56 protein-coding genes, 1 tRNA gene, 1 pseudogene and 2 riboswitches (1 of these 60 running past the window's edge) are annotated in these 55,582 nt (G+C 59.0%); of the genes and pseudogenes, 29 read left to right on the plus strand and 29 right to left on the minus strand.

The genetic code is table 11. The features are described from left to right. The first annotated feature begins 36 nt into the window (after positions 1-36). Positions 37-675 (plus strand): Yip1 family protein, encoded by a 639-nt coding sequence (locus INT39_RS10350; RefSeq protein ID WP_193073848.1) that lies wholly within the window; start codon positions 37-39, stop codon positions 673-675. Here INT39_RS10350 and INT39_RS10355 read toward each other — a convergent pair. Continuing rightward, positions 667-1,704, minus strand: coding sequence for a DNA topoisomerase IB (locus INT39_RS10355; RefSeq protein WP_193074117.1), 1,038 nt, complete (start codon positions 1,702-1,704; stop codon positions 667-669). The two genes, INT39_RS10350 and INT39_RS10355, sit on opposite strands and share 9 nt — an antisense overlap. 15 nt (positions 1,705-1,719) lie before the next feature. After that, positions 1,720-2,181 (minus strand): ferritin-like domain-containing protein, encoded by a 462-nt coding sequence (locus INT39_RS10360; RefSeq protein WP_193073849.1) that lies wholly within the window; start codon positions 2,179-2,181, stop codon positions 1,720-1,722. Positions 2,182-2,280: 99 nt separating this feature from the next. Between INT39_RS10360 and INT39_RS10365 the strand changes: the two genes are divergently transcribed. Further along, complete coding sequence (locus INT39_RS10365) at positions 2,281-2,445, plus strand: hypothetical protein (RefSeq protein ID WP_193073850.1); 165 nt, start codon at positions 2,281-2,283, stop codon at positions 2,443-2,445. A gap of 27 nt (positions 2,446-2,472) precedes the next feature. Here INT39_RS10365 and INT39_RS10370 read toward each other — a convergent pair. The 13 genes from INT39_RS10370 to aspS form a co-directional block, all read right to left on the minus strand. Beyond that, positions 2,473-2,548: transfer RNA gene (locus INT39_RS10370), tRNA-Lys, on the minus strand. 117 nt (positions 2,549-2,665) lie between these two features. Beyond that, positions 2,666-3,472 carry a tol-pal system protein YbgF gene (gene ybgF / locus INT39_RS10375; RefSeq protein WP_193073851.1) on the minus strand — a complete coding sequence of 269 codons (807 nt, stop codon included), beginning with the start codon at positions 3,470-3,472 and terminating at the stop codon, positions 2,666-2,668. Between the two features lie 8 nt (positions 3,473-3,480). Further along, the gene (gene pal / locus INT39_RS10380) at positions 3,481-3,987 is read right to left on the minus strand and encodes a peptidoglycan-associated lipoprotein Pal (RefSeq protein ID WP_193073852.1); all 507 of its coding nucleotides are present in this window, start codon (positions 3,985-3,987) and stop codon (positions 3,481-3,483) included. A gap of 44 nt (positions 3,988-4,031) precedes the next feature. Further along, positions 4,032-5,321, minus strand: a complete 1,290-nt coding sequence (gene tolB, locus INT39_RS10385) for a Tol-Pal system beta propeller repeat protein TolB (RefSeq protein WP_413468919.1) — start codon at positions 5,319-5,321, stop codon at positions 4,032-4,034. An 8-nt stretch (positions 5,322-5,329) separates the two neighbouring features. Continuing rightward, on the minus strand, positions 5,330-6,373 hold the full coding sequence (tolA, locus tag INT39_RS10390; protein ID WP_193073854.1) for a cell envelope integrity protein TolA: 1,044 nt from the start codon (positions 6,371-6,373) through the stop codon (positions 5,330-5,332). Beyond that, positions 6,370-6,816, minus strand: coding sequence for a protein TolR (gene tolR, locus INT39_RS10395; RefSeq protein ID WP_193073855.1), 447 nt, complete (start codon positions 6,814-6,816; stop codon positions 6,370-6,372). The genes tolA and tolR overlap by 4 nt, the downstream gene beginning before the upstream one ends. A gap of 2 nt (positions 6,817-6,818) precedes the next feature. Next, complete coding sequence (gene tolQ, locus INT39_RS10400) at positions 6,819-7,493, minus strand: protein TolQ (protein ID WP_193074118.1); 675 nt, start codon at positions 7,491-7,493, stop codon at positions 6,819-6,821. Positions 7,494-7,497: 4 nt separating this feature from the next. Further along, a complete protein-coding gene (gene ybgC, locus INT39_RS10405; RefSeq protein ID WP_193073856.1) occupies positions 7,498-7,965 on the minus strand; it encodes a tol-pal system-associated acyl-CoA thioesterase in 468 nt (155 codons plus the stop codon). Between the two features lie 89 nt (positions 7,966-8,054). Further along, on the minus strand, positions 8,055-9,095 hold the full coding sequence (gene ruvB / locus INT39_RS10410) for a Holliday junction branch migration DNA helicase RuvB (RefSeq protein WP_193073857.1): 1,041 nt from the start codon (positions 9,093-9,095) through the stop codon (positions 8,055-8,057). Positions 9,096-9,142: 47 nt separating this feature from the next. Continuing rightward, the gene (gene ruvA, locus INT39_RS10415; protein WP_193073858.1) at positions 9,143-9,748 is read right to left on the minus strand and encodes a Holliday junction branch migration protein RuvA; all 606 of its coding nucleotides are present in this window, start codon (positions 9,746-9,748) and stop codon (positions 9,143-9,145) included. Between the two features lie 15 nt (positions 9,749-9,763). Continuing rightward, positions 9,764-10,291 carry a crossover junction endodeoxyribonuclease RuvC gene (ruvC, locus tag INT39_RS10420; RefSeq protein WP_193073859.1) on the minus strand — a complete coding sequence of 176 codons (528 nt, stop codon included), beginning with the start codon at positions 10,289-10,291 and terminating at the stop codon, positions 9,764-9,766. Between the two features lie 81 nt (positions 10,292-10,372). Beyond that, entirely contained in the window at positions 10,373-11,119 is a 747-nt protein-coding gene (locus tag INT39_RS10425) for a YebC/PmpR family DNA-binding transcriptional regulator (protein ID WP_193073860.1), read from the minus strand. A gap of 61 nt (positions 11,120-11,180) precedes the next feature. Further along, positions 11,181-12,956 carry an aspartate--tRNA ligase gene (gene aspS / locus INT39_RS10430; protein WP_193074119.1) on the minus strand — a complete coding sequence of 592 codons (1,776 nt, stop codon included), beginning with the start codon at positions 12,954-12,956 and terminating at the stop codon, positions 11,181-11,183. Positions 12,957-13,197: 241 nt separating this feature from the next. On the opposite strand from aspS, the gene INT39_RS10435 reads away from it, so the two are divergent. Continuing rightward, the gene (locus INT39_RS10435; RefSeq protein WP_090271982.1) at positions 13,198-13,668 is read left to right on the plus strand and encodes a Dps family protein; all 471 of its coding nucleotides are present in this window, start codon (positions 13,198-13,200) and stop codon (positions 13,666-13,668) included. A gap of 148 nt (positions 13,669-13,816) precedes the next feature. After that, positions 13,817-14,410, plus strand: coding sequence for a cold-shock protein (locus tag INT39_RS22815; RefSeq protein WP_319021343.1), 594 nt, complete (start codon positions 13,817-13,819; stop codon positions 14,408-14,410). Positions 14,411-14,417: 7 nt separating this feature from the next. On the opposite strand, the gene INT39_RS10445 is transcribed toward INT39_RS22815, so the two are convergent. Next, complete coding sequence (locus tag INT39_RS10445; RefSeq protein WP_226944726.1) at positions 14,418-14,609, minus strand: SlyX family protein; 192 nt, start codon at positions 14,607-14,609, stop codon at positions 14,418-14,420. Between the two features lie 20 nt (positions 14,610-14,629). Beyond that, positions 14,630-15,061: an HIT domain-containing protein gene (locus INT39_RS10450; RefSeq protein ID WP_193073862.1), complete on the minus strand. Its 432-nt coding sequence runs from the start codon at positions 15,059-15,061 to the stop codon at positions 14,630-14,632. Positions 15,062-15,341: 280 nt separating this feature from the next. On the opposite strand from INT39_RS10450, the gene INT39_RS10455 reads away from it, so the two are divergent. From INT39_RS10455 to INT39_RS10470, 4 genes are all read left to right on the plus strand, one after another. Next, the gene (locus tag INT39_RS10455) at positions 15,342-16,616 is read left to right on the plus strand and encodes an OprD family outer membrane porin (protein WP_193073863.1); all 1,275 of its coding nucleotides are present in this window, start codon (positions 15,342-15,344) and stop codon (positions 16,614-16,616) included. 182 nt (positions 16,617-16,798) lie between these two features. Beyond that, on the plus strand, positions 16,799-18,532 hold the full coding sequence (locus tag INT39_RS10460; protein WP_193073864.1) for a proline--tRNA ligase: 1,734 nt from the start codon (positions 16,799-16,801) through the stop codon (positions 18,530-18,532). 11 nt (positions 18,533-18,543) lie between these two features. Continuing rightward, a complete protein-coding gene (locus INT39_RS10465; RefSeq protein WP_193073865.1) occupies positions 18,544-19,230 on the plus strand; it encodes a hypothetical protein in 687 nt (228 codons plus the stop codon). A 2-nt stretch (positions 19,231-19,232) separates the two neighbouring features. Then, positions 19,233-19,814, plus strand: a complete 582-nt coding sequence (locus INT39_RS10470; RefSeq protein ID WP_193073866.1) for a lytic transglycosylase domain-containing protein — start codon at positions 19,233-19,235, stop codon at positions 19,812-19,814. On the opposite strand, the gene INT39_RS10475 is transcribed toward INT39_RS10470, so the two are convergent. Beyond that, entirely contained in the window at positions 19,811-20,251 is a 441-nt protein-coding gene (locus tag INT39_RS10475; protein ID WP_193073867.1) for a TlpA family protein disulfide reductase, read from the minus strand. The genes INT39_RS10470 and INT39_RS10475 overlap by 4 nt on opposite strands. Beyond that, positions 20,248-21,504: a YihY family inner membrane protein gene (locus tag INT39_RS10480; protein WP_193073868.1), complete on the minus strand. Its 1,257-nt coding sequence runs from the start codon at positions 21,502-21,504 to the stop codon at positions 20,248-20,250. Before INT39_RS10480 ends, INT39_RS10475 begins: the two co-directional genes overlap by 4 nt. A gap of 97 nt (positions 21,505-21,601) precedes the next feature. Here INT39_RS10480 and arsC point away from each other — a divergent pair, with 97 nt between their 5' ends. Genes arsC through INT39_RS10495 form a run of 3 tightly spaced genes read left to right on the plus strand, consistent with a single transcriptional unit; the run spans position 21,602 to position 22,975 of the window. After that, positions 21,602-21,955, plus strand: a complete 354-nt coding sequence (gene arsC / locus INT39_RS10485; protein ID WP_193073869.1) for an arsenate reductase (glutaredoxin) — start codon at positions 21,602-21,604, stop codon at positions 21,953-21,955. Then, positions 21,952-22,569, plus strand: a complete 618-nt coding sequence (gene wrbA, locus INT39_RS10490; protein ID WP_193073870.1) for an NAD(P)H:quinone oxidoreductase — start codon at positions 21,952-21,954, stop codon at positions 22,567-22,569. Before arsC ends, wrbA begins: the two co-directional genes overlap by 4 nt. Continuing rightward, complete coding sequence (locus tag INT39_RS10495; protein WP_193073871.1) at positions 22,556-22,975, plus strand: DUF2069 domain-containing protein; 420 nt, start codon at positions 22,556-22,558, stop codon at positions 22,973-22,975. The genes wrbA and INT39_RS10495 overlap by 14 nt, the downstream gene beginning before the upstream one ends. Positions 22,976-23,099: 124 nt before the next feature. On the opposite strand, the gene hda is transcribed toward INT39_RS10495, so the two are convergent. Both hda and INT39_RS10505 read right to left on the minus strand, forming a co-directional pair. Next, a complete protein-coding gene (gene hda, locus INT39_RS10500) occupies positions 23,100-23,813 on the minus strand; it encodes a DnaA regulatory inactivator Hda (protein ID WP_193073872.1) in 714 nt (237 codons plus the stop codon). 52 nt (positions 23,814-23,865) lie between these two features. After that, positions 23,866-25,068, minus strand: coding sequence for a DUF2066 domain-containing protein (locus tag INT39_RS10505; RefSeq protein ID WP_193073873.1), 1,203 nt, complete (start codon positions 25,066-25,068; stop codon positions 23,866-23,868). Between the two features lie 225 nt (positions 25,069-25,293). Here INT39_RS10505 and purM point away from each other — a divergent pair, with 225 nt between their 5' ends. Genes purM through INT39_RS10520 form a run of 3 tightly spaced genes read left to right on the plus strand, consistent with a single transcriptional unit; the run spans position 25,294 to position 27,784 of the window. Beyond that, positions 25,294-26,358: a phosphoribosylformylglycinamidine cyclo-ligase gene (gene purM / locus INT39_RS10510; RefSeq protein WP_193073874.1), complete on the plus strand. Its 1,065-nt coding sequence runs from the start codon at positions 25,294-25,296 to the stop codon at positions 26,356-26,358. 3 nt (positions 26,359-26,361) lie between these two features. Then, positions 26,362-27,033 carry a phosphoribosylglycinamide formyltransferase gene (gene purN, locus INT39_RS10515; protein WP_193073875.1) on the plus strand — a complete coding sequence of 224 codons (672 nt, stop codon included), beginning with the start codon at positions 26,362-26,364 and terminating at the stop codon, positions 27,031-27,033. Next, positions 27,026-27,784, plus strand: coding sequence for a DUF3108 domain-containing protein (locus tag INT39_RS10520; protein WP_193073876.1), 759 nt, complete (start codon positions 27,026-27,028; stop codon positions 27,782-27,784). The genes purN and INT39_RS10520 overlap by 8 nt, the downstream gene beginning before the upstream one ends. Positions 27,785-27,859: 75 nt before the next feature. On the opposite strand, the gene INT39_RS10525 is transcribed toward INT39_RS10520, so the two are convergent. Then, complete coding sequence (locus INT39_RS10525; protein ID WP_193073877.1) at positions 27,860-29,080, minus strand: 3-hydroxyacyl-CoA dehydrogenase; 1,221 nt, start codon at positions 29,078-29,080, stop codon at positions 27,860-27,862. A 261-nt stretch (positions 29,081-29,341) separates the two neighbouring features. Between INT39_RS10525 and INT39_RS10530 the strand changes: the two genes are divergently transcribed. After that, positions 29,342-30,307, plus strand: coding sequence for an endonuclease (locus INT39_RS10530; protein WP_193073878.1), 966 nt, complete (start codon positions 29,342-29,344; stop codon positions 30,305-30,307). Positions 30,308-30,364: 57 nt separating this feature from the next. On the opposite strand, the gene INT39_RS10535 is transcribed toward INT39_RS10530, so the two are convergent. Then, positions 30,365-31,237 (minus strand): YihY/virulence factor BrkB family protein, encoded by an 873-nt coding sequence (locus INT39_RS10535; protein WP_193073879.1) that lies wholly within the window; start codon positions 31,235-31,237, stop codon positions 30,365-30,367. Between the two features lie 170 nt (positions 31,238-31,407). Here INT39_RS10535 and INT39_RS10540 point away from each other — a divergent pair, with 170 nt between their 5' ends. From INT39_RS10540 to INT39_RS10550, 3 genes are read left to right on the plus strand one after another with little or no spacing between them, the layout of a single operon-like run. Further along, entirely contained in the window at positions 31,408-33,573 is a 2,166-nt protein-coding gene (locus tag INT39_RS10540; protein ID WP_193073880.1) for a TonB-dependent receptor, read from the plus strand. A gap of 19 nt (positions 33,574-33,592) precedes the next feature. Next, complete coding sequence (locus INT39_RS10545; protein WP_193073881.1) at positions 33,593-34,747, plus strand: PepSY-associated TM helix domain-containing protein; 1,155 nt, start codon at positions 33,593-33,595, stop codon at positions 34,745-34,747. A 17-nt stretch (positions 34,748-34,764) separates the two neighbouring features. Beyond that, positions 34,765-34,929, plus strand: a complete 165-nt coding sequence (locus INT39_RS10550; protein ID WP_226944695.1) for a hypothetical protein — start codon at positions 34,765-34,767, stop codon at positions 34,927-34,929. 44 nt (positions 34,930-34,973) lie between these two features. Here the strand turns inward: INT39_RS10550 and INT39_RS10555 are convergent, their stop codons facing one another. Then, complete coding sequence (locus INT39_RS10555; protein ID WP_193073883.1) at positions 34,974-35,939, minus strand: 2-hydroxyacid dehydrogenase; 966 nt, start codon at positions 35,937-35,939, stop codon at positions 34,974-34,976. Between the two features lie 116 nt (positions 35,940-36,055). Here INT39_RS10555 and INT39_RS10560 point away from each other — a divergent pair, with 116 nt between their 5' ends. After that, complete coding sequence (locus INT39_RS10560) at positions 36,056-37,111, plus strand: NAD(P)-dependent alcohol dehydrogenase (protein ID WP_193073884.1); 1,056 nt, start codon at positions 36,056-36,058, stop codon at positions 37,109-37,111. 44 nt (positions 37,112-37,155) lie between these two features. Here the strand turns inward: INT39_RS10560 and INT39_RS10565 are convergent, their stop codons facing one another. Together INT39_RS10565 and INT39_RS10570 are read right to left on the minus strand one after the other, a co-directional pair. Beyond that, positions 37,156-37,593 carry a CBS domain-containing protein gene (locus INT39_RS10565; protein WP_193073885.1) on the minus strand — a complete coding sequence of 146 codons (438 nt, stop codon included), beginning with the start codon at positions 37,591-37,593 and terminating at the stop codon, positions 37,156-37,158. A 102-nt stretch (positions 37,594-37,695) separates the two neighbouring features. Next, a complete protein-coding gene (locus INT39_RS10570) occupies positions 37,696-39,594 on the minus strand; it encodes a sigma-54-dependent Fis family transcriptional regulator (RefSeq protein ID WP_193074121.1) in 1,899 nt (632 codons plus the stop codon). 299 nt (positions 39,595-39,893) lie between these two features. Between INT39_RS10570 and INT39_RS10575 the strand changes: the two genes are divergently transcribed. From INT39_RS10575 to eutC, 4 genes are all read left to right on the plus strand, one after another. Next, positions 39,894-41,414, plus strand: a complete 1,521-nt coding sequence (locus INT39_RS10575; RefSeq protein ID WP_193073886.1) for an aldehyde dehydrogenase family protein — start codon at positions 39,894-39,896, stop codon at positions 41,412-41,414. A 123-nt stretch (positions 41,415-41,537) separates the two neighbouring features. Next, entirely contained in the window at positions 41,538-42,815 is a 1,278-nt protein-coding gene (gene eutH / locus INT39_RS10580) for an ethanolamine utilization protein EutH (protein WP_193073887.1), read from the plus strand. Positions 42,816-42,941: 126 nt separating this feature from the next. Beyond that, entirely contained in the window at positions 42,942-44,336 is a 1,395-nt protein-coding gene (locus tag INT39_RS10585; protein WP_193073888.1) for an ethanolamine ammonia-lyase subunit EutB, read from the plus strand. A gap of 13 nt (positions 44,337-44,349) precedes the next feature. Next, positions 44,350-45,192 (plus strand): ethanolamine ammonia-lyase subunit EutC, encoded by an 843-nt coding sequence (gene eutC / locus INT39_RS10590; RefSeq protein ID WP_193073889.1) that lies wholly within the window; start codon positions 44,350-44,352, stop codon positions 45,190-45,192. A gap of 34 nt (positions 45,193-45,226) precedes the next feature. Here eutC and INT39_RS10595 read toward each other — a convergent pair whose 3' ends face one another. Together INT39_RS10595 and INT39_RS10600 are read right to left on the minus strand one after the other, a co-directional pair. After that, the gene (locus INT39_RS10595) at positions 45,227-45,895 is read right to left on the minus strand and encodes a 2'-5' RNA ligase family protein (protein WP_193073890.1); all 669 of its coding nucleotides are present in this window, start codon (positions 45,893-45,895) and stop codon (positions 45,227-45,229) included. After that, positions 45,859-45,999 carry a hypothetical protein gene (locus tag INT39_RS10600; protein WP_193073891.1) on the minus strand — a complete coding sequence of 47 codons (141 nt, stop codon included), beginning with the start codon at positions 45,997-45,999 and terminating at the stop codon, positions 45,859-45,861. The genes INT39_RS10595 and INT39_RS10600 overlap by 37 nt, the downstream gene beginning before the upstream one ends. Then, positions 45,985-46,204, plus strand: a riboswitch (cobalamin riboswitch). It overlaps the preceding gene by 15 nt. A gap of 111 nt (positions 46,205-46,315) precedes the next feature. Here INT39_RS10600 and INT39_RS10605 point away from each other — a divergent pair. From INT39_RS10605 to INT39_RS10625, 5 genes are all read left to right on the plus strand, one after another. Then, positions 46,316-48,223: a TonB-dependent receptor domain-containing protein gene (locus INT39_RS10605; RefSeq protein ID WP_193073892.1), complete on the plus strand. Its 1,908-nt coding sequence runs from the start codon at positions 46,316-46,318 to the stop codon at positions 48,221-48,223. A 98-nt stretch (positions 48,224-48,321) separates the two neighbouring features. After that, complete coding sequence (locus INT39_RS10610; RefSeq protein ID WP_226944696.1) at positions 48,322-49,080, plus strand: ABC transporter substrate-binding protein; 759 nt, start codon at positions 48,322-48,324, stop codon at positions 49,078-49,080. Then, positions 49,068-50,054 carry a FecCD family ABC transporter permease gene (locus tag INT39_RS10615; protein ID WP_193073893.1) on the plus strand — a complete coding sequence of 329 codons (987 nt, stop codon included), beginning with the start codon at positions 49,068-49,070 and terminating at the stop codon, positions 50,052-50,054. Before INT39_RS10610 ends, INT39_RS10615 begins: the two co-directional genes overlap by 13 nt. Continuing rightward, positions 50,045-50,773 (plus strand): ABC transporter ATP-binding protein, encoded by a 729-nt coding sequence (locus INT39_RS10620; protein ID WP_193073894.1) that lies wholly within the window; start codon positions 50,045-50,047, stop codon positions 50,771-50,773. The genes INT39_RS10615 and INT39_RS10620 overlap by 10 nt, the downstream gene beginning before the upstream one ends. 6 nt (positions 50,774-50,779) lie before the next feature. Next, positions 50,780-51,319, plus strand: a complete 540-nt coding sequence (locus INT39_RS10625; RefSeq protein ID WP_193073895.1) for an ATP:cob(I)alamin adenosyltransferase — start codon at positions 50,780-50,782, stop codon at positions 51,317-51,319. Positions 51,320-51,373: 54 nt separating this feature from the next. On the opposite strand, the gene metE is transcribed toward INT39_RS10625, so the two are convergent. Beyond that, positions 51,374-53,659: a 5-methyltetrahydropteroyltriglutamate--homocysteine S-methyltransferase gene (gene metE / locus INT39_RS10630; protein WP_193073896.1), complete on the minus strand. Its 2,286-nt coding sequence runs from the start codon at positions 53,657-53,659 to the stop codon at positions 51,374-51,376. 237 nt (positions 53,660-53,896) lie between these two features. After that, a riboswitch (cobalamin riboswitch) is annotated at positions 53,897-54,033 on the plus strand. 118 nt (positions 54,034-54,151) lie between these two features. On the opposite strand from metE, the pseudogene INT39_RS10635 reads away from it, so the two are divergent. Further along, positions 54,152-55,582 (plus strand): annotated as a pseudogene (locus INT39_RS10635) (ribonucleoside triphosphate reductase) (its annotated part continues 279 nt past the right edge of the window); the annotation flags it as partial.

Raw genomic sequence — 55,582 nt, forward strand, 5'->3', positions numbered from 1 at the left:
CAAGGGGACAGGCACACACAACAAGGCAGGATTCCCATGTTCAGACACGTACCCGGTCTTTTCTACTCGCCCAACGCCACCTGGAATCGCATTCACGATGACATCGAGCGCAGCCCATGCAGCTTCATTCCGCTGTTGTTGCTCGGCTCACTGGTTCCTGCACTGTGCATCTACTATGGTGCGTCGGTGGCCGGCTGGTCACTCTTCGGCTCCGAACAGCAGAAGTTTCTCAGCCAACGTAGTGCTGCGCTACTGGCGGTGGCGGTGTGGCTAGCCTACATCACCAACGTCGTCATCATGGGCTGGATGGTTCGCTGGGTGCTGTTTCGTACACCAGTACGCCCTTCCGCTCTACGCGGCATGGCCTTCGCCACCTTCCTGTCGATGCCATTTATGCTGGGGGCGCTGGCAGCCCTGCTCCCGGAGCGCTGGCTCATTCTGTTGGTCATTCCGATAGTCGCAGGATATTCAGCATTGCATTTATATCTGGGGCTGCCGATTTTCATGCGGCTGAGCAAGCCCCAGGCCTACTTTCATGCAACCTGCATTCTGGCGGTGGGCCTGCTGACCATGCTGGTCGTTGGTCTGTTCTATCTGGAAAGCTGGCGGGCGATTGCCCCACCCGGGGATTATCAGGGTATCGAAGAACAGCGCATCGAGCAGACCTTACCCTGACGTACAGGTCTGCAGAAATACGATCAGATCCACCTCTTCCGGTTTGAGCCAGCGCCGCCTGGCTCGACCAGAACTCCAGCTCACCTTGCCCAGCTCACCTCTGAGATAAACATCCAAGATCGCAGGATGGATGTAACATTTACGGCACACTGTCGGGGTATTACCCAACTCGGCGGCAACCAGCTTCACCACCTCGGCCACGGCCTGTTTGCTCGATGAGCGCCCCTGCGCCGTGAGTTCAAGCAGGCTGGCCAGCGCCAGAGTGCTGCCAGCCCAGGTGCGATAATCCTTGGCAGTGAACTCGGCGCCAGCGATCTCGTGCAGACAGTCGTTGATATCCGATGAGCTGACCGAACAAGATTGACCGTCATCATCCAGATACTGGAACAAATGCTGCCCGGGCAATTCTCGGCAGCGACGCAGGATCCGCGCCAACCGCGGATGACGCAGGCTTACCTGATGCTCCACCCCACTTTTTCCGCGGAAGCGAAAACGGATATTGTCGCCGCGCAGACTCAAGTGACGGTTGCGCAGTGTCGTCAGACCATAGGATTTGTTCTGGCGGGCATACTCCTGATTACCGACACGTACGCATGTTTCATCTAGCAGCATGATGACGGCGGCGACTACCTTCTCCCGGTTCAGCTGACGTACCCTGAGGCGCTTGTCCAACTCTCGACGCAAGCCGGACAAGGCATTACCGAAGGCTAACAAGCGCTCGTACTTGGCCGCATCGCGCACTTCGCGCCACAATGGATGGTAACGATACTGTTTGCGACCGCGGGCATCTCGACCGGTGGCCTGGAGATGGCCAAGGGGGTCACGGCAGATCCACACGTCCCGATAGGCAGGCGGAATCGCCAGTGTGTTGATACGTTGGGCAATGGCCTTATCGCGGATGCGCAGGCCGTATTCATCAAAATAGACAGCAGCGCCGTTCAAAATCTTTCGGCTGAAACCCGGCGCGCTGTCGGTGACATAATGCAGTGCCGGCGGGCACCAAGCTGGGGATTCCGCAGCCGCCGGCATCATGGTCTACATCGTTCAGCTACGGGCGCGTTCAGCATCGCGTAGCATCTTCACCTGATCGTGGTTGCGCAGCACGCCATCGTACTGACGTTGTACAACCTGGCGAATGTCCTCCGGCAAGGCCTTTTCCAGAGCCTTGTGGTAACTCTTCTTGGCAACGTCTTCACCCCGCTCGCATTCGTTGAGGATCGCCTCGTCATCCTTGCCGGTCACAGCCGACTTCAGATCGACCCACCGACGGTGCAGATCACCGCTCACGCTGGTGCTGTCTTCCGGGTCACCGCCCAGACGAATGACGATCGACTGCAGCTCCTGGGCGGCCTGGGCGCACTGCGCGGCGCGTTCGGTAAACAGATTCTTCAGCTCCGGGCGTTTGATATCCTCGGCACAGGTACGAAAGCCTGCCTCGCCGTCCTTGCTGGTTTCAATCAGGTCGTTCAGCGTGGAAATCACTTCTTTCGAATCAATGGTATTCATAAAACAACTCCTGCTCTTACGCTGAGTGGTATTACAAATGACCCTGCGGATGCGGAGCGGGTTCAACCTGATTTCAGAATTGCCCAGCGTGCAAATAACATGAACGCTGCTGAAGAAAGTCGAGATGGAGTTGGCTATTCACATCACCACCGAAGAAGAAAAGAAATATTCGTCAACGCAGCCAAACTGATGAGCGAAGAGCAATTGCTGACATTGGGAAAGCAGATGGAAGAAAGGAAGAATAGTCTGAAGAAAGCGGCCTGAGGCCTGATACAGCAGGAGGATACAAAATGGTGGGTCGTGTAGGATTCGAACCTACGACCAATTGGTTAAAAGCCAACTGCTCTACCAACTGAGCTAACGACCCGTTTGATGCGCGATATCTTACTGATTTATCAGTGAAACTCAAGATTTTTTTTAAGTATTTTCCGGTGTATCCAACCCGTACACCGGATCTATTCTTGATCCGCTCGCCAGGCGGATATCACTGCAGGTTGTTCAGCTCACGGCGCGCCAGCTGGGCTGCGGAGGCGTCAGGATGTTTGCTGAGCACTTCCTGGTATAGCTGTGCCGCCTTGGTCGAGTTACCCAGGCGCCGCTCAACTTCGGCCAGCTTGTACAGGGCGTCGGCCTCCTTACGGTGGCCGCCGTACTGGCTGATCACCTTAGCGAAGGCCTGACCGGCAGATTCCAGATCGGATTGCACCAAATAGACTTCGCCCAGCCAATATTGCGCGTTACCAGCATAATCACTTTGGGGGTAACGACGCAGGAAGGCGCTGAAGGCCATTTCAGCCTTTTCAAAATCACGCGCCTTGACCTGATCGAAGGCCGCTTCATAAAGCAGCTTCTCGCGCGCCGGGTCAGCTTCAGCCGGTGCTTGAGAGGTCGCGTCCGGTTTGGCCGGCGTTACTGGCGGCAAACTGTTGCGATTGGCAGACTCGTTCGGGCCTGACGGCGCGGGCGAACCTGTGGAAATAGATGAGAGTCGGCGATCAATATCCTGATAACGATCAAGCTGATCCTTTTCCAACGTCTTCAGTCGATGCTCCTGCTCTTCAAGCAGGCCACGCAGCATGGAAACTTCCCTCTGCATTTGATCCATCTGCTGCATAAGCTGGCCCTCTATCGAGAGGCCAGCCGAGGACGATCGGGCATCAGGCAGTGACTGGGCCTGCGGCTGGTAGCTCGGCGCATTACTGCCCGAGCTACCCTCCATTACCGGAACCTGAGCCATTGCCGTCACCGGCAATAGCAGACAACCCAGTACTAATCCTTGATACCCTTTCATGCGACCTCTTATTTACGCAGTTCTACACGACGGTTCTGGGACCATGCTTCTTCGCCAGTACCAGTGACAGCTGCTTTCTCTTCGCCATAGGAGATCAGCTCCAGCTGTGCTGGGGAAACACCCTGCAGAACCAGATAACGCTGAACAGCTGCGGCACGACGCTCACCCAGAGCCATGTTGTACTCACGAGTACCACGCTCGTCGGTGTGGCCTTCCAGCGCTACGCGGTTGCCTTGTGCCTTGAGGTCCTTGGAGTGTACGTCCAGGGCACGCATGGCTTCAGGCTTCAGATCAGAGCTGTCGAACTCGAAGTAGAAAGTGGTGATGGCGCGCAGAGCCGCTTCTTCGCTGCTGACGTTGCTGCTGCCAGCCGAAGAAGTGGAGCTGCTGTCATAACCAGCGTTCGGATCAACTGCACCGGTGCCGGCAGCATCACCGCCCTTGGAGGAACAGCCAACCACAACGCCGAAAGCGACAACCAGAGCTGCAAACTTGCCGAACTTGATAACTTCCATCATAGACTCCTGATAAACCCCGTTTGGTTTAGTGTTGGTATACCCTATGGCAGGTATGGGGACCATGATGGCACGCGCAGGTCTGTGAACTTCGTCGGAATTTCCGAGCGCGCACGACCATTGGTCGAAACCAGCATAAGTACACCCCGTCCCTGTTGACGGGTAGCGTAAATTAACATAGTGCCGTTCGGTGCGACAGTAGGCGACTCATCCAACGACGTTTCTGTTAATACTTTCAGATTGCCGCGTTCCAGATCCTGGGTGGCAATATGAAAATTCCTGTTGCCTTCCTGCCGGTGAACCATAACCATGGTTCGCCCATCAAACGACAGCTTGGCATTGGCATTATAGTTGCCCACGAAAGTCAGGCGCTCTGCATTGCCACTATTCAAATTCTGTTTGTAAATCTGCGGCCGCCCTCCCCGATCGGAGGTGAATACCAGCGTATTGTTATCCAGCCAGGTCGGCTCGGTATCAATCGCATAGTGATTGGTTACCCGGCGCATTTGTTTACTTGCCAGATCCATGACGTAAATTTCCGGGTTGCCGTCACGTGATAATACAAATGCCAGTCGTTTTCCGTCCGGCGACCAGGCCGGCGCACCGTTGAGCCCCTCAAAACTGGTAACACGTTCACGCCGTCCGGTCTGGATGTAATGCACGAAGATTTCCGGCCGCCGTGACTCGAACGAGACGTAAGCGATGCGTTGTCCGTCCGGCGCATAGGACGGCGTCAGAATCGGTTCCCGTGATTGCAGCAGAGTCACCGTACGAGCACCGTCATAGTCCGAGCGCTGCAGGGTATAGCGAATGTTATCAGCCGAAAAACGCTCGGCCGCCACATACAGCAGCTTGGTGTTGAACGCCCCCTTGATGCCGGTGATCTCCTCGAACACCTCATCACTCACCCGGTGAGCCATATCCCGCAGCTGATTCTGGCTGCCACTGACCGTTCTGGACATGAGCAGCTGTTCCCGAGCTACGCTGTACAGATGGTATTGCAGCTGGTAACCCGTCGTCGTACCGGTTATTTGTCCGGCCAGCACATATTCAACACCCAGCATTTTCCAGTCGCGCGGGAATATCTCCTCGGCGCGGGTCGGCTGGCTGAGCATGTTTTCCCGAGCGAACGGCGTGAACATACCGGAGTTGCGCAAATCATTTGCCGTAACTTCAGCCAGGTCCTCAGTCAACGGCGTACCGCCCTGCCAGCCGAAAGGAACAACCGCGATGGGCGTCGCCCGATCGCTGCCTCGAGTGATTTCGATGGCGTCCTGAGCCAGCGCAACCTGCGCCAGGAGCAGCATGGCAACACAGGTCAGCCAGTACTTCATGGTTTTCATCAAAATGCCAAATCCTCTGGTTTGAAGCGTAACGTACGCTGTCTGTACAAACGATCGAAAGCAGCCGGGCTTTCCCTGGACAGCTGTTGCATTTCCGGAATGCGGCCTACATTCCGTACAGCCTGCACTGCGGATTGATCGAATCCGGCATCACCGCTGGAACGTTGCACCACCACATCGGTGATATCACCCGATGGCAACATACTGATCCGCACCTCAACAACCATGCCATTTCGTGCCGTGGGCGGACGCCGCCATTGCTCACTGACATAACGGCGAATGACATCATCGTAGCTGGCAGCCACCTCATCGCCAATCTGGTCAGCCTGCGCCTGCTGGTATTGCGTCTCGGATGCCAACAACTCGGCTAATGCCGAAGCCTTGGCCTCTTCCTGCTCGCGCTTGAGCTTGGCTACGCGATCAGCTTCGGCCTTGGCAGCAGCCTCGGCTTTACGCTTGGCATCCTCTGCCGCCTTGCGCTTGGCTTCATCCGCTTTGCGTTTGACCTCTTCAGCCTCTTTACGTTTCGCCGCTTCTTCGGCTGCCTTTTTCTTTGCAGCCTCGTCATCAGCAAGCTTCTTCGCTGCATCAGCTTTGCGCTTGGCCTCCTCGGCCTTCTGTTTTTCGACCTGTTCAGCCTGCTGACGTTCCTTGGCTTCCTTTTCTTCGGCTGCCGTGGCGGCTGCAGCCGCCGCCTGACGTTGTTCCGTTGCTGCGGCAGCCGATGCTGCGCGCTGCGCTGCTTCCTGCTCCTGTTGCTGTTTCTGCTGCTGGCGCTTCAGCTCCTCAGCTTCATGGCGCTGGGCCGCAGTGCGCGCAGCCTCACCCGCGATCTTCTGATCGGTCTGGGTAGTCGCCGGGCTCTTGGAGTTCAGCTGCACCAGAGTGGCCTGCACGATCGGCTTGGCAGGCTCGAACTCGGGTGCCGAACTGAAGGACACAAAGAGGAAGATCAACACCAACAGATGCAGCCCCACCGCCTTGATGATCGACGGTGCAAAACGCTCCTGGCTGGGTTCCGAAATACGGTCGCGGTTACTCACGGCGCCTCGGTAATCAAGCCGACATTAGGCACACCTGCCTCCTGCAGGGATGCCATGGCAGTAACGACTACACCGTAATTCACCTCGCGATCCCCCCGAATGTAGACCAGCGTATCCGGACGCGCGCGCATGATCTTGGTTACCCCGTCGGTCATTTCTTCCAGCGAGACCGCAGCATCAGTCTGGCTCTCGGTGTCCACCGTCTCGCCCAGGTTCCAGTAGTAGGTGCCATCCGCGAGCACAGACAAGGTCAATACCTGCTGGTTGGTATCGGACGGCAGAATCTCGCTGGACACCTGGGGCAAGTCAACCTTCACGCCTTGATTGAGCATGGGCGCGGTCACCATGAAGATCACCAGCAGCACGAGCATCACGTCGATGTAGGGCACGACGTTCATTTCGGCTACCGGCTTGCGTTTCTGGCGTCTGCCTCTGTGTTGCATGCTCACTCCCCTTCGCTGGCATGCACGCGGCGATGCAGGATGCTGGAGAACTCATCGGCAAAGGTGTAATAGTGGCTGATCAAGGTTTCCGAGCGCGCTGCAAAGCGGTTATAGGCGATGACTGCAGGAATCGCCGCGAACAGGCCGATCGCGGTGGCGATCAGCGCCTCGGCAATCCCCGGCGCTACGGTAGCCAGCGTTGCTTGCTGCACAGTGGCCAGACCACGGAATGAGTTCATAATGCCCCACACGGTGCCGAACAGGCCAATATAGGGGCTGGTGGACCCTACGGTGGCCAGAAATGGCAGGTGTTGGTCGAGTTTTTCTTCCTCACGGGAAATCGCGACCCGCATGGACCGCTGCACGGCATCCATCACCGCCTCTGGATCCACGCCCGGCTGCTGACGCATACGCGAGAACTCTTTGAACCCCGCGCGAAATATCTGCTCCAGACCGGAGTCCGGATCTGGATTACCGGTGACCTGGCGATAGAGCTTGGACAGATCGATGCCAGACCAGAAGCGATCCTCGAAATCATCCAACGCCTTCTTCGCCGAGCGCAGCACGGAACTGCGTTGAAAAATCAACACCCAGGACGCGATGGACGCTGCCAACAGCGTCAGCATGACCAGTTGCACCAGCACGCTGGCACCGCTTATGAGGTGCCACATCGACATTTGATCAGCTTGCACTCTTTGCCTCTCCTTGCTCTTGCTTCTCTTGGTCACCCTGCTTCGCCGCAAAGGCGTTGCTCAGGGCAACTGGAATGATTCTGGGTTTGTACTGATCGGCGCTGACGCAGGCAACCAATACTTCTCCTTCACACAACAATTTCCCATCCGTTCGCCGAACCTGCTGAGCGAAGCGGACACTCGCGCGCTTGAGTTCCAAGACAGCGGCGCTGACCACAAGTTCATCGTCCAGACACGCAGGTGCGTGGTAACGGGCGCTTACCGAGTGGACCACAAAGATGATATTTTCGCGTTGCAGCGCGCTTTGATCAAACCCCAGGGAACGGACCAACTCAGTGCGGGCGCGCTCCATGAACTTCAGATAATTGACGTAATAGACAATGCCGCCGGCATCGGTATCCTCAAAATAGACACGGGCCCTGAGCGCGAATGGCTGCCCTGAAATGTCAGACGGCATAATGTAGGGCCAAGTGGATTGTTTGCATAGCGCGTTTGTCTCCAAATCGAAAATATATTTGACTCAAGGGTCTGAATCGCGCCCCAGGATCACTGACTGAACAGGTCGCCGGCTTGCTGTTCCATGGTCGCAGGCAGATTCATGCCGAAATGCAGGTAGGCATGCCGGGTGACCACACGACCGCGTGGCGTGCGCATGATGAAGCCCTGCTGGATCAGAAAAGGCTCAAGCACATCTTCGATGGTATGCCGCTCCTCACTGATGGCTGCAGCCAGACTATCGATACCGACGGGGCCACCATCAAACTTGTCGATCATCGCCAGCAACAGACGACGATCCATATGATCAAAACCCTGTGCGTCCACATCGAGTAGATCCAGCGCCTTGTCGGCAATCTCACGGGTGATGCTGCCCTGCCCGCGCACCTCGGCGAAATCGCGTACCCGACGCAAGAGTCGATTGGCAATACGCGGCGTTCCCCGCGACCGACGGGCGATTTCGAAGGCACCATCCGGATGGATCTTCAGACCGAGAATACCGGCAGAACGGGAAACGATGGTGGCCAGATCCTCGACGCCATAGAACTCCAGACGCTGCACAATCCCGAAGCGATCACGCAGCGGGTTGGTCAGCATACCGGCGCGGGTAGTGGCGCCCACCAGCGTGAATGGCGGCAGATCCAGCTTGATGGAGCGCGCGGCGGGGCCTTCGCCGATCATGATATCGAGCTGATAATCCTCCATCGCCGGGTAGAGAATCTCCTCAACCACCGGAGAAAGTCGGTGAATCTCGTCGACAAACAAGACATCGCCCTCTTCCAGACTGGTGAGCATGGCGGCAAGATCGCCCGCCCGCTCCAACACCGGCCCTGAGGTACTCTTGATCTTCACGCCCATTTCCTGAGCGATGATATTGGCCAGTGTGGTTTTGCCCAGGCCCGGAGGCCCGAAAATCAACACATGGTCCAGCGCTTCATTACGGCCCCTGGCTGCCGCCATGAACAGCTCCATCTGCTCGCGCACGGCAGGCTGGCCAATATAGTCGGCCAAGCGGTACGGACGGATGGCCCGATCAATGATTTCTTCCTGCTGCCTTGGTGCAGCAGCGATCAAACGGTCTTCTTCCAGCATGGGGTTTCCGTGGCACTTCGATTAATAAGCTAAGGTCTATCGAGAAATTAAACCATGCCCTTCAAGGCGCGGCGAATCAACTCTTCACTGCTGAGTCCTTCTTCCTTGATATTGGCAACGGCACGACTCGCTTCCTGTGGTTTGTAACCCAGTGCGATCAGCGCACTGACCGCATCAGCCGTGCCGGACATCGCAGTCGGCGCTCCACTGTCTGCGGCAAGTGGCACCGCCGCGCCTGGAAGATCCTCCCAGGCCTTGAATTTGTCCTTCAGCTCGACCAGCAAGCGCTCGGCAGTTTTCTTGCCCACTCCCGGCACCCGTACCAGTGCACTGGTGTCCTGAGCCTGAACAGCACGGATCAGCTCCTCCACCTCCAGCCCGGACATCAAGGCCAGCGCCAACTTAGGCCCAACACCGTTGAGTCTGATCAGCTCGCGAAACAGTGCACGATCACGCTTTTCGGCAAAGGCATACAGTAGCTGAGCATCCTCACGTACCACGAGATGGGTGTGCAGAGTCGTTTTCTCGCCCACCGCCGGCAGTCGGTAGAAAGTACTCATGGGTGCGTCTACCTCGTAGCCCACACCATTCACATCCAACAAGATCTGCGGCGGTTGTTTTTCCAACAAAATACCGGTGAGTCGACCTATCATCTATCTATACTCCCTTCAGCGTCGTCGCATGCGACCGTTACGCAATCCTAAAAGCCCGCCACCCACCTGCTCTTTCAACCCTATGGAGTGAGCATGACACAGGGCTATCGCCAGTGCGTCGGCCGCATCTGCCTGCGGCGTACCAGACAGCCCAAGCAGCTGAGTGACCATATGCTGCACCTGGGTCTTATCCGCAGCGCCGGTACCCACCACTGCCTGCTTTACCTGGCGGGCGGTATACTCATGCACCTCCAGCCCAGCGTTCACGGCGGCGACTATGGCGGCGCCACGTGCCTGCCCCAACTTGAGCGCGGAATCGGGGTTGCGCGCCATGAATACCTGTTCGATGCTCAGCACCTGCGGCTGATATTTGCCGATCAGCTCGCTGAGGTTATCGAAGATGTGCTTCAGGCGTTCCGGAAAGGGCCCGTCACCCAGGCGAATGCAGCCGGACGTAACATATTCGCACCCATCACGCCCCTCGCGAACAATACCGAAGCCGGTAATCCGAGAGCCGGGATCTATACCGAGGATCAGTGCCATGCGCTCAATCCTCCATAGGGGGCATGAAAAAGGGAGGCCATGCCTCCCCTCCCATCTTGCCGATTGTGCCGACGATGTCGGTCACTCCATTTGCTCCAGCACATCATCCGGAATATCGGCGTTGGAGTAGACGTTCTGCACGTCATCCAGGTCTTCCAGCATATCAATCAGTTGAATGACCTTCTGCGCCGTGTCCAGGTCCAGTGATGTCGTAGTAGCAGGAATCATGCTGATCTCTGCCGCCTCGCTGGAAAAACCCGCCGCATCCAACGCATCCTTGACCACACCGAAATCTTCGAAAGCGGTCAATACATCGATGGAGCCGTCATCATTATTGATGACATCTTCCGCACCTGCCTCCAGTGCTGCTTCCATCAGGGCTTCTTCGTCAGCGCCCGGTGCGTAGCTGATCTGGCCACGCCGGGTAAACAGGTAAGCGACCGAGCCATCAGTGCCGAGATTGCCGCCGCTCTTGTTGAAAGCATGGCGCACTTCAGCCACGGTACGGTTGCGATTATCCGTCATCACCTCGACCAGCACCGCCACCCCGCCGGCACCGTAACCTTCATAGGTCAGCTCTTCCATATTGTCGGCATCATTGCTGCCGGCACCACGGGCGATAGCGCGGTCGATGGTATCGCGCGTCATGTTCGCGGTCAGCGCCTTGTCCACCGCCGCACGCAACCGCGGGTTATCCGCAGGTATCGGGCCGCCGAGCTTGGCCGCCACCGTCAGCTCACGGATCAGCTTGGTGAAAACCTTGCCGCGTTTGGCGTCCTGCGCTGCCTTGCGATGCTTGATATTGGCCCACTTGGAATGACCAGCCATGACATAACTCCACTAACTCGATAACGTCAGTCGCCGGCGCACCGGCGACACTCCAGCAAACTTACTCGACCCTGGGCTGCTCGCGCAGACGAATGCTCAGTTCGCGCAGTGCTTTGGCGTCCACCACACCCGGCGCCTGAGTCATGACACAGGCAGCACTCTGGGTTTTCGGGAAGGCAATGACTTCGCGGATCGACTGCGCACCCGTCACCAACATAACCAGACGGTCCAGACCAAAGGCCAGACCACCGTGCGGCGGCGCACCGTACTTCAGAGCGTCGAGCAGGAAGCCGAACTTCTCTTGCTGCTCCTCGGCACTGATACCGAGAATATCGAACACCGCCTGCTGCATTTCCCGACGGTGAATACGGATGGAGCCGCCACCCAGTTCGGTGCCGTTGAGCACCATGTCGTAGGCGCGCGAAAGCGCCGTGGCCGGATTGGCCTGCAACTCTTCGGGTGAGCATTTGGGCGCGGTGAACGGGTGGTGCAGTGCACTGAGGCTACCGTCATCGTTCTCTTCGAACATCGGGAAGTCAACTACCCACAACGGTGCCCATTCACAGGTCAGCAGATTCAGATCATGACCCAGACGGATACGCAATGCGCCCAGCGCCTCGGAAACAATCTTCGCCTGATCCGCGCCAAAGAACACGATATCTCCATCCACTGCGCCGACGCGATCGAGAATCACATTGAGATTATCCTCAGGGATGAATTTGACGATCGGCGACTGCAGACCTTCAACACCTTTGGCACGCTCATTGACCTTGATATAGGCCAACCCCTTGGCACCGTAGATGCCAACGAACTTGGTGTAGTCGTCGATCTGCTTGCGAGGCATGGCGGCGCCGCCAGGAACGCGCAGCGCGGCAACGCGACCCTTGGGATCCTTGGCCGGGCCACTGAAGACCTTGAAATCAACCTCGGTCAATTGGTCAGCCACGTCCACCAGCTCCAGCGGGTTGCGCAGATCCGGCTTGTCCGAACCATAGCGGCGCTGAGCCTCTTCGAAGGTCATGTGCGGGAAGTCGCCCAGGTCCACATCCAGCACTTCCTTGAACAGACCGCGGATCATGCCCTCGGTCAGGCCCATGATGTCCTGTTCGTCGAGGAAGCTGGTCTCGATATCGATCTGAGTGAATTCCGGCTGCCGGTCGGCACGCAGGTCTTCGTCGCGGAAGCACTTGGCAATCTGATAGTAACGATCGAAGCCTGCCACCATCAGCAGTTGTTTGAACAGCTGCGGGGATTGCGGCAAAGCAAAGAAGTTGCCGGGGTGGGTGCGGCTCGGCACCAGGTAATCACGGGCACCCTCTGGCGTAGCACGGGTCAGGATCGGCGTTTCCACGTCAAGGAAACCATTGTCATCCAGGTAGCGGCGAATGCTGCTGGTAATGCGCGAGCGCAACTTCAGTTTGGCAGCCATTTCCGGGCGGCGCAGATCGATGAAACGATAACGCAGACGAGTTTCTTCGCCGACATCGGAATACTCGTCCAGCGGGAACGGCGGAGTCTCGGCCTGATTCAGCACTTCCAGTTCGTAGCCGAGCACCTCAATCGCACCAGAGGCCATGTTCGGGTTGACCGCACCGGCCGGACGCGGGCGCACCTTGCCACGTACCTTGACCACGAACTCGCTGCGCACCCGGTCGGCCAAGGCAAAAGTGTCTTCCCGATCCGGATCGAACACCACCTGGGCCAGACCTTCACGATCACGGATATCCAGAAAGATCACCCCACCATGGTCGCGGCGGCGATGGACCCAGCCGCAGAGTGTGATTTCCTGGTCCGCCAGTGTTTCGTTCAACTGGCCGCAATAGTGGGTACGCATCATGGTGTGGAATCCTGTTGTCGACAGAGCGGCTGCGTCCTGGCCAAGCGGCTTGGCCCATGCGTCAGCGCGGATAGATAAAAGCGCCATAATATACCCGAAGTGACCTGCCTCAGGCGAGCATTGCCGGCGACACAAGCTTCACAGTCCGACTCAATGCCGAGGATTAGCAAACAAGACTTGAGCAAGACCCGCTACGGCATATACTGATTGAACATTTTTCGCTGCAACTCAGGAGATGCAAATGAAGATTGATATCGGTATCAACCAGAAGGATCGGGAGCAAATCGCTGAGGGTCTGTCCCACCTGCTGGCGGACACCTATACCCTGTATCTGAAAACCCATAACTTCCATTGGAACGTCAAAGGGCCAATGTTCCAGACCCTGCACACCATGTTCGAAGGCCAGTACACCGAACTGGCGGCAGCTGTCGACGAGATTGCCGAGCGCATCCGTACCCTGGGTTTCCCCGCACCCGGTACCTATAAGGCATTCGCCAAACTGAGTTCAATCAAGGAAGAGGACGGCGTGCCAGAAGCGACCGACATGATCCGCCTATTGGTGGAAGGTCATGAAACCTGCGCCCGCACCGCCCGCGAAGCATTTCCGGCATGCGAGAAAGCCAGTGACGAGCCCAGCGCCGACCTGCTGACCCAGCGCATGCAGGCCCATGAAAAAACCGCATGGATGCTGCGCAGCCTTCTGGAAAAGTGAACTCTTGCGGGGCGGATTATCTTCCGCCCCTGCTTTACCCCTTCATCCTCTTTGTGACAGCAACGTTTTCAGGTTAGAGTGCGCACCCGGCCATAACACAACTACCGCCGGATCCGTCATAGCCACCGTTGCAACAGGATGAATCGTTTTGAACAGTATCCGTTACCTTCACTTGATCGTCGGCCTGGCAGCACTGCTGTCCGGTCTCTATTTAAGCGTGCCCTTCTTCAGTCAGAATGGCCTCATCGACCTTTCAGCAATCTCCGCCATGCTGTTGGGGCTGGTCAATATTCAGCAATTCAGCAATACCAACCGCAGCCGCTCCCCCATACGCAATACCCTGTCCGTTCTCGGCTCGGTGTTACTGCTGATCGGCGCGCTGGTTCCGCTGGTGACATTATTAGCCAACCCGGCAGCCGGTACCTTGCTGACCCTGGCGATCGGCATCAGCGTCGCCGGCGTCTGTCTTTTTGCCGCACTCACGTTGACCGGCATGTTGCCCCGCCCGACCCGCTCACATCGCATGGACGACAATGCACGGGAAATGGGAACGGTGAAGTGGTTCAACACCAGCAAGGGTTTCGGCTTCATCTCACGGGACCAGGGTGAAGATGTCTTCGTGCACTTCCGTGCGATCCGTGGCGAAGGACACCGTGTATTGCTGGAAGGTCAGCGGGTAGAGTTCGTCGTGGCACACCGCGAGAAAGGCTTGCAGGCCGAAGACGTCGAGCCACTGGACTGAACTGCCGTCAGTAATGGGGCGGAGGCTGATCATCCTCCGCATCCCCCGGCATGGATGCCGCAAGATCAGCCTGCCGGCGGGCCACCAACTCCAAAGCCCGCCGCAGTTTTCCAAGTTCCAACTCCTGGCGACTCACCACATCATTCAGCGCTTGTATGGTGTCATCCTGAAACGCCAGGCGCACTTCCAGCTCATCCATTCTCGCTATCAATTGCTCAGTCACTTGAACTGCTCCGCATAAGTGAAGTTGGTTGTCAGCACCTGTTTCAACCGCTGTATACATCCGTTCAACTGCTCTTCGTCGTAGGCCACCGCAGGCAACTTGCCCCAAACTGGGGCAGGCCAGGCCGCATCGTGCCGATATCGCACGACATGGTGCACATGTAACTGGCTGACCATATTACCGAGCGTTGCGATATTGATCTTGTGCGCTGAAAAAGCATCTTTCAACGCCTCTGCCAGCGCGCATGATTCATCCAGTAACTGCTGGCGGTCGGCCTGAGCCAGCTGAAATACCTCAGTGATGTCCTCGCGCCGGGGCACCAGCACGAACCACGGATATTGCATATCGTTGATAAGCAAAAGAGTACTTAACTCAAAGTCACCTACCCAAAGGCCATCATTGACGAGTTGTGGATGCAGACTGTACATAATGACTTCCTTACAGGGAATGGGTTATGAATCCTGCCAAAGCGTGAGGTAGATCAAAGAAATGAGGCATGGACCCGCTAAGCTCTTGCTCTATAAAACAATCATACACCAGGCGATAAAGTTACCGAGATGAATGCATAAGCCAAACGCAGATTTTTTACGTATCGCTTTAGCATTTCCTCGACTTTGATGCTTTACTTAAAGACGACATGGATCTGAAAGAACCTGCTCAAGGGAATCCAGCCAGAGCACCTCTTTTCAAATGAAGGAGCACACGACAATGAAAAACACTGTTAAATGGAGTTCTGTTGCCCTGGCGGTCGCCATGGGGAACGGTCTTATCGCAACTCAGGCTGTAGCGCAAGGCGAAGGATTCGTTGAAGGAGCCAGCGCCACCCTGGAAAGCCGCACGCTGTATTTCAACCGTGATTTCAGGGATCCAGGCCAAACCAACCAGAACGGTTCAGTGAGCCGTGGAGAAGAAGCCGCAACCGGCTTCAGACTCAACTTTCAGTCTGGTTACACCCAAGGTCCTGTCGGTCTGGGTGCGGACGTACTGGCCCTGGCTGGCATCAAGCTCGACAGTAGCGGCGGTCATAACGGTAAGCTGAATATGCTGCCGACTGATTCCAGTGGTGACACCGTTGCAGAATATGCAGAAATCCGTGGTGCAGTCAAAGCCAACATCGCTGGCGATACCGTTCTGCGTTATGGTGTGCACCTGACCGAAAACCCGGTCATCAATTATGAAGATGCCCGGCTGCTGCCCAACCATTATTTCGGCTACAGCATCACCAACACCTCCATCGACGGCCTGCTTGTAGAGGCCGGGCGCATGACGGATCGTGGCGAAATGGGCATGTCTTCGCAGCGCGAAGGTGCCTTCGATGGTGTTGAAGACCAGAACGTTGATTATTTGGGTGGTACTTACGAGTTTGCTGATAATCTCAGCGCCTCGCTGTATACCTCCAAAGCCGAAGACCTGTGGAAGCGTCACTTTGCCGGCATTGCGCACACTGCCGATCTGGCAAACGACATGAGCCTGACGACTGACCTGTCCTACTACAAGACCTCGGATGACAGTCTTGCAGGTAGCAATTCCGGGATGGGTTATGACAACGACGCGGCATCACTGGCATTCAGCCTGGGCGCAGGCTTCCATGACTTCACTGTTGCCTACCAACACATGAGCGGTGATGCTGGTTTCGAGTACTTCGACTCCGGTATTTACCTGGCCAACTCAATCCAGGTACTCGATTTCAACGCCAAGGATGAACGCTCCTGGCAAGCACGTTATGACTATGACTTTGAAGGCATGGGTATCCCCGGCCTGACTTTCATGACTCGCTATGTCAAAGGTAACAATATCGATACCGCTCCTGGCGTCAGCGATACACGCTGGGAACGCGATACCGATATCCGCTACACCGTCCAACGGGGCTTCATGCAGGGTGTAGACCTGGTTTGGCGTAATGCAACGGTGCGCCAGGCAATCGGCAGTGGCGACATCGACGAGAACCGTCTGATCGCTTCCTATACCTGGAACCTGCTCTAAGCAGTCCTGCTGTAACCAAAGAACAAACCCGGCTCCGGCCGGGTTTGTTCTTTGCGGACAATCTACCCCGTCCAAGCCTTGCATTTTCGATCTTGAGCCCGCGCAGCAGGCTATACGCCGCCATGGGACAAACGTACAATGAGCCGCATTCTTCGACTCTGCTTCCAGGACGTTCCTTTCCCATGCGTACCAGTCAATATTTGATCTCCACACTCAAGGAAACCCCCACCGACGCGACCGTCATAAGCCACCAGCTGATGCTGCGTGCCGGCATGATCCGCAAGATCGCATCGGGCCTGTATACGTGGCTGCCCATGGGCCTGCGAGTGCTGCGCAAGGCTGAGAAAGTGGTACGCGAGGAAATGGACAGTGCTGGCGCGCTCGAAGTGCTGATGCCAGCCATCCAGCCGGCAGAACTGTGGCAGGAGTCAGGTCGCTGGGAGCAGTACGGTCCTGAACTGCTCCGTCTGAAGGATCGGCATGACCGCGACTTCTGTCTCGGCCCGACCCACGAAGAAGTCATTACCGATCTTGCACGCACCGAGATCACCAGCTACAAGCAGCTGCCCCTCAACATGTACCAGATCCAGACCAAGTTCCGCGACGAAATCCGTCCGCGCTTCGGCCTGATGCGGTCCCGCGAATTCATCATGAAGGACGCCTACTCCTTCCACATGGATCAGGCATCGCTGCAGCAGACCTATGACCGCATGTACCAGGCGTACTGCAATATATTCAGCCGCCTGGGCCTGAACTACCGTCCGGTCGTCGCCGATAACGGCTCCATCGGCGGCGTAGGCTCCCATGAGTTCCATGTACTCGCTGATTCCGGCGAAGATGCCATCGTCTTTTCCGACACCGGCAGCTACGCCGCCAACATTGAGAAAGCCACAGCCCTTCCCCCCCAGGGCGAGCGCCCGGCTGCCTCCGAAGAGAAAACGCTGGTAGATACACCTAACCAGACCACGATTGAGGCGATATGCGACTTCCTCGGCTTGCCCGCAGAACGCACCGTCAAATCGCTGATCGTGCTCGGCACCACTGAAGAAGACGCGCCGCAGCCATTGGTGGCACTCATTCTGCGTGGCGATCACGAACTGAATGAAATCAAGGCCGAGAATCATCCGGCCATCCATGCACCACTGACCTTTGCCAGCGAAGCGCAGATCCAACAGGCGATCGGTTGCAAGCCCGGCTCCATCGGCCCTGCTGGCATGAACATCAAGATCATTGCCGACCACAGCGCTGCCCATCTGGCGGATTTCGTCTGTGGAGCAAACCAGGATGGCAAGCATTTCGTCGGGGTAAACTGGGATCGTGATGCGCGCTTCGATGAGACTGCCGACCTGCGCAACGTGGTGGAGGGCGACGCCAGCCCGGATGGCAATGGCACGCTGGTGATCAAGCGTGGTATCGAAGTCGGGCATATCTTCCAACTGGGCAGCAAATACAGCGAAGCCATGCAGTGCAGCGTACTCAACGAACAGGGCAAGACCTCGATTCTGAGCATGGGTTGCTACGGCATCGGTGTGTCTCGCGTTGTCGCCTCCGCCATTGAGCAACATCACGACACCCGCGGCATCCTCTGGCCTGACGCTCTGGCGCCCTTCCAGGTGACATTGATTCCAATGAAAATGGAAAGCTCCGATGCAGTGCGCGAGACAACCGAGCAGCTGTACCACGGCCTGCAGCAAGCCGGTATCGAGGTACTGCTGGATGATCGCGACAAGAAGGTCAGCCCCGGTATCAAGTTTGCCGATATGGACCTGATCGGTATTCCCCACCGCGTGGTCATCAGCGATCGCGGTCTGGCCGACGGCCAGTTAGAATACAAGTATCGCCGCGACCAGGATGCCAGCAGCATGCCGGTTGCCGATATGCTCGATTTCCTGATCGAACGCACCCGCAACCAATGAGATCTTTCGCTATGCGCCAACCGCTGCTGCCCTGGGCCTTATGGCTCTGCGCCGGCTTGAGTCTGACTGCCTGCAGTAGCCAGCCGCAAGTCTCCGGGGATGCGGCTGCACGGGTTGAGCGCGAGCTGATCAGCCACAATCTGCGTATCGATGTCGGCGAGCAATTGGTACTGACCTCGCCCCAGCGAACCATTCATGTGACCGAGCAGCTACTGCACCAGGTAACCGAATTCGACGCCCGGGATCAGCTGGTCAATCGTCTTGAAAGTTATCAGGCACTGCCATGGGCCAGCCAGCCGATCAGTTTGATTGCCGACGGCAAGCGATTCTCCCTGCAGACCGACCATGACGGCCTGCTGCGCCTGAATCTGTTGAGCGAACAGTTCATCGAGCTGGATTTCGAGAGTCTGCGCGTCATTCAGCTTGTTGCCCGTGCCGGACCGGCAATCGTGGCCGACCAGAACCTGCTGATCAGCCGCGAGCTGCGCTCGACCTTGCGTGAAGCAGTCAATCTGGTACATGACAACCTGGAAGAAAGCGATGTCGCGCAGTGGGTCTACCGCATCAATCGGCTTGACGCACTCGGTCTGGAGGAGGAATCCAATCAGCTGGAGAATATGCTGATGATGCTGACCATCGGCGACCCCGAATTGCAGACCGATTTTCTCCAAGCCCTGGAAAACAGCGAACGTCCCTGATCATGCCCCGTAACACATGGATTGTGTTCTGCCTGCTTCTAAGCCTCGCACCTGCCGCGATGCCATCCAATCTGACACAGCCGCCGGTCGACCCCGACCTGCGTGCATTGCTGATGCACACCGTCTCCCAGGCGGACAGCTTTGCCGATGCGTTTGATGCTGAAGTCTGGCTGCTGGACATGTCCACCCGGTTGCGCCGCTACATACCGGACGAAGCAGAACGGTTGGGCTTCCTGCAATTGGTTCATCGCGAAGCCCGACAAGCCGGCTTGAAGCCGGATCTGGTATTGGCGCTGATCCATGTGGAAAGTCTGTTCGACCGCTACGCCCTGTCCCGCGTGGGCGCTCAGGGGGTCATGCAGGTGATGCCGTTCTGGAAGAACGAACTGGGGCGCCCCGAAGACAACCTGATCGATCTGGCGACCAATCTGCGTTACGGCTGCACCATTCTGAAGTATTACCTCGATCGGGAGAAAGGCGACCTGCGCCGAGCCCTGGCGCGCTATAACGGCAGCCTCGGCAGCCACCGCTACCCGGACAAGGTGCAGGAATACTGGTATCGCTACTGGTACGTCAAGGACTAATCCAGCAGCGCCAACAATGTCTCCTCGGTCTGCGGTCCCGCCAGGCTATGCAACAGTTCACCTTCAGGATTGAAAACATAGGTGGTTGGCAGCACCTGGGGGCGCTCCAGTTCATAGCTGTCGACAAAGTCCTGGCCCATCACCGAAAACTGGATATCCATTGCCTCCGCCAGCTCACGTAGCTGGTCGCCACTGACGCCGTCATAATTGATCCCCAGCACCGCAACATGCGGATTCCCCTCCGCCAGCCGGTTGAATTCCGGCAGCTCATGGCGGCAGGGAGCGCACCACTCGGCCCAGTAATTGACCACGACCCAGCGACCGTCGAGGTCCGCACTACTGACCCGACTGCCCTGATGATCCAGCCATTCCCCCTCACCGCAGCCGACCAGCAGCAACGCAGCAGCCAGAACGCCGCCGCACAATCCCCTCTTCATGTGACTCCCCCCGTTGTGGATGTACTCTTGCCATCACCACTCAGCCAACTTTTTACGCTGCCAGCCATTATGTGGCGACGACTGTCTTCCAGCTCAACCAATGCCTCACGAATCGGTGGATACCAGACCTCGTCCCCTTGCAGCAACAGCGGCAAGGAAGCCACGCTCGGCAGGGCCTCAGGCAATGCTTCCAGCAACTCTGCCAGTTCCAGCTGCCCCAGGTCCCGGCTCAGCAGATAACCTCCCTGCTGAGCGCGAGTGATGATGCGCCGGGCTTCCAGCCAATCGGTCAACTGCAACCACAGCTCTTCCGACATGCGCCAGCCGACAACATTCACTCTGGCCAGATCCACTGTGTGGCCCTGCTGCTGCGCGCCGAGAAACACCCGCAGCAGGGCGAGCAAGTTGATCAGGCGAGGGTAGGTCGGGCGCTGCCAGGCTAAACTGCTGCCCAGATTGCATACCAACTCGGCGCCAAACAAAATGATCATCCAGCTGACGTAAATCCACAGCAAAAATAACGGAAAGGCGGCGAAGGCGCCGTAAATCAGCTGGAAGCTGGGAAACAACGCCACATACAGAGCGAAACAGGCCTTCGCCCCCTCGAACAACAGTGCCACCAACAGGCCACCGGAAAATGCATGTTTGAGCCGCACACGCGTATTGGGCACGGCCACGTAGATAAGGGTGAAGGCGGCGATACTCAGTAGCAGCGGCAACCAGCCCAACAATTGTCGCCACGCCGTGGCAAGCACCGCATCACCGGACAGGAAGGACAAAGAGGCCAGATAGGTGCTGACCACAAACCCCGCCCCCAACAACAGTGGCCCGAGACTCAGCACGGCCCAGTACAACAGGAAACTGGAAATACCGCGACGCGGATAACGGATCCGCCAGATGGCATTGAAGGCCTTCTCGATATTCAGCAACATCAGGAATGCGGTCACCATCAACACTGCGACACCGATACCGGTCAATTGCCGTGCCTGCTGGGAAAATACGCTGAGATACTCTCGTAGCGCGGCCCCGGTCGAAGGAACGAAATTATCGAAGATAAACCCCTCGATCTGACCACTGACCTGATTGAAAGCCGGTATCGCCGCAAGCATCGCATAGGTGACGGTCATCACCGGTACCACGGCAAACAGCGTGGTATAGGTCAGGGCCGCGGCATTCTTGGCGCAATTGTCTTCACCGAAACGCCGAAACAGATAGCGGCAGAAATGCCATAACAGTTGCAATCGAGGTGGCATTCAGGCTCCCTGACAGCCGATGTTTTGCTTAGAATAGCTTCCATACCCCGCCCGAGCCACAGCATGCGGGCCAAATCCCACCTGAATGGAGATCGCCATGTCCAGGGTACGCATCTACCACAACCCCCGCTGCTCCAAGTCGCGCCAGGCATTGGCGCTGTTGGAACAACAGGGCGATGAGCTGGAAGTCATCCATTACATAGATACCCCGCCCGACAGTGCCACCCTCAGCGCCCTGTTGCAACAACTCGGTCTCACCGCCCGCGAACTGATCCGCAAGGGCGAAGATACCTACAAGGAGCTGAACCTGGCCAATCCCGAACTCAGCGAAGCCGAGCTGGTTCAAGCCATGGAGGATTATCCACGGCTGATCGAACGTCCTATCGTTATTCGGGATGGCCGGGCCATCATCGCCCGCCCGCCGGAAAAAATTCTGGAGCTATACGCATGACCGCCCCCTATGTTCTGGTGCTGTATTACAGCCACAACGGCGCCACCGCTAAAATGGCCCGCCTGATCGCCGAAGGCGTCGAGCAGACGGGTTTGGAAGCACGCTTGCGCACCGTACCGAAGGTATCCGCCGAGACCCGCGTCAGCGCGCCAGAAATCCCTGACAGTGGGGCGCTGTACTGCACCGAGGACGACCTGAAAAACTGCGCCGCCCTGATACTCGGCAGTCCCACCCGGTTTGGCAACATGGCCGCGCCACTGAAATACTTCATTGATGGCACCAGCAGCCTATGGCTGTCGGGCAGCCTGTCCGGCAAGCCGGCCGCAGTATTCACCACCACCGCCAGCCTGCACGGCGGTCAGGAAAGCACCCTGCTATCAATGCAATTGCCGTTACTGCACCACGGCATGCTGCTGGTCGGCCTGCCTTACAGCGAAAGCGCGCTGACCGAAACCCGCGGTGGCGGCACACCCTATGGCGCCAGTCACCTGGCCGGCAGCGATGGTTCTCGTCCACTGGACAACCATGAAACCGCTCTGTGTCGTGCGCTCGGCAAACGCGTGACCACGATCACTCGTCAACTGCTGGCTGGGGCTACTCATGTCCAGAGCTGACAAGCCGCTGCCGCCGCTAAGCTATCTGCAACCACGGATACGCATCACTCGGGGCTTGTCCGCTCTGGCGTATGCTGGACTGCTGGGATGTCTGTTCGTCTACAACGCCTTCTTCGCAGACCTGCATGGCGCCAACCCGCTGGTGATCGGTGGTTTTCTGCTGATACCACTGCTGATCTTCCTGCCGGGGATCGTCACCGGCAACCCGCGGGTTCATGCATGGTTGTGCTTCGCCATCAATCTCTATTTCGTCTATGGTGTGCTGGCCTGCCTTCAGCCCGAGCGTCAGCTGTATGGCGCTATTCTGGTGGGGACCAGCGTGACCTACTTCATCGCCGCGCTGGGTTACGTGCGCTGGAGCTTCCAGGCGCAGCGGGTACGCTCGCTACAGCCTGCCACAGTTTGACTATGTGAACCTCCCGGGGGCCAGACTTGTGGGAGCGGGCTTGCCCGCGAAGCTTTTCAGCCAGCACCATTCGCGGCCAAGGCCGCTCCCACAAAGTGAATTGCTCTCATGCGGGCGCTATGCGTTACCAGCCCATTACCCGTTTGACGAACGGAATGGTAAGACGATGCTGGGCCTGCAGGGATGCTTGGTCCAGTTGCTCCAACGCCGCGAACAGCTCGTTCATGCCGCGCGCTCCACGACTGAGGATATAGCGCGCCACTTCATCAGGCAGCTGTAGTCCGCGGCGCTCAGCACGCAGCTTGAGCATCTGCTGCTTACCCTCGTCATCCAGCACCTGCAACTGATAGACCAACCCCCAACCCAAGCGTGATGCCAGATCTGGCAGATTGAAATCCAGCGCGCGGGGCGCTGCGGTCGCGGCGATCAACAACCGGCCCTGACGTTGCTGAATACGGTTATACAGGTGGAACAGCGCTTCTTCCCAATCATCCTGACCAGCCAGCGCGCCCAGGCCATCCAGACACAGCAGATCAAACTCTTCCATCCCCTCAAGCAACGCCGGCCCGTGGGCCATCAGCTCATCCAGCGGCAGGTACATCGCCAGACCGCCTGCTTCAGCCATCCGATGACAGGCAGCCTGAAGCAGATGCGAGCGGCCGCTGCCGGAAGGGCCCCACAGATAGACGCACAACTCTGCTGGCAGCTCCCGCGGATTGGCCAGCGACTGCAACACTGCCAGCACCCCGGCATTGGGACCGCAGAAATAGCTGTCGAAGGTGGCTTCATCCCTGAGCTTGACACCCAGAGGCAGTTGCACAGGTTGGCCTGCTGCCATCAGATCGATACCACCTTGATTGGATTGCTATGCATCGGCCCGTTTTTCATCCTTAGCCGCGCCAGCGGAAATACAGCGTTGGTATGGCCGGAGCAGCAGGCACCACAGGGGCAACCTGTTCGGGCTCCGCAGGAGGCAGAACACCAGCGCCTGCCGGTTCAGCTGCCGACTCCGGAGCTGGGTCCGACATATCCATTGATTCAGCTACGGCCGAGCTCTCATCCGTCTGCTGCTCCAAAGCACGCGGCGCCGACTCGGGTTCTGGCTCCGGTATCGGCTCGGGAATACGTTGCAGGCGCATATCGAGATTCAGCAAGCGTTCAAGCTGGGATTCATTGCCCGGAAAACGCACCTGCAGCAGTACGGTATCCCCGTCGATGGCGACTACCTTGGCTTGCTGTTGCGAGCCGAGTTGACGAACCATGCGCAGCAGACTGGAATAATCAGCGGCACTGTTGATGCCCTCGACATGCAGTTGCCAGCCGGACACGTCCTCAGCACCAGCCGCGGAAATCGAATATTGCGCAAAAACGACGTCAGCCATGCGCGTCATCAGTTCATCTGCCGCTGCATCGGCGGTGCCCGTGATACGACCGGAGCTGCTTTGATCGTTCAGCCACAGAGTCCAGTCCAATGCTGCCTGCTCACCTTGCCCGGCAATCGTCAGCACCAGCGTACCTTCTGCTGGATAACGCTCACTGGCTTCCAGCAACTCATCCCGGCTGGCTTGGCGAATCACCTGCTCATTGACCTGACTCATATCCTGCAGATCGCCCAAGGGGAAACTCAGAGCAACACCACGGTGCGTCGCGGCCTCCTTCAGCAATAGCGCCCATGGACTGACCGGGCTCATGGATCGATCTCCCAGCTCGCCAGCTTCCACTGCCCAGACCAGGATGCCCGGTCGGTTACGCCCCAGGGCCGACAGTCCAGCCTCGCGCAGCACACCGCTGAGGGCGTCAGGCTCGAATTCGATGCGGACCTTGCCATCATCGGCCGAACCGATGCGGCGCATGAGATCCTGAGGGGCTTTCAACGCAGCGGCAACAGACCCACGCTGCAGCGCGATATCGCTGCCCGCCAGCCGTTGCAGCATGACGATGGTCGCGTCACGCATCACCTCATCGCGGCTCTGGCCCTCTGCCTGCGTCAATTCCACCTGATAGAGATCATCCAGTACCGCCGCCCAGAGATTGAAAGATGCCAGGGCGGTAATACACAACAGGAGCAACCGGACTTTTTGCTTGAAACGCATGGGTAATTCCATTTGATGATGCTGCTGTATGCCCCGAAACCGGCCATGACACAGCGCTCTTAAAGCGCATACATTAAACAAGCGCTGGATCGGCGGCAACCGCAGTCATCCAAAGTCGCTCGAGCATGGTCGCGCGCGCGATGAATTGATACACTAGCGCGCTATGCCGCGACAGCCGAAAACATGACGGCCCGCCCTCTCCCTTTGATCACTCGAGACCCACGCATGAGCAGCCAAACGCCCTCCAAGCCCTCCATCAGTTACAAGGACGCCGGTGTCGATATCGACGCTGGAAACGCGCTTGTAGATCGCATCAAGCATGTCGCCAAACGTACTGCGCGCCCGGAAGTCATGGGTGGCCTGGGCGGGTTTGGTGCGCTGTGCGAAATCCCGGCAGGCTATAAGCAACCGGTACTGGTTTCTGGCACCGACGGCGTGGGCACCAAGCTGCGCCTGGCGATCGACTTGAACAAGCATGATCAAATCGGTATCGACCTGGTTGCCATGTGCGTGAACGATTTGGTGGTATGCGGTGCAGAACCCCTGTTCTTTCTCGACTACTACGCCACCGGCAAGCTGAACATTGATGTCGCCGCGCAGGTGGTTACCGGTATCGGCGCTGGTTGTGAGCTGTCTGGCTGCGCCCTGGTAGGCGGCGAAACCGCTGAAATGCCCGGCATGTATGAAGGCGACGACTACGACCTGGCCGGCTTCTGTGTAGGCGTGGTGGAAAAGGCCGAGATCATCGATGGCAGCAAGGTGCAGCCAGGCGACGTCCTGTTGGCACTGCCGTCCTCCGGCCCACACTCCAATGGCTACTCCCTGATCCGCAAGATCATCGAAGTTGCCGGCGTCGACATCAGCAACGTACAGCTCGACGGTCAACCACTGACCGACCTGCTGATGGCGCCCACGCGTATCTACGTCAAAGCCCTGCTGCAGCTGATCAAGCAAACCGGAGCGGTCAAGGCCATGGCGCACATCACTGGCGGCGGCCTGCTGGAAAACATTCCGCGTGTGCTGCCCGACAATGCCAGCGCCAGCATCGACCTGAACAGCTGGAAACGCCCAGCCGTATTCGACTGGCTGCAGGAACAGGGCAACGTTGACGAGACCGAGATGCACCGCGTACTGAACTGCGGTGTCGGCATGGTCGTCTGCGTCGGCGCAGACCAGGCCGACAACGCATTGCAGGTACTGAAAGAGGCCGGGGAGCAGCCCTGGATCATCGGCACCATCGAAACCGCCGATGCCAGCGGTGAGGCTGTTGTACTGCGTAACGGCAACTGATAGGTGAGTTGCCGCATCGTCGTATTGATCTCCGGATCAGGCAGCAACCTCCAGGCCTTCATCGATACTCTGCACGACAGACAGGCCAACATCGTCGCGGTGATTTCCAACCGCGACGATGCCTTCGGGCTGGAGCGTGCCGCCAAGGCCGGCATTCCCACCGCGGTGCTCAACCACCGCGCATTTTCTGATCGGGCCAGCTATGATCAGGCGCTCGCAGCCATGATCAATACGCATGCCCCGGACCTGGTGATACTGGCCGGCTTCATGCGCATTCTCACCGCCGAGTTCGCCCATCACTATCAGGGGCGACTGTTGAATATTCATCCGTCGCTGCTGCCCAAGTACCCGGGACTGCACACTCATCAGCGTGCGCTGGAGGCAGGTGATCTCGAGCATGGCGCCACGGTGCATTTTGTCACTGAAGAGCTCGACGGCGGCCCCGCCATCCTGCAGTCACATGTGCCCATCCTCGCCGATGACACCCCAGAGTCGCTCGCCGAGCGTGTTCGCCATACAGAGCACAGTCTCTACCCGCTGGCTGCTATGCTGTATGCCAACGGTCGCCTGCGACTGCTGGATGGCCGAGCCTGCCTGGATGGTAAACCCCTGGCTCCGTGCGGCCTCAGGCTGGATCAATTCGAAACCGACACGCGAGGTCATTTCAATGATTGACAGCAGTTCGCTCTTGTTCCGCCGGCCCGGCCGCTGGCTGGCGGCGGCCGTTCTGGCACTTGGCAGTAGCCTGGTGAGTGCCCAGCCACTGGTTCCCTTCAGCGCCAGCTACGCTGCTGATATGAAGAAGATCCCAGTCAATGGCGAAGCCACGCACAGCCTGCAAGCCAACCCTGACGGTACCTGGACGCTCTCCTTCCAAGCCGGAATGTTTGTCGCCAGGCTGACCGAAGAGAGCCTGCTCCGGCTGGACAATGAACAACTGGTCCCGCTCAGCTATCGCTATGAACGCAAAGGCCTGGGCCGTGGTCGCTTGACCACTCAGAACTTCGATTGGGAAGCAGGGGTTGTCACCGGTGAGCACAAGAAGGAAGCCTTCAGCCTGCCAACCGAACCCGGATTGCTCGACCGCACAACCTATCAACTTGCCCTGCAGCGCGACCTCATGGCCGGCAAAACGGAAATGCGCTATCGCGTCGCGGATGAGGATGAAATCGAAGAGTACCGCTTTCGGGTAACCGGCGAAAAACGCGTTACCACGCGTGCCGGCCAATTCGACGCTGTGGAAGTCGAGCGTGTACGCGAGCCCGGCGCCAAACGTGAAACCACCTTGTGGTTCGCCAAAGACTGGCAATATCTGCTGGTCCGCCTGAGTCAGATCGAAACCGATGGGCAGCATTATCAGATCATGCTCAAGGAAGCGACGCTGGATGGCGAGCCGGTGACAGGTAATCCGGTCACCAGTAACTGAGGTAGACCAGCCTGTACGGCGGGTCTCAGGGTAGTCGCGCACCGACGCCATAACGGCAGTCGGTGCGGTAGTGGCTCAGCCGATGAACTTTTCACCCGCTTCAGCACGCTTAACCAACCCGGCAGCCGGCTTCCAGAACTCGCCCTGGCTGGCTTCCAGTTCGCGAATCTGCTGCAGAACCACATCCAGCCCCAGACTATCGGCATAGGCCATCGGCCCGCCACGCTCGGCCGGGAAACCATAGCCAAAGCGGTAGACGCGATCGATGTCTTCCGGACTTTCAGCAAAACCTTCATCCAGAATGCGCGCGCCTTCATTGACCAGTGCCAGAATACAACGCTGAACGACTTCCTCGTTACCGACCTCGCGCTGGGTGTAACCCGCCTCTTCAGCCACTTCACGGGCCATCATGTCGGTTTCCGGATCATGGATCGCCTGGCGGCTGCCCGGCTCGTAACGATAGAAGCCATGGCCGCTCTTCTGACCGAAACGCTCCATTTCACACAGACGGTTGTCCAGCCAGACAATCGGCTCGCCACGCCCCAGGCCCGCCAACTGCCGGGAGCGCCAGCCCAGATCGACACCAACCACGTCATACATGCGGTACGGGCCCATTGCCATGCCGAAGCCCTGCAGCGCCTGATCCACCTGCCAGGGCGTAGCACCTTCCAACACCACTTCGCGGGACTGACGAGAATACATCGACAGCATCCGGTTGCCGATGAAGCCATGGCAGTTGCCGGCCAGTACTGCTTCCTTGCCGATCTTGCTGCCGACCGCCAGGCAGGTATCCATCACATCCTGAGCGGTGGCTTTACCACGTACCACTTCCAGCAGTTTCATGATGTGCGCCGGGCTGAAGAAGTGCAGGCCCAGCACCTGTGCCGGCCGCTTGGTAGCGGAGGCGATTTCGTCGATATCCAGATAGGAGGTATTGGTCGCCAGAATCGCGGAAGGCTTCACCGCCTTGTCCAGCTCGGCAAAGATGGTTTTTTTCAGATCCATGTTTTCATAGACAGCTTCGACCACCAGATCCATATCGGCCAACGCCGCGTAATCCTGGGTTGTGGAGATGCGCTGCAGACGGGCTTGAGCCTCGGCATCATCGAAACGCTGCTGGGCGACGGAGCGCTTGTAGACACTGGCGATATCAACCAGCCCCTTCTCCAGCATCTCGGCATTCACATCCAGCCAGACCACCGGATAACCTGCATTGACGAAGTTCATGACGATGCCACGGCCCATGGTGCCGGCACCGATCACACCTACCTGTTTGACGTCTTCAAACGAAGCCATATTGCTTCTCCAGAGTTTGTATTTGTACGCCGGGCAAGGGTGTAAAAACGCCTGCCGGCATGGACTGAACGGACCAATACATTACGCAAAAGACCCGACGATGAAAAACGAAACCCGCCAATAACCGGCATTCATGTTGTGAATACGCATGGGCGTGAAAAAGTGTCTCGGTACCGAGACGCGACTGCTCTGGGACGGCGTTTCCGCTACAATAGCCGCGCAGTATCGGATCCCCCGGTTCTCATTGCTATAAGTCGTTCAATGTCCAGATCCTTTCGTACCGTTGCGCTGTGCCTGTTTGTCTGCCTGTTCCACTCCGCTCTCCTATCCGCCGCACCTGCCACCTTCGAAGCAGCCAAAACGCAGGCTCGGCAGCAGGTCTATCATGACCGCAACGATGATGGCACCTTCTATTGTGGCTGCACCTGGGAATGGGTCGGGCGCTCAGGCGGCAAAGTGGATCATCAAAGCTGCGGCTACCAAACCCGCGCCCAGCCCAACCGCGCCACGCGTATTGAATGGGAGCACATAGTCCCCGCCTCTCTGTTCGGTCAGCAGCGTCAATGCTGGCAACAGGGCGGACGCAGCAATTGCAAGAAGAGCGACCCGGCATTCAATGTCATGGAAGCTGACCTGCACAACCTCACCCCTGCCATCGGAGAGACCAACGCCGACCGCAGCAACTTCCGCTTCGGCGTCCTGCCCGGCACCGACTACCGTCATGGTCAGTGTGACTTCAAGGTGGAGTTTTCCGATCGGCTGGTCGAGCCGCGCGATGCGGTGAAAGGGCAGATCGCCCGGGTCTGGTTCTATATGCATGATCACTACAATCTGAACATGGCCACCCAGCAACAGCGCCTGATGATGGCCTGGGATCGGCAATATCCACCAACACCGTGGGAGCTGGAACGCAACCAGCGCATCGGTCGCTTGATGGGGCATGAAAACCTGTTCATAACCGGCGAGCGACAATGGCATCTGAATCATCGGAACAGCGGCGATGGACTGCGCCCCGCTTCGTCGTCTCGGGCACCGGCCAGCCCCGCTCCCGCCGCCACACGGGCAGCACAGGCAGAGCGGATCATCGGCAACCAGAACAGCAAGGTCTATCACCTACCCCAGGGCTGCCCCAGTTACCATCAGGTCAGCAATCGCAACATACGCTGGTTTGACAGCGAAGCCGAAGCACAGAAACAAGGCTATCGCAAGGCAGGAAATTGCCGCTGATCACCCTTCGATGAAAAGTGGCCAGAGGGTTATCAGCATCTCTGGCCACCTGCTCGATCACGAAATCTCCTTTTCCCCTTCGTCCTTGCCTTCCACTGATAGATGCTCGATCACCGCATTGAGCTCCGCGCCCAACAACAACACGGCAGCGGTAATGTAGAAATACAACAGCAGGACGATGATGGCGCCGATGCTGCCATAGGTCGCGTTGTAATCCGCGAAACTCTGCACATAGATACCAAAACCCACCGAAGCAGCCAGCCAGACGATAACGGCTACTACAGAACCGGGCGTGATAAAGCGAAACTCTTGCTCGACGTCGGGCATGACGTAGTACATCAGCGCCACCGCAAGCATCAGCAGCAGGATCGCCACCGGCCAGCGCAACCAGCTCCACAGAACGACCAATAACTCCTCCAGGCCGATCTGTGCGGCCAGCCAGGTCATGACCTGCGGCCCCAGCGTCATGAAGCCTGCAGCCAGCAACAGCATGATGGCGATACCTATGGTGTAGAGCACCGACAGGATGAACAGCTTCCAGCTGGGGCGCCCTTCCCTGACGTCATATGCCTTGTTCATTGCATTCATCAGCGAGCGCACACCGATCGATGCCGTCCACAGGGCAAGCAATATACCGAAGGACAGAAGCCCACCCTGGCTCTGCTGCAACTGATCAATTACCGGATTCACCTGCTCCATCGCCACCGGCGGCAATACCATCGCCGCCTGGGCGCGCAGCCAATCAAAGAAGTCCGGCAAATTCAGAAAACCGAGCACAGCCATGAGAAACAGCACGAAGGGAAAGATGGAAAACAAAGCGCGGTATGCCAGCGCGGCGGCATAGGTGGACATATCGTCATCACTGAATTCCTTCGCCGTTCGCTTCAGAACGGTGAAAGCCCCGGCGTTGCGCAGTTTCAAAAATGACATGGTATCCCTTGGCAATGTACCCATTATCTGGGACGCCCTGAGTGAGCAAAAGTTTGCCCTGCGTGGATCGAACTGACCGCGAAGGTAAGTGTAGCAATTTATTACAAACTGAAATTATAATGATAAGGATTTACATTAGCATACAACCACTATACCAAGAGCCTACCGCCATGCACCTAGTTCGGTTGCCCCTGACCGCCCTCTCACTGTCCCTCGTTTTCCATTCCCATGCGACCCTCGCGCAGGACAACAACGGTGCTGACGCCCCTTTGGCATTACCCTCAACGGAAGTTCGTGCCAGCGCCGATGCATCCGCTGATGGTCTGCCGTCCGCCTACGCTGGCGGTCAGGTCGCACGCGGCGGCCGAGTCGGCCTGCTGGGTAATCAGGACAATATGGAAACCCCTTTCCAGCTGACCAGCTTCACACAGATGCTGATTCAGGATCAGCAGGCAGCCAGCGTTGCCGACATCGTCGAGAATGACCCGGCAGTGCGCACGGCGCGAGGCTTCGGTAACTTTCAGCAGGTGTATATGGTTCGCGGCCTGCCGATCTTTTCTGACGACATGTCCTACAACGGTCTGTACGGCTTATTGCCCAGACAGTATCTGGACGCAGAACTGATCGAGCGGGTGGAGGTGCTGCGGGGCGCCAACGCCTTTCTCAATGGGGCCGCACCCGGCGGCAGCGGCTTGGGTGGCGCTATCAACATAGTGCCCAAGCGCGCACCTAACCAGCCGTTGAATCAGATTACCACCGGGGTGCGCTCCGGCGGCCAAGGCTATTTGACCGGCGATTTCGCCCGGCGCCTGGCCGACGATCGCATCGGTGTACGGCTCAATTTCGCCCGCCGCGATGGTGATACCGCTGTCGATGGCGAGTCCAATGAGTTGAGCATGCTTGCCCTGGGCCTCGACTACCGCGGCGAGCGTTTGCGCATTTCCGCCGATCTGGGGCACCAGGATCACCAACTGGACGATATCCAGCCGGCGATCAGTATCGCTCCCGGGGTGAATATTCCATCCGTGCCCGATGCCAGCAAAAGCATTGCCCAGCCCTGGACCTTCTCCAATGCACGTGACACCTTCGGTACCCTGCGCGCCGAGTATGACTTCAATGACTACATTACCGGTTGGGCGGCAGCGGGTATGCGCGACGGTGATGAATCCGGTTCCTTCTCTGAACCCACAGTAAACAATGCCAACGGCGACAGCACCGCCAATCGTTTCAGCAACGTGCGCGAAGATACCGTCAAAACCGGCGAAATCGGCGTGCGCGGCCAGTTCAATACCGGTAGCGTCGGCCATACGGTGAGTCTGTCCAGCTCCATATTCCGCATGGACTCGCGCAATGCCTACGAATTTTCCGATTTCGGTGGCTTCCCGGGGAATATATACCAGCCGGTGGATGTGCCCGTACCACCGCCGGTATTGATTGGTGGCAGCTTCGATCACCCGTTGGTCACTGACGAAACCAGAACTTCCAGCGTCGCTCTGGCCGATGTCCTGTCTTTCATGGATGAACGCCTGCAGATCACCCTGGGAGCGCGGTATCAGAAAATCCGCAGCTATGGCTATGACTACAACAGCGGTGCACGCACGGCTGCCTACTCGGAAAGTGAAATCACCCCGGTGGCCGGCGTGCTGTATCGCCTGACCCCGGAACTGTCGATCTACGCCAATCACATCGAAGGCCTGGTCAAGGGCGATGTCGCACCCGCCACCTCCAATGGAGCGCCAGTGGATAACGCAGGCGAGATCCTGACACCCTACAAGACCCGACAGAACGAAGTGGGCATGAAATACGACGGCGGGCGTATCGGCGGCAGTCTGGGCGTCTACCAGAGCCGCAAGCAGATGGCAGGTATCGAAGATGGGGTTTTCGGCGTCATTGGCCACCAGCGCAACCGCGGACTGGAGTTGTCATTGTATGGCCAGGCCACGCCGCAGCTGTCGATCCTCGGCGGGGTCAGCCTGCTGGACAGTGATGTGGAAGGCAACGACGCCATTGGCGCACCAAAAGTGCAGGCCAACCTCGGCGTCGACTGGATGGTCCCTGCCGTCAGCGGCCTCGCGCTGGATGCCCGCGCCATTCATACCGGCAGCCAATATGCCGACACCGACAACCAGCAGCAGCTGCCCTCTTGGACCCGCTTTGATGCCGGCGTACGTTACAGCCTGCTGCTCGACGGTGATCAGCAGCTGACCCTGCGCGCCCGAGTGGAAAACCTGGCAGACAAGGAGTATTGGGCCACGGCCGGTGGCTATCCCGGTGATGGATCGCTGATCATCGGCGCACCACGCACCTTTATCCTGTCCAGCACGCTGGACTTCTGAAACCGCGCGGAGCGCATTGATGTCTGTCCGATCCATGAAAATCTGGTCCTGGCTGCATACCTGGACCAGCCTCATCTGCACCCTGTTCATGCTGCTGTTATGTCTGACCGGCCTGCCGCTGATCTTCCATCATGAAATCGGCCATCTGCTGGGTACCGAGATCGAAGCCCCCGAGATGCCGGAGGACACCCCGCATATCAGCCTCGACAAGGTGATGCAGATTGGTGAAGCCCGGCACCCTGGTCAGGGCGGCATGTTCATCTCCCGTGAACCCGATGATGACCGGGTCTGGTATCTGACCATGTCCGATACGCCCACCTCCACCAGCGGACTGCATCAGGTGGCGATTGATGCCCGCACCGGTGACATCCTCGGAGAGCCGCAGCTGGAGAGTGGTTTCATGTATATCATCAACTCGCTGCATATCGACCTGTTCGCCGGTCTGCCGGGCATGCTGTTTCTCGGCCTGATGGGCGTATTGCTGCTGATTTCACTGATATCCGGCGCCGTGTTGTACGCCCCGTTCATGCAGAAGCTCGCCTTCGGTGAGGTTCGACGCCAGCGCACCACCCGGCTCAAATGGCTGGACTTGCATAACCTGCTGGGCATAGTCACCCTGGTGTGGTTTCTGGTGGTCGGCGGCACCGGCGTGCTCAACGCCTGGGCCGATCTGATCGTCAAGGCCTGGCAGAATGATCAACTCAGCACCATGCTCGAACCCTATCAGGGCAAACAGCCACCGCAGCAACTCGGCTCGCTGGAAGCCGCCGTGCAATCGGCGCGGGGCTATCTGCCGGACATGCAGATCCAGTTCGTCGCTTTCCCGGGCACCAGCTTCTCCAGCCCTCACCACTACGGCGTGTTCATGCACGGCAACCAGGCGCTGACTGCACACCTGTCGCAACCGGTACTGATCGATGCCAGCACCTCGCAGGTCACCGACAGCCGTCCGCTGCCCTGGTACTTCACCGCCCTGCAATTATCACGACCACTGCACTTCGGTGATTACGGCGGCAAAACGCTGCAGATCATCTGGGCGGTACTGGATGTCATCACCATCATCCTGCTGGGTAGCGGGCTGTATCTGTGGCTGGCCAAGCGCAGCAGGCGTAAAGCCGGGACAGCCAGCAACGCCCGCACCGGGTTGAACTCCACATCAGAAACAAGGCAATGAGGATGAAGACCACGCAAATGAGAACCTGGCTATGGCCATTGCTGTTCGGTCTCATCAGTGCCGCGGGACTGATCGTCGCCCTGCTCGGTGATGGCTGGTATGACGTGCTTTCCTGTGTGGCGCTAGGCCTGGTGGCTGCGGCCTGCATCTGGCTGGGTACCGTGGCCAGACCGGCGCCATGAGCGGAACTGGTCTGGGCCGGCCTGGCTGGCCTGGAGCAACTCGATCAGACCGCCCTCACCTGAGGATTAACCATATGCAGTGGCGTTTCTCCCAGCAGAGCCTGCTCGAGATTCTGCACTGCCAACTCAGCCATGGCCCGACGGGTCTCATGGGTGGCCGAACCTATGTGCGGCACACAAACCAGATTATTCAATCCAAACAGCGGCGAGTCGGCTAACGGCTCCTGCTCGTACACATCCAGGCCCGCGGCACGAATTTGCCCGGTACTCAGCGCTTCAACCAGCGCGGCCTCATCAAGGATCGGGCCACGCGCCACGTTCACCAGGATGGCACTGGACTTCATCAGGCCCAGCTCACGCTGCCCGATCAGTCGGTGAGTGTGCTCGTTGAGAGGCACCACAACACAGACGAAATCAGACTCGGACAATAACGTATCCATATCCCGGAAGGCAGCGCCCAGCTCCTGCTCCAGTGCCGGTTTGGGACTGTTGCTGGTGTACAGCACCCGCATACCGAAACCGAAACGCCCACGCCGTGCTATCGCTGCGCCGATATTGCCCAGTCCGATGATCCCCAGCGTCTTGCCATACATATCGCAGCCGAAATGCTCCGGCCCCAGCGCCCCACGCCAGTTACCCGCGCGCAGCCAGCCATCCAGCTCGACAATTCGCCGCGCTGCGCTGAGCATCAAGGTCACAGCCAGGTCGGCGGTGGTCTCGGTCAGCACATCGGGTGTATTGGTCAGCAACACGCCGCACTCATTCAGGTAATCGAGATCGTAGTTGTCATAGCCTACTGAGATACTCGACACTACTTCCAGCCCCACCGCTGCAGCCAGTTGCGTGCGCCCAAGCTGCCAGCCGGCACCGATCAACCCATGCACTGGCCCTGCCGCCAGCGCCTCAGGCAGATCGGCAGACGAAGCGAGCTGCACGACATTGAAACTGGCTGCCAGTCGGTCGACCAGATCAGGAGCAAGACGGTTGAACACCACTACGTTCTTTTTCATTGGCATGCGCCCATATTGAATAGGGAACCCGGAGTATAACCGCTCCCCCTTTCAGCTGGGCTTGGCCTATCCTAGGGTCTGTTGCGCTACCAAACATCGGCACAGGAGTATTTTTGATGATCAAGACCCGCGGATATGCCGCACTGAACGGCGACCAACCCTTGCAACCCTTTGATTTCGAGCGCCGGGCGCCCGCTCCGCAGGACGTGCAGATCGATATTCTGTACTGCGGCGTCTGCCACTCCGACCTGCATACCGCCCGCAACGAATGGGGTAATACCCTGTTCCCGTCGGTACCCGGCCATGAAATCGTCGGTCGTGTAGCGGCAATCGGCAGTGCGGTGGACAAATTCCAGGTCGGTGATCTGGTCGGCGTTGGCTGCATGATCGACAGCTGCCAGCATTGCCCGTCCTGCGCCGAAGGGCTGGAACAGTTCTGCGACAATGGTTTTACCGGAACCTATAACGGGTCCGCCTTCGGTGGGCAGGAAAATACCTACGGCGGTTATGCCAACAACATCGTTGTGCGCCAGGAATTTGTACTGAAAATCTCCCATACGGATAACCTCGCCGCAGTTGCACCACTGCTGTGTGCAGGTATCACCACCTATTCCCCGCTGCGTCATTGGAGCGTCGGACCCGGGCAGAAAGTCGGTGTGGTCGGCCTGGGTGGCCTCGGGCACATGGGCGTGAAGATTGCCCGGGCCATGGGCGCGCAGGTGGTACTGATCACCACTTCACCGGACAAGAGCGCGGATGGCCTGCGACTCGGCGCCGAAGAGGTGATCATCTCCACCGATCCGCAACAGATGGCGGCGGCACGCAACAGCCTGGATTTTATCCTCAACACGGTCGCTGCCCCACATGACCTGGATGCCTTGCTCGCGCTGCTCAAACGCGACGGCACCATGACCCTGGTCGGCGCCCCGGCAGACCCCCACCCCGCGCCGGATGTGTTCAGCCTCATCTTCAAACGACGCAAGCTTGCCGGCTCGCTGATTGGCGGGATTCAGGAAACGCAGGAGATGCTGGATTTCTGTGCCGAGCACGGCATCGTCTCGGATATCGAACTGATTCCAATGGAAGGGATCAATGATGCTTATGAACGCATGCTCCAGGGCGATGTGCGCTATCGATTCGTGATCGACATGGCCAGCCTGGCAAACAACTGAAGCAGACCGCTGCGCGTCACCGGATGGCTGACGCGCAGCGGGATTCAGACCTCGCCGCGGATGTATTGCTCCAGTTGCTGGATCAGCTCTTGTTGTTCGGCGATGGTTTCCTTGACCAGGTCACCGATGGAGACCAGCCCTACCAGTTGCCCCTCCTCCACAACCGGCAGGTGGCGCAGGTGGCGGTCGGTGATCAGCGACAGGCACTCGGACACGCTCTGTTTCGGCGTCACCGTCGTCACCGGTCTGCTCATGATTTCATGAACCATGGTGCCAACCGAAGCCCGCCCCTTGAGTACACACTTACGCGTATAATCACGCTCGCTGAGCACGCCCACCACCTTACCGTTCTCGGTCACCGGCAGCGCGCCGATATTGTGCTCTGCCATCAGCTGCAGGGCACTGAGTACGGTATCGCCCACTTCGATGGTGTGTACCTGCTGAATCGTCTTGGTCTGGATAACCTGTGCCACGGTTCTCATGCCATTCTCCTGTTTTTATCCGCTGGACAAGTAGTCCTCAGGCAAGAATCAACCAAATTGCTGAACAAGGCAAAAAAAGCCCTCCATGGCTTCGATTACGCTTCAGACCCGAGTAATGCCGTGCCGGCGTAGCTTCCGATACAGAGTATTCCGGCTGATTCCCAACTGCTCGGCGCAGCGGCTGACATGCCAGCAGTGCTGCTCCAATATCTTGAGCAGCGCATCCCGCTCGGCGGTCTGCAAGGGAAGCGCCGGCGCCTCGTTCAGCGGGCCGAGCGGAGGATTGCGCAACGCCGCCGGCAGGTCGCCGAGACTGATCAGCGCACCATCACACAAAGCAACCAGAGTACGCAGAGTATTGCGCAACTGACGCACGTTACCCGGCCATGCATGGGCCAATAATGCCTCACGAGCGGGCGGTTCCAGTCGCAGCTCGTAGCCCTGACTCTCCAAACGCAGCAGGTGATCCAGCAACTCGCCCTTGTCGCTGCGCTCACGCAGCGGCGGCATGTTCAGAGCGAGACCATTGAGGCGGTAATACAGGTCCTCGCGAAACTCGCCGGTCGCCACCCGTTCATGCAGATCGCGGTGGGTAGCGCTGATCAGCCGCAGGTTGACGGCCACTGGCTCGCCACCAATCGGCTCCACCTGGCGCTCTTCCAGCACACGCAGCAATCGGGTTTGCAGCATCAGCGGCATATCACCGATTTCATCAAGAAACAGAGTACCGCCATCGGCCTGCAACAAGCGTCCACGCATACCTTCCCTGCGCGCACCGGTAAAGCTGCCGCCGCGGTAACCGAACAGCTCACTTTCGATCAGGTTCTCTGGAATGGCCGCACAATTCAGGGCAACAAAAGGTTTACCGCTGCGTGAGCAGGCCTGATGTATCGCCTTGGCAAAAACCTCCTTACCGGAGCCGGTCTCGCCCTGCAGCAACAGCGGAACATCGCGCTCATAGACTCGCAGCGCTCTGGCAAAATCCAGCCGCAGTCCGGCATCACCCAGGCAGACTTCCTCACGCTGTGGCATGCCCGCTGGAGATACCGCGCCACGCTGCAAACGCAATCCATCGCCTCGTAGCTGTGCATGCAGAATGCGGCCATTACTGGCATACAACTGCCAGCTGGCTGCCGGCTGGCGACTGGCGCGTTGCAACAACTGATCCAGACGAATATCGAACAGTGTTTCGACAGACTGGCCCAACAGTTGCTCACGGGACGCGCCAAGCAAGTTCAGCGCACTTTGATTCAGCGCCACCACTCGGCCATCCGCACCGAACGCCAGCAGCCCTTCGCTGAGGCTGCCGACAAAATCTGCCTGGCCATGGAAGCGCAACAGATAGTCATGTTCAAATTGCCGCAGAAAATAGCTGCCCTCAATCAGTTTGGCCGACAGGTTGACCAGGGCCATGGTATGAAACTGACTCTGACGACTCATACTGTTTCGGGCCGAGGATACGTCGAGTATGGCCAACAGTTCACCATGAGTATCGAATACCGGGCTGGCTGAACAGGTGAGAATGGTATGGTCGGCGCGGAAATGTTCGCTCTGGTGGATGGTCATGGCTTGCCGTTCGACCACGCATGTACCGATGCCGTTGGTACCTTCGCAGGCTTCGCTCCAGTCCGCACCGAGCCAGAGTCCGGCCCGCTCGAAAGTGCGCTGTTCGGCCTCGCTGGTGACCCGATTGAGGATCACTCCCCGGGCATCGGTGAGCAATACAGCATGCCCCGAACCGGCCAGCTGTTGATGCAGGTTGCTCATTTCGCCGTTAGCAATTTCCAGAACCCTATGTAGTCGCTCACGGCGCTCAATCATGGAGGCATGTTCAAGCACCGACGGCCCTGCACTTTTCGCGGGGTCCAGCTGATGCTGTTCCAGGCAGCGCAACCAGGAGCGCGCGACCGATGGATCGGTGATCTGACTAAAGGGCGACAGGTCGCCCCGAGCAACCGTCAATACCTGCTGGGCATGGCGGCTGGCGTGGGAGCTCTGCATTATTCTTTTCTCCACCTTGGGGATGGCGCCGGGGCGCTGCAATCCAAAACGCGATGCGTTCAGCATCCTCCAGCTCATAATCTATTGCAATACCCGGACCAAGCGCCGATCAGCGACCGCCCCAAACCTGTGACACTTTGTCACGCCACGCGTGCCATAGCTGTGACAACAGCTTCTCCTCTCGTCTCCCTTAAATACATCAACCTGTTGTTATTCAATGCTTTCCTGGTTCTGGCCCACCCCTTGCTATGTATATCTCACGCATTGTTCCAATAAACACAAGAGCCAGGAGATACACCATGCGCTATGCCCAACCCGGAACCGACGGCGCCATCGTTTCCTTTAAATCCCGCTACGGAAATTACATCGGCGGCGAATTCGTCGCCCCGCTCAAGGGGGAATATTTCACCAACACCTCACCCGTCAATGGCCAGGTCATCGCCGAGTTTCCCCGTTCCGGCGCCGAAGATGTGAACAAGGCTCTGGATGCGGCACATGCCGCCGCCGACGCCTGGGGTAAAACGTCGGCCCAGGACCGTGCCATGGCGCTCCTGAAGATTGCCGACCGCATCGAGCAGAATCTCGAGCTGCTCGCCGTCACCGAAACATGGGACAACGGCAAGGCGGTACGCGAGACCCTGAACGCCGACGTGCCCCTGGCCGCCGACCACTTCCGCTACTTTGCTGGCTGCATCCGAGCCCAGGAAGGCAGCGCTGCCGAGATCAACGAACACACCGCCGCCTACCACTTCCACGAACCCCTGGGTGTGGTCGGGCAGATCATCCCCTGGAACTTCCCCCTGCTGATGGCTGCCTGGAAGCTCGCCCCGGCTCTGGCTGCAGGCAACTGCGTGATACTCAAGCCCGCTGAACAGACCCCGCTGTCGATCACCATATTCGCCGAACTGGTCGGCGACCTGCTGCCACCGGGCGTACTCAACATCGTCCAGGGCTTTGGTCGTGAAGCCGGCGAAGCCTTGGCCACCAGCCCTCGGATCGCCAAGATTGCCTTCACCGGTTCCACTCCGGTGGGTTCGCAAATCATGAAATTCGCGGCGGAGAACATCATCCCCAGCACGGTCGAGCTGGGCGGCAAGTCGCCGAATATTTTCTTCGAAGACATCATGCAGGCCGAGCCCAGCTTTATTGAAAAGGCCGCTGAAGGTCTGGTGCTGGCCTTCTTCAACCAGGGCGAAGTCTGCACCTGCCCCTCCCGGGCCCTGGTTCAGGAATCGATTTACGAGCCGTTCATGGCCGAAGTGATGAAGAAGATTCAGAAAATCAAGCGCGGTGATCCGCTGGATACCGAAACCATGGTCGGCGCCCAGGCTTCCGAACAGCAGTTCGACAAGATCCTCTCCTATCTGGAGATCGCCCGGGAAGAAGGTGCGCAAGTGCTCACCGGCGGCGCGCTGGAAAAACTTGAAGGCAATCTGTCCACCGGTTATTACATCCAGCCGACCCTGCTCAAGGGCCACAACAAAATGCGCGTATTCCAGGAGGAAATCTTCGGCCCGGTGGTCGGCGTGACCACCTTCAAGGACGAAGCCGAGGCCTTGGCGATTGCCAACGACACCGAGTTTGGACTGGGCGCTGGCTTGTGGACTCGCGACATCAACCGTGCCTACCGCATGGGCCGGGCGATCAAGGCCGGTCGAGTGTGGACTAACTGCTACCACATGTACCCAGCCCACGCCGCATTCGGTGGCTACAAGAAGTCCGGTGTCGGCCGTGAAACCCACAAAATGATGCTCGATCACTACCAGCAGACCAAGAACCTGCTGATCAGCTACAGCACCGAACCCCAGGGCTTTTTCTAGTAATCCACGAGCTATCTCTGCGCGCGACAAGCTGTAAGCAAGGCATTTGCCTTTCTTGCGGCTTGCAGCGTTCGGCTTGCAAAAACCGCTGACCAAACCACAACAATAAAAAGGAACATCCCGATGGATCAGATCGGCAATTACGTGCTCTATCTCATCATGATCTGCGCTGTTCTCGGCGCATTCGCCGCCATCCGCAATAGTGAATCAGGGCTGGGCAAGGAGTTCATGGAAGGCATCCATGCTACCGGTTATATCTTCGTTCCAGCCGCCGGGATCATGGCTTCAATCCCCTACCTCACCGTCGTTATCGAAAGCGCTTTTGGACCCTTCTTCAATGCCTTGGGTGCAGATCCAGCCTTGGCAGCCACCATGATCATTGCCTCGGATATGGGTGGTTATCAGCTCGCCGCAGCGCTCACCGCCAGCAAAGAAGCACTGATCATGGCGATGATCACCGGCTTCATGGGCGGCGCCACCATCGTTTTCTCGATCCCCATGGGCCTAGCCATGCTGGACAAGCGCGACCATAAGTACATGGCCTTGGGCATCATGTCCGGGATTCTCACCATCCCGGTGGGCGTACTGATCGCCAGCCTGCTGCTGATTGCCAGCGAGCCACTGGTACGCGAAGTGGTCGCCACCAGCGGCGAAGCAAGTTATCAGCTGGCTCTGGGCCTGGGTGAGATTCTGTCCAACCTGCTGCCGATCCTGCTGTTCGTGGTTGCCCTGGCGCTGGGCCTGCGCTTTTTACCGGACCTGATGATCAAGGGCTTCATCATTTTCGGCCGAACCATGGATGCAGGGATCAAACTGGTTCTGGTGTTTTCCATCGTTGAGTATTTCACCGGCGTCTTTACTCTGGTGCTCGGCGGCTGGGGCTTCGACCCGATCATTGCCGACGCAGAGGACCAGACCCGCGCGCTGGAAACCGCCGGTTACATTGGCATCATGCTCGCTGGCGCCTTCCCCATGGTGTATCTGCTGCGCAAATACCTGGGCGGTCCATTGGAGCGCATGGGTGGCAAGATCGGCCTGGGCGCGGTCGGTAGCGCCGGGATGCTGGCCACCATTGCCAATATCCTTGCCATGTTCCGTTTGGTACGGCTGATGCCGCCGAAAGACAAGGTGATCAATATCGCCTTCGGTGTCTGTGCCGCCTTCCTGCTCGGCGACCACTTGTCATTCACCGCCAACTTCCAGCCCACTATCATCCTGCCGGTGCTGATTGGCAAGCTGAGCGCCGGCGGCATCGCCGTGGCCCTGGCTTACTGGCTGTCGGTGCCCAAGGCGCTGTCGCTGGAACAAGAGGATCGTGCCGCAGGGGTCATTCTGGCGGGCGAATATCTGCCCGAACCCGAGGCCGCACCTGAGGCTCCGCCTGCCAAGGCAACAGCCTGAATGGTTGTCATGAGAGCGGAGCAAGAAATTCAACCTGCCTGGCCATCCCATTGCAGCTAGGCTGAACCAGGCAGGCACTGGAACCTGACATTCTATGCAGGTTCCATGCGTATCACGGAGATCCCAATGGCGAGTTTTTCCCATAGTATCGGCGGCCAGACCTGGCGCTTCGACAGTTTGAAGGACGTGATGGCCAAAGCCAGCCCGGCCCGCTCCGGTGACCACCTCGCCGGAATCGCCGCTGGCAGCGATGGCGAGCGGGTCGCCGCGCAGATGACCCTCGCGGATATACCCCTCAAGCATTTCCTCGACGAGGCACTGATCCCCTATGAAGAGGATGAAGTGACCCGCCTGATCATCGACGAACATGATTCCCAGGCGTTTGCACCGGTCAGTCATTTAACCGTCGGTGGCCTGCGTGACTGGCTGCTCAGCGACCAGGCCGACGAGGCCGTCCTGAAAAGCCTGGCCCCCGGCCTGACCCCGGAGATGGCTGCCGCAGTATCGAAGATCATGCGTGTGCAGGACCTGATCCTGGTCGCGCAGAAAATCCGCGTGGTCACGCGCTTTCGCAATACCGTGGGCCTGCGCGGGCGGATGTCCACTCGCCTGCAGCCTAATCACCCAACCGATGAGCCGGCGGGCATTGCCGCCAGCATCCTCGACGGCCTGCTCTACGGCAATGGCGATGCCATGATCGGGATCAACCCGGCGACCGACAGCATCGCCTCAATCTGCGCCCTGCTGGAAATGCTTGATGCCATCATCCAGCGCTACGAGATTCCAACTCAGGCCTGCGTGCTGACCCATATCACCACCTCCATCGCCGCCATCGAGCGCGGGGTGCCCCTGGATCTGGTATTCCAGTCCATTGCCGGCACCGAGGCAGCGAATGCCAGCTTCGGCATCAGTCTGGCGTTACTCCAGGAAGGTTATGAGGCTGGCCTGTCACTCAAACGCGGCACCCAGGGCAACAACCTGATGTATTTCGAAACTGGCCAGGGCAGCGCCCTGTCCGCCAACGCCCACCATGGTGTCGACCAGCAAACATGTGAGGCCCGCGCGTACGCCGTGGCGCGCAAGTACAAGCCATTTCTGGTCAATACCGTAGTCGGCTTCATCGGCCCGGAATACCTCTATAACGGCAAACAGATCATCCGCGCCGGACTGGAGGACCACTTCTGCGGGAAATTGCTCGGCGTACCCATGGGCTGCGACATCTGTTACACCAACCATGCCGAGGCTGACCAGGACGATATGGACACACTGTTGACCCTCCTCGGTGTGGCCGGTATCAACTTCATCATGGGCATTCCTGGCTCCGACGACATCATGCTCAACTACCAGACCACCTCGTTCCACGACGCGCTCTATGCTCGCCAGACGCTGGGGCTCAAACCAGCGCCGGAATTCGAGGCCTGGCTGGAAACCATGGGCATCGCCCGACAACGCGATGGCCGCATCCACCTCGGCGACACATTGCCGCCGGCATTCAGCCATGCCCTGTCGCAACTGGCTTGATGAGGAACGCACAATGACTGACCTGCCCGTCCAATCCGCCAGTCCGGCGGTCACCGCTGATCCCTGGGAAGAACTACGCCGGCTGACCTCTGCCCGAATCGCTCTCGGCCGTGCTGGCACCAGCCTGCCGACCACCGCGCAACTGGATTTTCAGTTTGCCCATGCGCAGGCCCGCGACGCCGTGCACCTGCCCTTTGACCATCAGAGTATCCGTGACCAACTGACTGCTCGCGAGCGTGACAACCTGTTGCTGCACAGCGCCGCCGAGGATCGCTATACCTATCTGCAACGTCCCGATCTCGGACGGCGCCTGAGCGAAGAGTCGGCCAGGCAGCTCGATGAGTACGCGGCGCAGCACCCGGGCGGCTGCGATTTAGCGGTGGTGATCGCTGACGGCCTCTCCGCTCTCGCTGTGCAGCGCCATACCGAACCCTTTCTCGGCCGCCTGGAGGAACAGGCGCTGGCCGAAAGCTGGACGCTGTCACCTGTGGTCCTGGTGCAACAGGGCCGAGTAGCGGTAGCCGACGAAGTCGCCGAACGCCTCGGCGCACGCATGGTAGTAATCCTCATCGGCGAACGCCCGGGACTCAGCTCACCGGACAGCCTGGGCCTGTACTTCACCTATGCGCCCAAGGTCGGTCTGACCGACGCCGCACGCAATTGCATATCCAATATCCGTCTGGAAGGGCTCAGCTACGGCATGGCCGCTCACCGTCTGATGTACCTCATGCGCGAGGCCTGCCGCCGGCAATTGTCGGGAGTCGGCCTCAAGGACGAAGCTGAGCTCAATACCCTGGAAAGCAGCGATACCTCGCACCAAACCGGCAACTTTCTGATCGACGATCGGCCTAGCTGAAGGTAGGCGGTTGCCGCAGCGGCCGCTCATCCCTCTACCACGTCACCCGGTGCTGACATTCCAGTGGACTGAACATGTCATCACTCCGGTAGGTAACGTACTCAAGCCGTTCCACCGGCATTGACAGATCACCCGGCCCCGGCAGTCGCTGCAGACGCTGGCGCAGGTCCTCGGCACTGATCGTTCGCCGATACAAACCCAGGGTAATGTGCGGCACATAAACGGCCTGGCGAATCTCGGTACAACTGGCAGCCAGCGTCTCGCGCCAGCGTGGCAAATATCCCTGTGGGTCCCCCACCGTCAGGAAGGCCGCACTGGAAAAACTGTCCGGCCCGCCTACCCGCAGAGCGCCTGGCGGCAAACTCAGCCGGTTGAGATCAGCCAGCTGGCGCTGCAATTGGGTATAAGTAAAGTCGTCGTCATGCATAACGCTCTGCCCTTCGAAACCACAGACGAACAGGGTGATATGTGGTTGGCGCCGGGTGGGATGCAGCAGATCCGCCAACGATACTGTTACCTGATCGATATAGGCCAGCACCTCCGGGCAGTTGATGGGAATCATCCAGATGGCGTAACGGCTACGGCCCCGATGCCATTCGGGATAGTCGCGCAACTGGGTAATGGTGGTCTCGGCAAAAGATCCATTGGTATCGGAGAGCAGCATGATCAGCAGGCGGCCAGGTGATGACTGAAGTACAGGCAAGTATGCCCTGCCCGTCGGCGGTGAGCCAGCCACTGACGGCACCACGCCAGCATGACTTCTTGTATTTCCCAGACCAGCGACATACCATTCGCCGCGCTATTCATGCAGGTGTGCCTGATATCAGGCATGAAACGGAAAGCCGGTGCGTTCCCGACTCAATCGAGCGAACAATCCCGGCACTGCCCCCGCAACGGTAATCGACCCCGATCATGGATCGGCGTTCGCTCAATGACCACTGTGCCTCGGCATGGGAAGGTGAGCGAATGGGTGTCGAGAGTCCGGAGACCGGCCCACATGAAATATCGACTGGTGTTGCGGAGGGCATCACCGTCAAGTGCCGTGTCGGTTTTCTATTATTCCTCCCGTCCGCACTTGCTTACCTGCCCTCCTCGAAAGTCTCCGACCTTTTGAGGATTCATAATGAAATTGTCTCGTATTGCCCTTAGCATCGCCCTGGCCCCGAGCCTGGCACTGGCTGAGCAGCCTGTTTCCCATGAACAGGCACTGAAATTGTCCGATACCCTGATTACTGCCAACCGCGACGTGGAACAGCGCAGCGACAGCAGCGCCGCGAGCACCGTGTTTACCCGGACGGATATCGAGCGGTTGCGTCCGGCCAACGTGCTCACGCTACTGACCCAGGTGCCGGGCGTACAAGTCTCCAATTATGGTGGTCGTGGCGCCTTGTTCGGCCTGAACGTACGCGGTACCAGCACCGCTCAGACCCTGATACTGGTCGACGGCGTGCGCGCCGGTTCGGCCACCGCAGGTAGCGCAGCCCTGCAGTTTCTCAGCGTCGATCAGATCGAGCGCGTCGAAGTGCTGCGTGGCTCGCGCTCGGCCATTCATGGTGCCGATGCCATGGGCGGCGTGATCCAGATATTCACCCGCCGCGGCGATAGCGACGGTCTTCGCCCCTATGTACGCATCGCCGGCGGCAGCGACAGCACCTGGGAACGCACCCTGGGCCTGTCCGGCGGCAACGAGCGCACCCGCTTCAACCTGTCCGCTGGGCTGGAAGAAACCGCCGGTATCGACCGCACCCGCACATCCTATGCCAGCGATGCAGATGATGATGCCTATCGCAACCGCTCCCTGGCGTTCAGCCTGAGCCACCGCTTCACTGATGATCTGGAAGCTGGTTTCACCGTACTGGATCAGCGTGGCAAGACCGAGATCGACAACCCTTTCGGACGCTGGGACGACAGCATTCCACCATGGGGTGCATCTGTGCCCGCAGCCCCCTACGACGAATACAGCGTCAGCACTAGCACCCTGTGGCTGGACGGTCGCGTCAACGATATCTGGCGCAGCCGTATCGAGCTTGGTCATAGCGAAGACAAACAGGAAAACTTCGATAAGCTGTTTCCTGGCAGTACCGTCAATAACACCTACCGCGACTCAGCAAACTGGCTGAACACGCTGGCACTGGGCGATGGCCATAGTCTGCGGCTGGGCGCGGATTACCTGAAGGATAAAGTGCGCAGCAGCAACGACTTCTCGGTAGACAATCGCGACAACAAGGCTGCGTTTGTCCAGCATAGCTTCCAGGGTGAGCGCTTCGGCACCGAACTGGGCATGCGTCATGATGACAACGAACAATTTGGCAATGAGAACACCTTCAACGGCGCGCTGAGCTACCGCCTCGACCCAGCCAACCAGCTGATTCTGTCCTACGCCGAAGGTTTCCGGGTACCCACCTTTGCCGATCTCTATTGGCCACTATATGGCGGATACCAAGGCAACCCCGATCTCACGCCTGAGAAATCCCGTAGCTATGAGTTGCAATGGCGTAGCCAGCTCAGCCCGAGCACCCGGCTGGAAGCCTCGCTGTACCGTACCGACTTCCGGGATCTGATTGTATCCACGGCTGACTACAGCACCATGGACAACATCGACCGCGCCCGGGTCAACGGTTTCGAGGCAACCCTGAAGCAGCAACTGTTCGGCTGGCATGGTGATCTGGGTGTCAGCATCATTGACCCACGCAACCGTGAAACCGGCAATGTCTTGCCCAACCGTGCCAAACGCACCCTGAACATGAATCTGGACCGTCGGTTCGGCGACATTGGTATCGGCGCCAGTTTCACCGCTGTGAGCAGCAGCTATGGCAATGGCACCAATACATCGGAACTGGCCGGCTATGGTGTGCTGGACCTGCGCGCCAGCTGGCAGGCCAGTAGCGAAGTGGCCTTCGATGTCAAACTGGCCAACATACTGGACAAGGATTACAGTCGCCTGCTGTATAGCTACAACGGACAGGAGTATGGCTATCAGGAAACGCCCTTCACCGCTATGCTCGGCGTGACCTGGACTCCGAACCTCTGAATGAAATGACCACCCCCCGCCGCCAGCCACACCAAGGCAGTTCCCATCTCGCCCCGTTAACCACCGCGGTGAGATGGCTGCGCGGGGTTCTGGTACATATGACAATAGCGCTGCTGGGCAGCCTGGCAACAACGGTATTGGCCGCCCAGCCACCGCAGCGCATCGTTTCCCTTGATCTGTGCATGGACTGGACCTTGGCCCACCATGCCGATCCGGCCCGTGTGGCCGCCCTCTCCCCCCTGCATTTGCGCTATCCCATCCATTGGATCAACGGCCATTGGCCAACCCACGACGGCTCGCTGGAACAGATAGTGCAGCTGCAACCCGATCTGGTCCTGGCCGGCCAGTACAGCGCGTTGTTGCTCCGCGAACGTCTGCGTACCCTGGGTTATCCGGTTCAGGTGCTACCGCTACCCGCCACTCTGGAACAGGTGGAATCCTACGAGCGACGCCTGCTCGAATTGATGGGGCGCAATCCAGAGCTGGCGCAGCCGGCACCCGCACCCAGCACGCCACAGCCCGACGCCAAACGCCTGCTGCTGCTCGGCTCCAATGGCATAGGTACCGGCCGCGACACCTTCGAGCATCAGATCATCGAGCAAGCCGGCTGGCGTAACTACCTGACCGACTCCGGGCACGTACAACTGGATCTGGAACGCATCGCCAGCGATCCGCCGGATGCCATCCTGTTTGCCGCGCCCGACCATCAGGCGCTGGCCAATCGCTTTGCCGAGCATCCGGTGCTGCGTCGCAGCATCCCGGCTGACGGCTGGCTGAGCACCGACTACTGGCGCTGGCAATGTCCCGGCCCCTGGACCTGGGATCTGATAAGGCAACTCAACCAATGGCTAGACTGATAACCCCTGCTCTGCTCGCCCTGCTGCTGGTCACCACCCTAGCCTCGCTGGCAGTCGGCTCGACGTCGGTGGCGGTGCTGCCCGGGCTGTTCGACTTTCTCACCGGCCAAAGCAGTCTGAACGCCATCGTCGTTGGTGAAATCCGTTTGCCACGAACGCTGATTGCACTGGCCGTAGGCGCGGCATTAGGGCTCAGCGGCGCTGCCCTGCAAGGACTGCTGCGCAACCCACTGGCCGAACCCAGCCTGACCGGCGCCAGCCAGGGCGCAGCGTTGGGGGCAGCCAGTGTGTTCTACTTCGGCCTGTTCCCCAGCCTCGGCGCAGCGGCACCCGGCGTGGCCGGATTGATCGGCGCAGCAATGGCGCTGATCCTGATGCTGGCCCTGGCCGGCTCGGCCCGCTCGCATATGGTGATCATGGCCGGCCTGGCCATCTCCACCCTCGCCGGCGCCGCCCTGGCCACCGTGTTGAATTTTGCGCCCAACCCCTACGCCATGCAGGAACTGGTGTTCTGGCTGCTCGGCTCGGTATCCGAACGGGGGCTGGAGCATCTGTGGCTCCTGCTCCCGGCACTGCTGATCGGCGGCGCGCTGATTTTCAGCCAGCGCCGGTTACTCAGTGGCCTGAGTCTGGGTGATCAGGTGGCCCGCAGCATGGGCCTGAACTATCGCAGCGGCAGCCTGATGATAGTGCTGGGCGCGGCGATACTCGTTGGCGCCTCGGTCGCCGTAGCCGGCAGCATCGGCTTTGTCGGCCTGCTGGTACCACACCTGCTGCGCCCACTGGTACGCCATCGTCCGGAACGGCTGTTGATACCGGCGGCACTCGCCGGCGCCATTCTGGTCTGTGGGGCGGATATGGGCGTGCGCCTGTTGCCACCCGGTCGCGAACTCAAGCTCGGGGTACTGACCTCGCTGCTCGGCGCGCCCCTGTTCATCTGGCTGGTATGGAAGGAGCGCAAACGGTGGATCTGATCAATATCCATGGTCTGAGCGTCGGCCAGCGCCTGGTCAACGTCAGTTTGAACCTGCGGCCCGGCGAGATGCTCGGCGTCATTGGCGCCAACGGTGCCGGCAAGTCCACCCTGTTGCATTGCCTGGCCGGCATTCAGGCCTATCAGGGCGAGATCCGCTTGGCCGGCACGCCGCTCGATACCATTCCCGAGCGCCAGCGCGCGCAACAGCTGGGCTTTCTACCGCAGAGCAGCCACAGTGCCTGGGCCTTGTCGGTACGCGATGTGATTGCCCTCGGGCGGCTGCCCTGGGGCGATACCGATGCCCCGGCCATCGCTCAAGCCGCCGCCGCGGCCCAGGTGGAAGACTGGCTGGATCGGCAGGTCGACCAGCTCTCCGGCGGACAACAGGCCCGGGTCTGGCTGGCTCGAGTACTGGCCGGGCAACCCAGAGTACTGCTGGCCGACGAGCCGGTAGCCAGCCTTGATCTGTACCAGCAGCAGAACGTACTGCGCCTGCTGCGCCGCTACGCTCAGAGCGGGCGCGGCGTGATGCTATCGATTCACGACCTGTCGCTGGCAGCCCGTTACTGCGATCGCCTTTGCCTGCTCCACGAAGGTCAGTTGCTCGCCCTGGGCACTCCCGCCGAGGTACTGACCGGCCAGCATTTGCAACAGGCGTTTCAGGTCGATGCGCATATCGACCTGGACAGCGACCCACCCATTATTATTCCGAGGTAAGTGCCCATGGCCTTCAAGTTCGGCAAGAATTTTGACGAAATGTGTTACCCCTTCATGTACGAGAGTTCGTCGCTGTGCGATTTCGAGGTCATCACCGATGAGCTGTGCGGGCATATCGGCGCCATCATTTCCCATCTGCCGGACAACATGCCGGACATCGCCGCCGATCTGGAGCAGATACAGCCGCTGGCCTTCCATATCAACGGCTCGATCCGCGGCCGGCTGGCCGTCAGCGAGGACGATCAGGCCTGGCTGCAGGCGCGCCTGAATCACTACAAAGAGGAAGTCGCCGACCGCCTAGGCGGCTTCGTCCTGCCCCGCGGAACCCCGCCGATCCCGCAACTGCACCTCGCCCGCTCCGCCTGCAAGAAGGCCATCCGCGTGATGGTCAAGGTCGATCAGGAAGGCAAGGATGTCCCCATGCTGCTGCCGCGCATGTGCAATATGCTGTGCAACTTCTTTTTTGTACTGACGCTGGTGATAAACCAGCGTCGTGGGCTGGTGGAGCCGGAATTCATCAGCCGAAGTTACGGCAAGGACGCCTGACCTCCGATGACGTCGACGCAGCGGGACGCCGGAGCATCCCGCTGCAATCAGTCCTCAGCCCGCCACGCGCAGCTCACGCGCCGCAGCCACCATATTGGCCAGCGCCTCCCTGGTTTCCTGCCAGGCGCGGGTTTTCAGGCCGCAGTCGGGGTTGACCCACAGGCGCTGCGCCGGAATCCGCTGCGCGGCCTTGCGCAGCAGGCTGACCATCTGCTCCGTGCTTGGCACCGTCGGCGAGTGAATATCGTACACACCCGGTCCGATCTCGTTCGGGTAGGCAAACTGCTCGAAGGCCTCCAGCAGCTCCATGTCCGAACGGGAGGTTTCAATAGTGATCACATCGGCATCCATCGCCGCGATCGACTCGATCACATCATTGAACTCGCTGTAACACATATGGGTATGAATCTGCGTTTCGTCGCGCACCCCGCTGGCGGTCAGGCGGAACGCCTCGGTGGCCCAATTCAGATAGCCCTGCCACCCTGATCTGCGCAGCGGTAAGCCCTCGCGGAACGCCGCCTCATCGATCTGGATGATCCGGATGCCAACCTTTTCCAGATCCTTCACCTCATCGCGGATCGCCAGCGCCAGCTGCCGGGCCTGCTGCTCGCGGCTGATATCCTCCCGCAGGAACGACCACATCAGCATGGTCACCGGGCCGGTCAGCATGCCCTTCATCACCTTGTCGGTCTGCTGCTGGGCATAACTGATCCAGTCCACGGTCATGGCTTGCGGGCGACTCAGGTCACCAAAGATGATGGCAGGTTTGACGCAGCGTGAACCATAGCTCTGCACCCAGCCGAACTGGGTAAAGGCATAGCCATCCAGCTGCTCGGCGAAGTATTCCACCATGTCGTTACGCTCGGCCTCGCCGTGCACCAGCACATCCAGCCCCAGCTGCTCCTGCATCTTCACCGCGTTACGGATTTCACTGTGCATGACCTCGGTGTACTCGGCCCCGCTCAACTTGCCCTGTTTGAATGCCTGACGCGCCAGACGAATCGCCGGTGTCTGCGGGAAGGAACCAATGGTGGTGGTCGGGAAGGCAGGCAGATTCAACCGCGCCCGCTGCTGCCCAATGCGCTCGGCAAAGGTTGATTGGCGCTGACTGTCACCCGGCTGGATTGCCGCCAGACGGGCCTGCACCTCCGGCCGGTGGATACGCTGGGACGCGCCTCGACTGGCCTGCACCGCCCGGCTCTGCGCCAATGCTGCCCGCACGTCGGCGGCCTGCGGTTCGCTCAGGGCGAGGGCCAGTGTCGTCACCTCCTCACACTTCTGCACCGCAAAGGCCAACCAGCTCTTGAGCTCGGCATCCAGCTGCTCCTCCCGCTCCACGTCCACCGGACTGTGCAGCAGCGAGCAGGATGGTGCCACCCAGAGCCGCTCGCCCAGACGCTCATGGGCATGGCGCAGCACATCCAGCGCCTTGTCCAGATCACAGCGCCAGACATTGCGGCCATTGACCAGCCCCAGCGACAGAATCTTGTAGGACGGCAGACGGTCAAGAATGGCCGGATACTGCTCGGGCGCTCGCACCAGATCAATATGCAGGCCGTCCACCGGAAGGCCCGCCGCCAGCCCGAGGCTGTCTTCCAGACCACCGAAATAGGTTGCGATCAGCTTTTTCAGCGGTTCCTGCTGCAGCAGGTTATAGACCCGCTCGAACGCGCTCTTCCAGTCCTGCGGCAGGTCGAGTACCAGAATCGGTTCATCAATCTGTACCCACTCCACACCCTGTGCCGCCAGCCGCTGAAAGATCTCGCCGTACAAGGGCAGCAACCGCTCAAGCAGCTCCAGCTTGTCGAACTCCTCGCCCTTGACCTTGCCCAGCCACAGATAGGTCAAGGGCCCGATCACCACCGGCTTGACCCTGTGCCCCAGCGCGTGGGCCTCATCCACCTCCTCGAACAGCTGCTCCCAGCTCAGGGAAAACTGCTGGTCGGCGGTGAACTCCGGCACCAGATAGTGATAGTTGGTATCAAACCACTTGGTCATCTCCTGGGCATGGCCACCACAGCAGCCGCCGGTCGCACCACGCGCCATGGCAAACAGGGTCTGCAGATCCGGCCGCGCGGCACCCGCCTTGCGAAAACGCTCGGGGATAACCCCGAACATCAGCGAGTGGGTCAGAACCTGGTCATACCACGCGAAATCGCCAACCGGCAACAGCTCGATACCGGCCTGCCTCTGCAGCTGCCAGTGCTCAGCGCGCAGCCGCGCACCTGTCTCACGCAACACCGCCTCGTCCAGATCGCCCTTCCAGAACGCCTCCAGCGCCCGTTTCAGTTCACGGTCACACCCGATACGCGGAAAGCCCAGATTGTGTGCCAAAGCCATCGGTCAATACTCCCTCAATGAATGATGGAAGGATTCTCCGTGCCACCCGATAATGAAACAATCTCATGATTTTCATGGAAACATGCAGTTTCACTCATGAATACCCTCCGCGTCACACCGCTCTGGCCAAGGGCTGTGTTGACAATTGATGCCCCGTTGCGGCTGCGTGCAGGAACACGGGAGAAATTGACCTTCGTCAAAGATGATTGCCCGACCAGTCCATATAGTGCCATCCAAGCAGAACAAAACACCATATATTGTGTTTAAGCTTTTACGCAGGGGAATCTGGTGCGAATCCAGAGCTGTCGCGCAACGGTATGGAGCTGACCCAATAGCCCTGAGCCCGAATGCCTGCCTTTATCCGTCACCAGACGACAACCCGGTTCCCGCGTCAGGACACCAGGGCGGCGAAAGCTGCGTCCTGTCCCGCGTGCACCGACCAAAAGCATGAGGGATCGCATGACAACGCCGGCCATAACCGCGTCCACCGACCGCACTTTGCTGGATGTCTCCAGCACCATCGACGAGTACCTGAATCGCCAGGACTGGCGAGTGAATGCCAACGCCAACCAAGGGTATTCCCTCGGCGGGCTGATTCTCAACAGCGCCGGCAAGATGATCGCCAACTACTGGCTCAGTCACGTGTATCCGGTAGCGATCGGGCAGGCTCACCGTGATGGTGACATCCATATCCATGATCTGGACATGCTCAGTGGCTACTGCGCCGGTTGGTCGCTGCGCACCCTGCTCAATGAAGGACTCAATGGCATTCCCGGGCAGATCGATTCCGCCCCGCCACGGCACATGTCCAGCGCCGTAGGGCAGATCGTCAACTTCCTCGGCACGCTGCAGAACGAATGGGCCGGTGCCCAGGCCTTCAGCTCCTTCGATACCTACATGGCCCCCTATGTACGCAAAGACCAGCTCGACTACCCGCAGGTGCGCCAGCACATCCAGGAGCTGATCCACAACCTCAACGTCCCCTCACGCTGGGGCACCCAGACTCCCTTCACCAACCTGACCTTCGACTGGGTCTGCCCAGAGGATCTGCGCGAGCAGGTGCCGGTGATCGGCGGAGAGGAAATGCTCTTCAGTTACGGCGAGCTGCAGGCGGAAATGGACATGATCAACCGCGCCTACATTGAGGTCATGAGTCAGGGCGATGCCAAGGGAAGAGTATTCACCTTTCCGATCCCGACCTACAACATCACCCACGACTTTCCCTGGCACAGTGAGAACGCCGAGCGCCTGTTCGCCATGACCGCTAAGTACGGCCTGCCCTACTTTCAGAACTTCCTCAACTCGGAGCTGCAGCCCAACATGGTGCGCTCCATGTGCTGTCGTCTGCAGCTGGATTTGCGCGAACTGCTCAAACGCGGCAATGGCCTGTTCGGCTCTGCCGAGCAGACCGGCTCGCTGGGCGTGGTAACCGTCAACTGTGCCCGCCTGGGCTATCTGCACCGGGGAGACGAGGCCGCCCTGTTGCGGACACTGGATCGATTGCTGGAGCTGGGCCGCGACAGCCTGGAAATCAAGCGCGAAGTGATCCAGCAGCACATGGATGCCGGGCTGTTTCCCTACACCAAGCGCTATCTGGGCACCCTGCGCAATCACTTCTCCACCCTGGGCGTCAACGGCATCAACGAAATGATCCGCAACTTCACCGAGGATGCACAGGACATAACCCACCCCGACGGGCATGCCATGGCAATCCGCCTGTTGGATCATGTACGCGGGCGCATGACCGAATTCCAGGAGCACACCGGGCATATGTACAACCTGGAGGCGACTCCGGCCGAAGGCACGACCTACCGTTTTGCCCGGGAAGACCGCAAGCGCTTCCCCCACATACGGCAGGCCGGTTCGGCGGACAAGCCCTACTACACCAACTCTTCACAACTGCCGGTCGGCTTCACCAGCGAT

The organism is Pseudomonas sp. FME51, from assembly GCF_014897305.1.

Excerpts from the sequence above, each read along its gene's own strand:
- INT39_RS10350 (WP_193073848.1), top strand. The coding sequence starts at position 37 with ATGTTCAGACACGTACCCGGTCTTTTCTACTCGCCCAACGCCACCTGG.
- INT39_RS10355 (WP_193074117.1), bottom strand. The coding sequence starts at position 1,704 with ATGCCGGCGGCTGCGGAATCCCCAGCTTGGTGCCCGCCGGCACTGCAT.
- INT39_RS10360 (WP_193073849.1), bottom strand. The coding sequence starts at position 2,181 with ATGAATACCATTGATTCGAAAGAAGTGATTTCCACGCTGAACGACCTG.
- INT39_RS10365 (WP_193073850.1), top strand. The coding sequence starts at position 2,281 with ATGAACGCTGCTGAAGAAAGTCGAGATGGAGTTGGCTATTCACATCAC.
- ybgF (WP_193073851.1), bottom strand. The coding sequence starts at position 3,472 with ATGAAAGGGTATCAAGGATTAGTACTGGGTTGTCTGCTATTGCCGGTG.
- pal (WP_193073852.1), bottom strand. The coding sequence starts at position 3,987 with ATGGAAGTTATCAAGTTCGGCAAGTTTGCAGCTCTGGTTGTCGCTTTC.
- tolB (WP_413468919.1), bottom strand. The coding sequence starts at position 5,321 with ATGAAGTACTGGCTGACCTGTGTTGCCATGCTGCTCCTGGCGCAGGTT.
- tolR (WP_193073855.1), bottom strand. The coding sequence starts at position 6,816 with ATGCAACACAGAGGCAGACGCCAGAAACGCAAGCCGGTAGCCGAAATG.
- tolQ (WP_193074118.1), bottom strand. The coding sequence starts at position 7,493 with ATGTCGATGTGGCACCTCATAAGCGGTGCCAGCGTGCTGGTGCAACTG.
- ybgC (WP_193073856.1), bottom strand. The coding sequence starts at position 7,965 with ATGCCGTCTGACATTTCAGGGCAGCCATTCGCGCTCAGGGCCCGTGTC.
- ruvB (WP_193073857.1), bottom strand. The coding sequence starts at position 9,095 with ATGCTGGAAGAAGACCGTTTGATCGCTGCTGCACCAAGGCAGCAGGAA.
- ruvA (WP_193073858.1), bottom strand. The coding sequence starts at position 9,748 with ATGATAGGTCGACTCACCGGTATTTTGTTGGAAAAACAACCGCCGCAG.
- ruvC (WP_193073859.1), bottom strand. The coding sequence starts at position 10,291 with ATGGCACTGATCCTCGGTATAGATCCCGGCTCTCGGATTACCGGCTTC.
- INT39_RS10425 (WP_193073860.1), bottom strand. The coding sequence starts at position 11,119 with ATGGCTGGTCATTCCAAGTGGGCCAATATCAAGCATCGCAAGGCAGCG.
- aspS (WP_193074119.1), bottom strand. The coding sequence starts at position 12,956 with ATGATGCGTACCCACTATTGCGGCCAGTTGAACGAAACACTGGCGGAC.
- INT39_RS10435 (WP_090271982.1), top strand. The coding sequence starts at position 13,198 with ATGAAGATTGATATCGGTATCAACCAGAAGGATCGGGAGCAAATCGCT.
- INT39_RS10445 (WP_226944726.1), bottom strand. The coding sequence starts at position 14,609 with ATGGATGAGCTGGAAGTGCGCCTGGCGTTTCAGGATGACACCATACAA.
- INT39_RS10450 (WP_193073862.1), bottom strand. The coding sequence starts at position 15,061 with ATGTACAGTCTGCATCCACAACTCGTCAATGATGGCCTTTGGGTAGGT.
- INT39_RS10455 (WP_193073863.1), top strand. The coding sequence starts at position 15,342 with ATGAAAAACACTGTTAAATGGAGTTCTGTTGCCCTGGCGGTCGCCATG.
- INT39_RS10460 (WP_193073864.1), top strand. The coding sequence starts at position 16,799 with ATGCGTACCAGTCAATATTTGATCTCCACACTCAAGGAAACCCCCACC.
- INT39_RS10465 (WP_193073865.1), top strand. The coding sequence starts at position 18,544 with ATGCGCCAACCGCTGCTGCCCTGGGCCTTATGGCTCTGCGCCGGCTTG.
- INT39_RS10470 (WP_193073866.1), top strand. The coding sequence starts at position 19,233 with ATGCCCCGTAACACATGGATTGTGTTCTGCCTGCTTCTAAGCCTCGCA.
- INT39_RS10475 (WP_193073867.1), bottom strand. The coding sequence starts at position 20,251 with ATGAAGAGGGGATTGTGCGGCGGCGTTCTGGCTGCTGCGTTGCTGCTG.
- INT39_RS10480 (WP_193073868.1), bottom strand. The coding sequence starts at position 21,504 with ATGCCACCTCGATTGCAACTGTTATGGCATTTCTGCCGCTATCTGTTT.
- arsC (WP_193073869.1), top strand. The coding sequence starts at position 21,602 with ATGTCCAGGGTACGCATCTACCACAACCCCCGCTGCTCCAAGTCGCGC.
- wrbA (WP_193073870.1), top strand. The coding sequence starts at position 21,952 with ATGACCGCCCCCTATGTTCTGGTGCTGTATTACAGCCACAACGGCGCC.
- INT39_RS10495 (WP_193073871.1), top strand. The coding sequence starts at position 22,556 with ATGTCCAGAGCTGACAAGCCGCTGCCGCCGCTAAGCTATCTGCAACCA.
- hda (WP_193073872.1), bottom strand. The coding sequence starts at position 23,813 with ATGGCAGCAGGCCAACCTGTGCAACTGCCTCTGGGTGTCAAGCTCAGG.
- INT39_RS10505 (WP_193073873.1), bottom strand. The coding sequence starts at position 25,068 with ATGCGTTTCAAGCAAAAAGTCCGGTTGCTCCTGTTGTGTATTACCGCC.
- purM (WP_193073874.1), top strand. The coding sequence starts at position 25,294 with ATGAGCAGCCAAACGCCCTCCAAGCCCTCCATCAGTTACAAGGACGCC.
- INT39_RS10520 (WP_193073876.1), top strand. The coding sequence starts at position 27,026 with ATGATTGACAGCAGTTCGCTCTTGTTCCGCCGGCCCGGCCGCTGGCTG.
- INT39_RS10525 (WP_193073877.1), bottom strand. The coding sequence starts at position 29,080 with ATGGCTTCGTTTGAAGACGTCAAACAGGTAGGTGTGATCGGTGCCGGC.
- INT39_RS10530 (WP_193073878.1), top strand. The coding sequence starts at position 29,342 with ATGTCCAGATCCTTTCGTACCGTTGCGCTGTGCCTGTTTGTCTGCCTG.
- INT39_RS10535 (WP_193073879.1), bottom strand. The coding sequence starts at position 31,237 with ATGTCATTTTTGAAACTGCGCAACGCCGGGGCTTTCACCGTTCTGAAG.
- INT39_RS10540 (WP_193073880.1), top strand. The coding sequence starts at position 31,408 with ATGCACCTAGTTCGGTTGCCCCTGACCGCCCTCTCACTGTCCCTCGTT.
- INT39_RS10545 (WP_193073881.1), top strand. The coding sequence starts at position 33,593 with ATGTCTGTCCGATCCATGAAAATCTGGTCCTGGCTGCATACCTGGACC.
- INT39_RS10550 (WP_226944695.1), top strand. The coding sequence starts at position 34,765 with ATGAGAACCTGGCTATGGCCATTGCTGTTCGGTCTCATCAGTGCCGCG.
- INT39_RS10555 (WP_193073883.1), bottom strand. The coding sequence starts at position 35,939 with ATGAAAAAGAACGTAGTGGTGTTCAACCGTCTTGCTCCTGATCTGGTC.
- INT39_RS10560 (WP_193073884.1), top strand. The coding sequence starts at position 36,056 with ATGATCAAGACCCGCGGATATGCCGCACTGAACGGCGACCAACCCTTG.
- INT39_RS10565 (WP_193073885.1), bottom strand. The coding sequence starts at position 37,593 with ATGAGAACCGTGGCACAGGTTATCCAGACCAAGACGATTCAGCAGGTA.
- INT39_RS10570 (WP_193074121.1), bottom strand. The coding sequence starts at position 39,594 with ATGCAGAGCTCCCACGCCAGCCGCCATGCCCAGCAGGTATTGACGGTT.
- INT39_RS10575 (WP_193073886.1), top strand. The coding sequence starts at position 39,894 with ATGCGCTATGCCCAACCCGGAACCGACGGCGCCATCGTTTCCTTTAAA.
- eutH (WP_193073887.1), top strand. The coding sequence starts at position 41,538 with ATGGATCAGATCGGCAATTACGTGCTCTATCTCATCATGATCTGCGCT.
- INT39_RS10585 (WP_193073888.1), top strand. The coding sequence starts at position 42,942 with ATGGCGAGTTTTTCCCATAGTATCGGCGGCCAGACCTGGCGCTTCGAC.
- eutC (WP_193073889.1), top strand. The coding sequence starts at position 44,350 with ATGACTGACCTGCCCGTCCAATCCGCCAGTCCGGCGGTCACCGCTGAT.
- INT39_RS10600 (WP_193073891.1), bottom strand. The coding sequence starts at position 45,999 with ATGAATAGCGCGGCGAATGGTATGTCGCTGGTCTGGGAAATACAAGAA.
- INT39_RS10605 (WP_193073892.1), top strand. The coding sequence starts at position 46,316 with ATGAAATTGTCTCGTATTGCCCTTAGCATCGCCCTGGCCCCGAGCCTG.
- INT39_RS10610 (WP_226944696.1), top strand. The coding sequence starts at position 48,322 with ATGACAATAGCGCTGCTGGGCAGCCTGGCAACAACGGTATTGGCCGCC.
- INT39_RS10615 (WP_193073893.1), top strand. The coding sequence starts at position 49,068 with ATGGCTAGACTGATAACCCCTGCTCTGCTCGCCCTGCTGCTGGTCACC.
- INT39_RS10625 (WP_193073895.1), top strand. The coding sequence starts at position 50,780 with ATGGCCTTCAAGTTCGGCAAGAATTTTGACGAAATGTGTTACCCCTTC.
- metE (WP_193073896.1), bottom strand. The coding sequence starts at position 53,659 with ATGGCTTTGGCACACAATCTGGGCTTTCCGCGTATCGGGTGTGACCGT.